At 39.1% G+C, this 57,671-nt stretch carries 54 protein-coding genes (1 of these 54 running past the window's edge); 33 read left to right on the top strand and 21 right to left on the bottom strand.

Annotated features, from left to right (window positions below):
* From ACSVH6_RS13015 to ACSVH6_RS12995, 5 genes are all read left to right on the top strand, one after another.
* Nucleotides 1-2,044, top strand: partial view of an aminopeptidase gene (locus ACSVH6_RS13015; RefSeq protein WP_438079194.1) — the 3' portion only. Its footprint begins 758 nt before the window's first position; 2,044 of the gene's 2,802 nt are visible here — the last part of the coding sequence; its start codon lies beyond the left edge, outside the window; it ends in the stop codon at nucleotides 2,042-2,044.
* Between the two features lie 185 nt (nucleotides 2,045-2,229).
* Complete coding sequence (locus ACSVH6_RS13010; protein WP_438079192.1) at nucleotides 2,230-4,641, top strand: alpha-ketoacid dehydrogenase subunit alpha/beta; 2,412 nt, start codon at nucleotides 2,230-2,232, stop codon at nucleotides 4,639-4,641.
* A gap of 221 nt (nucleotides 4,642-4,862) precedes the next feature.
* Entirely contained in the window at nucleotides 4,863-5,174 is a 312-nt protein-coding gene (locus ACSVH6_RS13005) for a hypothetical protein (RefSeq protein WP_438079190.1), read from the top strand.
* A 293-nt stretch (nucleotides 5,175-5,467) separates the two neighbouring features.
* Entirely contained in the window at nucleotides 5,468-8,041 is a 2,574-nt protein-coding gene (locus ACSVH6_RS13000) for an AAA family ATPase (protein ID WP_438079188.1), read from the top strand.
* 293 nt (nucleotides 8,042-8,334) lie between these two features.
* Nucleotides 8,335-8,613, top strand: a complete 279-nt coding sequence (locus tag ACSVH6_RS12995) for a hypothetical protein (protein WP_438079186.1) — start codon at nucleotides 8,335-8,337, stop codon at nucleotides 8,611-8,613.
* Nucleotides 8,614-8,650: 37 nt separating this feature from the next.
* Here the strand turns inward: ACSVH6_RS12995 and ACSVH6_RS12990 are convergent, their stop codons facing one another.
* Nucleotides 8,651-9,052 (bottom strand): helix-turn-helix domain-containing protein, encoded by a 402-nt coding sequence (locus tag ACSVH6_RS12990; RefSeq protein WP_438079306.1) that lies wholly within the window; start codon nucleotides 9,050-9,052, stop codon nucleotides 8,651-8,653.
* A gap of 299 nt (nucleotides 9,053-9,351) precedes the next feature.
* On the opposite strand from ACSVH6_RS12990, the gene ACSVH6_RS12985 reads away from it, so the two are divergent.
* From ACSVH6_RS12985 to ACSVH6_RS12975, 3 genes are all read left to right on the top strand, one after another.
* Complete coding sequence (locus tag ACSVH6_RS12985) at nucleotides 9,352-9,969, top strand: hypothetical protein (RefSeq protein ID WP_438079184.1); 618 nt, start codon at nucleotides 9,352-9,354, stop codon at nucleotides 9,967-9,969.
* A gap of 124 nt (nucleotides 9,970-10,093) precedes the next feature.
* Nucleotides 10,094-11,377 (top strand): peptidase T, encoded by a 1,284-nt coding sequence (pepT, locus tag ACSVH6_RS12980; RefSeq protein WP_438079182.1) that lies wholly within the window; start codon nucleotides 10,094-10,096, stop codon nucleotides 11,375-11,377.
* 74 nt (nucleotides 11,378-11,451) lie between these two features.
* Nucleotides 11,452-12,030, top strand: a complete 579-nt coding sequence (locus ACSVH6_RS12975) for a YdeI/OmpD-associated family protein (protein ID WP_438079180.1) — start codon at nucleotides 11,452-11,454, stop codon at nucleotides 12,028-12,030.
* Nucleotides 12,031-12,101: 71 nt separating this feature from the next.
* Here the strand turns inward: ACSVH6_RS12975 and yajC are convergent, their stop codons facing one another.
* The 4 genes from yajC to ACSVH6_RS12955 form a co-directional block, all read right to left on the bottom strand.
* Nucleotides 12,102-12,380, bottom strand: a complete 279-nt coding sequence (gene yajC / locus ACSVH6_RS12970; RefSeq protein WP_438079178.1) for a preprotein translocase subunit YajC — start codon at nucleotides 12,378-12,380, stop codon at nucleotides 12,102-12,104.
* A gap of 9 nt (nucleotides 12,381-12,389) precedes the next feature.
* Entirely contained in the window at nucleotides 12,390-12,791 is a 402-nt protein-coding gene (locus tag ACSVH6_RS12965) for a DUF1573 domain-containing protein (RefSeq protein WP_438079176.1), read from the bottom strand.
* A 14-nt stretch (nucleotides 12,792-12,805) separates the two neighbouring features.
* The gene (gene nusB / locus ACSVH6_RS12960; protein ID WP_438079304.1) at nucleotides 12,806-13,714 is read right to left on the bottom strand and encodes a transcription antitermination factor NusB; all 909 of its coding nucleotides are present in this window, start codon (nucleotides 13,712-13,714) and stop codon (nucleotides 12,806-12,808) included.
* A gap of 116 nt (nucleotides 13,715-13,830) precedes the next feature.
* Nucleotides 13,831-14,937 (bottom strand): Glu/Leu/Phe/Val family dehydrogenase, encoded by a 1,107-nt coding sequence (locus tag ACSVH6_RS12955; RefSeq protein ID WP_438079174.1) that lies wholly within the window; start codon nucleotides 14,935-14,937, stop codon nucleotides 13,831-13,833.
* A gap of 196 nt (nucleotides 14,938-15,133) precedes the next feature.
* Between ACSVH6_RS12955 and ACSVH6_RS12950 the strand changes: the two genes are divergently transcribed.
* The 3 genes from ACSVH6_RS12950 (at nucleotide 15,134) to ACSVH6_RS12940 (ending at nucleotide 17,619) form a co-directional block, all read left to right on the top strand.
* Nucleotides 15,134-16,891 carry an ABC transporter ATP-binding protein gene (locus tag ACSVH6_RS12950; RefSeq protein WP_438079172.1) on the top strand — a complete coding sequence of 586 codons (1,758 nt, stop codon included), beginning with the start codon at nucleotides 15,134-15,136 and terminating at the stop codon, nucleotides 16,889-16,891.
* Nucleotides 16,892-16,962: 71 nt separating this feature from the next.
* Nucleotides 16,963-17,343 carry a PUR family DNA/RNA-binding protein gene (locus ACSVH6_RS12945; protein WP_438079171.1) on the top strand — a complete coding sequence of 127 codons (381 nt, stop codon included), beginning with the start codon at nucleotides 16,963-16,965 and terminating at the stop codon, nucleotides 17,341-17,343.
* A 42-nt stretch (nucleotides 17,344-17,385) separates the two neighbouring features.
* Nucleotides 17,386-17,619: a hypothetical protein gene (locus ACSVH6_RS12940; protein ID WP_438079169.1), complete on the top strand. Its 234-nt coding sequence runs from the start codon at nucleotides 17,386-17,388 to the stop codon at nucleotides 17,617-17,619.
* Here ACSVH6_RS12940 and ACSVH6_RS12935 read toward each other — a convergent pair.
* The 3 genes from ACSVH6_RS12935 to ACSVH6_RS12925 all read right to left on the bottom strand — a co-directional run bounded on the left by ACSVH6_RS12935 (nucleotide 17,616) and on the right by ACSVH6_RS12925 (nucleotide 19,320).
* A complete protein-coding gene (locus ACSVH6_RS12935; RefSeq protein WP_438079167.1) occupies nucleotides 17,616-17,957 on the bottom strand; it encodes a tRNA-binding protein in 342 nt (113 codons plus the stop codon). The two genes, ACSVH6_RS12940 and ACSVH6_RS12935, sit on opposite strands and share 4 nt — an antisense overlap.
* A 43-nt stretch (nucleotides 17,958-18,000) precedes the next feature.
* Nucleotides 18,001-18,300 carry a c-type cytochrome gene (locus tag ACSVH6_RS12930; RefSeq protein WP_438079164.1) on the bottom strand — a complete coding sequence of 100 codons (300 nt, stop codon included), beginning with the start codon at nucleotides 18,298-18,300 and terminating at the stop codon, nucleotides 18,001-18,003.
* An 87-nt stretch (nucleotides 18,301-18,387) separates the two neighbouring features.
* Nucleotides 18,388-19,320 carry a peptidylprolyl isomerase gene (locus ACSVH6_RS12925; protein ID WP_438079162.1) on the bottom strand — a complete coding sequence of 311 codons (933 nt, stop codon included), beginning with the start codon at nucleotides 19,318-19,320 and terminating at the stop codon, nucleotides 18,388-18,390.
* Between the two features lie 76 nt (nucleotides 19,321-19,396).
* Here ACSVH6_RS12925 and ACSVH6_RS12920 point away from each other — a divergent pair, with 76 nt between their 5' ends.
* The 3 genes from ACSVH6_RS12920 to rplS all read left to right on the top strand — a co-directional run bounded on the left by ACSVH6_RS12920 (nucleotide 19,397) and on the right by rplS (nucleotide 21,080).
* Nucleotides 19,397-19,846, top strand: coding sequence for a DUF1569 domain-containing protein (locus tag ACSVH6_RS12920; RefSeq protein WP_438079160.1), 450 nt, complete (start codon nucleotides 19,397-19,399; stop codon nucleotides 19,844-19,846).
* 40 nt (nucleotides 19,847-19,886) lie between these two features.
* Nucleotides 19,887-20,567, top strand: coding sequence for a tRNA (guanosine(37)-N1)-methyltransferase TrmD (gene trmD, locus ACSVH6_RS12915; RefSeq protein ID WP_438079158.1), 681 nt, complete (start codon nucleotides 19,887-19,889; stop codon nucleotides 20,565-20,567).
* Nucleotides 20,568-20,729: 162 nt separating this feature from the next.
* On the top strand, nucleotides 20,730-21,080 hold the full coding sequence (rplS, locus tag ACSVH6_RS12910; protein WP_438079156.1) for a 50S ribosomal protein L19: 351 nt from the start codon (nucleotides 20,730-20,732) through the stop codon (nucleotides 21,078-21,080).
* Between the two features lie 133 nt (nucleotides 21,081-21,213).
* On the opposite strand, the gene mdh is transcribed toward rplS, so the two are convergent.
* The 4 genes from mdh to ACSVH6_RS12890 form a co-directional block, all read right to left on the bottom strand.
* Nucleotides 21,214-22,149 (bottom strand): malate dehydrogenase, encoded by a 936-nt coding sequence (mdh, locus tag ACSVH6_RS12905; protein WP_438079154.1) that lies wholly within the window; start codon nucleotides 22,147-22,149, stop codon nucleotides 21,214-21,216.
* Between the two features lie 37 nt (nucleotides 22,150-22,186).
* On the bottom strand, nucleotides 22,187-24,127 hold the full coding sequence (gyrB, locus tag ACSVH6_RS12900; protein WP_438079152.1) for a DNA topoisomerase (ATP-hydrolyzing) subunit B: 1,941 nt from the start codon (nucleotides 24,125-24,127) through the stop codon (nucleotides 22,187-22,189).
* 187 nt (nucleotides 24,128-24,314) lie between these two features.
* Nucleotides 24,315-25,931, bottom strand: a complete 1,617-nt coding sequence (gene asnB, locus ACSVH6_RS12895) for an asparagine synthase B (RefSeq protein WP_438079150.1) — start codon at nucleotides 25,929-25,931, stop codon at nucleotides 24,315-24,317.
* A gap of 202 nt (nucleotides 25,932-26,133) precedes the next feature.
* Nucleotides 26,134-27,702 (bottom strand): hypothetical protein, encoded by a 1,569-nt coding sequence (locus tag ACSVH6_RS12890; RefSeq protein ID WP_438079148.1) that lies wholly within the window; start codon nucleotides 27,700-27,702, stop codon nucleotides 26,134-26,136.
* A 222-nt stretch (nucleotides 27,703-27,924) separates the two neighbouring features.
* Here ACSVH6_RS12890 and ACSVH6_RS12885 point away from each other — a divergent pair, with 222 nt between their 5' ends.
* The 8 genes from ACSVH6_RS12885 to rlmH all read left to right on the top strand — a co-directional run bounded on the left by ACSVH6_RS12885 (nucleotide 27,925) and on the right by rlmH (nucleotide 39,299).
* Nucleotides 27,925-29,859: a tetratricopeptide repeat-containing sensor histidine kinase gene (locus ACSVH6_RS12885; protein WP_438079146.1), complete on the top strand. Its 1,935-nt coding sequence runs from the start codon at nucleotides 27,925-27,927 to the stop codon at nucleotides 29,857-29,859.
* A 2-nt stretch (nucleotides 29,860-29,861) separates the two neighbouring features.
* On the top strand, nucleotides 29,862-30,623 hold the full coding sequence (locus tag ACSVH6_RS12880; protein WP_438079143.1) for a LytR/AlgR family response regulator transcription factor: 762 nt from the start codon (nucleotides 29,862-29,864) through the stop codon (nucleotides 30,621-30,623).
* A gap of 44 nt (nucleotides 30,624-30,667) precedes the next feature.
* The gene (locus tag ACSVH6_RS12875) at nucleotides 30,668-33,541 is read left to right on the top strand and encodes a DUF7619 domain-containing protein (protein ID WP_438079141.1); all 2,874 of its coding nucleotides are present in this window, start codon (nucleotides 30,668-30,670) and stop codon (nucleotides 33,539-33,541) included.
* Nucleotides 33,542-33,667: 126 nt separating this feature from the next.
* On the top strand, nucleotides 33,668-35,314 hold the full coding sequence (locus tag ACSVH6_RS12870; protein ID WP_438079139.1) for an OstA-like protein: 1,647 nt from the start codon (nucleotides 33,668-33,670) through the stop codon (nucleotides 35,312-35,314).
* A gap of 9 nt (nucleotides 35,315-35,323) precedes the next feature.
* Nucleotides 35,324-36,511, top strand: a complete 1,188-nt coding sequence (locus ACSVH6_RS12865; protein WP_438079302.1) for an aspartate aminotransferase family protein — start codon at nucleotides 35,324-35,326, stop codon at nucleotides 36,509-36,511.
* A gap of 165 nt (nucleotides 36,512-36,676) precedes the next feature.
* On the top strand, nucleotides 36,677-38,077 hold the full coding sequence (locus tag ACSVH6_RS12860) for a tetratricopeptide repeat protein (protein WP_438079137.1): 1,401 nt from the start codon (nucleotides 36,677-36,679) through the stop codon (nucleotides 38,075-38,077).
* A 1-nt stretch (nucleotide 38,078) separates the two neighbouring features.
* Nucleotides 38,079-38,819 carry a shikimate dehydrogenase family protein gene (locus tag ACSVH6_RS12855; protein WP_438079135.1) on the top strand — a complete coding sequence of 247 codons (741 nt, stop codon included), beginning with the start codon at nucleotides 38,079-38,081 and terminating at the stop codon, nucleotides 38,817-38,819.
* 6 nt (nucleotides 38,820-38,825) lie between these two features.
* Complete coding sequence (rlmH, locus tag ACSVH6_RS12850; RefSeq protein ID WP_438079133.1) at nucleotides 38,826-39,299, top strand: 23S rRNA (pseudouridine(1915)-N(3))-methyltransferase RlmH; 474 nt, start codon at nucleotides 38,826-38,828, stop codon at nucleotides 39,297-39,299.
* Between the two features lie 15 nt (nucleotides 39,300-39,314).
* Here rlmH and ACSVH6_RS12845 read toward each other — a convergent pair whose 3' ends face one another.
* Nucleotides 39,315-39,944, bottom strand: a complete 630-nt coding sequence (locus ACSVH6_RS12845) for a hypothetical protein (RefSeq protein WP_438079131.1) — start codon at nucleotides 39,942-39,944, stop codon at nucleotides 39,315-39,317.
* Nucleotides 39,941-40,759 carry a dihydropteroate synthase gene (folP, locus tag ACSVH6_RS12840; protein WP_438079129.1) on the bottom strand — a complete coding sequence of 273 codons (819 nt, stop codon included), beginning with the start codon at nucleotides 40,757-40,759 and terminating at the stop codon, nucleotides 39,941-39,943. Before folP ends, ACSVH6_RS12845 begins: the two co-directional genes overlap by 4 nt.
* Before the next feature lie 91 nt (nucleotides 40,760-40,850).
* Between folP and ACSVH6_RS12835 the strand changes: the two genes are divergently transcribed.
* From ACSVH6_RS12835 to ACSVH6_RS12800, 8 genes are all read left to right on the top strand, one after another.
* Nucleotides 40,851-41,393 (top strand): DUF1599 domain-containing protein, encoded by a 543-nt coding sequence (locus tag ACSVH6_RS12835; protein WP_438079300.1) that lies wholly within the window; start codon nucleotides 40,851-40,853, stop codon nucleotides 41,391-41,393.
* 26 nt (nucleotides 41,394-41,419) lie between these two features.
* Nucleotides 41,420-42,508: a MauE/DoxX family redox-associated membrane protein gene (locus tag ACSVH6_RS12830; protein WP_438079128.1), complete on the top strand. Its 1,089-nt coding sequence runs from the start codon at nucleotides 41,420-41,422 to the stop codon at nucleotides 42,506-42,508.
* A gap of 51 nt (nucleotides 42,509-42,559) precedes the next feature.
* Nucleotides 42,560-42,877, top strand: a complete 318-nt coding sequence (locus tag ACSVH6_RS12825) for a hypothetical protein (protein ID WP_438079126.1) — start codon at nucleotides 42,560-42,562, stop codon at nucleotides 42,875-42,877.
* 37 nt (nucleotides 42,878-42,914) lie between these two features.
* A complete protein-coding gene (locus ACSVH6_RS12820) occupies nucleotides 42,915-43,388 on the top strand; it encodes a TlpA family protein disulfide reductase (protein ID WP_438079124.1) in 474 nt (157 codons plus the stop codon).
* A 9-nt stretch (nucleotides 43,389-43,397) separates the two neighbouring features.
* Nucleotides 43,398-44,150 (top strand): triose-phosphate isomerase, encoded by a 753-nt coding sequence (gene tpiA, locus ACSVH6_RS12815; RefSeq protein WP_438079122.1) that lies wholly within the window; start codon nucleotides 43,398-43,400, stop codon nucleotides 44,148-44,150.
* 148 nt (nucleotides 44,151-44,298) lie between these two features.
* Nucleotides 44,299-44,766, top strand: coding sequence for a hypothetical protein (locus ACSVH6_RS12810; protein WP_438079120.1), 468 nt, complete (start codon nucleotides 44,299-44,301; stop codon nucleotides 44,764-44,766).
* A 67-nt stretch (nucleotides 44,767-44,833) separates the two neighbouring features.
* Nucleotides 44,834-45,667, top strand: coding sequence for a 50S ribosomal protein L11 methyltransferase (prmA, locus tag ACSVH6_RS12805; RefSeq protein WP_438079119.1), 834 nt, complete (start codon nucleotides 44,834-44,836; stop codon nucleotides 45,665-45,667).
* A 36-nt stretch (nucleotides 45,668-45,703) separates the two neighbouring features.
* Nucleotides 45,704-45,979 (top strand): ATP-dependent Clp protease adaptor ClpS, encoded by a 276-nt coding sequence (locus tag ACSVH6_RS12800; protein WP_438079117.1) that lies wholly within the window; start codon nucleotides 45,704-45,706, stop codon nucleotides 45,977-45,979.
* Here ACSVH6_RS12800 and ACSVH6_RS12795 read toward each other — a convergent pair.
* From ACSVH6_RS12795 to ACSVH6_RS12775, 5 genes are all read right to left on the bottom strand, one after another.
* Nucleotides 45,976-46,401 (bottom strand): hypothetical protein, encoded by a 426-nt coding sequence (locus ACSVH6_RS12795; protein ID WP_438079115.1) that lies wholly within the window; start codon nucleotides 46,399-46,401, stop codon nucleotides 45,976-45,978. The genes ACSVH6_RS12800 and ACSVH6_RS12795 overlap by 4 nt on opposite strands.
* Before the next feature lie 143 nt (nucleotides 46,402-46,544).
* The gene (locus tag ACSVH6_RS12790) at nucleotides 46,545-47,723 is read right to left on the bottom strand and encodes an AIR synthase related protein (protein WP_438079114.1); all 1,179 of its coding nucleotides are present in this window, start codon (nucleotides 47,721-47,723) and stop codon (nucleotides 46,545-46,547) included.
* Nucleotides 47,724-47,793: 70 nt separating this feature from the next.
* Complete coding sequence (locus ACSVH6_RS12785; RefSeq protein ID WP_438079112.1) at nucleotides 47,794-48,561, bottom strand: OmpA family protein; 768 nt, start codon at nucleotides 48,559-48,561, stop codon at nucleotides 47,794-47,796.
* A complete protein-coding gene (locus tag ACSVH6_RS12780) occupies nucleotides 48,562-49,347 on the bottom strand; it encodes an OmpA family protein (protein WP_438079110.1) in 786 nt (261 codons plus the stop codon).
* A 47-nt stretch (nucleotides 49,348-49,394) separates the two neighbouring features.
* Nucleotides 49,395-50,312, bottom strand: coding sequence for an OmpA family protein (locus ACSVH6_RS12775; RefSeq protein ID WP_438079108.1), 918 nt, complete (start codon nucleotides 50,310-50,312; stop codon nucleotides 49,395-49,397).
* A 108-nt stretch (nucleotides 50,313-50,420) separates the two neighbouring features.
* Here ACSVH6_RS12775 and ACSVH6_RS12770 point away from each other — a divergent pair, with 108 nt between their 5' ends.
* Together ACSVH6_RS12770 and ACSVH6_RS12765 are read left to right on the top strand one after the other, a co-directional pair.
* Nucleotides 50,421-50,873 (top strand): T9SS type A sorting domain-containing protein, encoded by a 453-nt coding sequence (locus ACSVH6_RS12770; protein WP_438079106.1) that lies wholly within the window; start codon nucleotides 50,421-50,423, stop codon nucleotides 50,871-50,873.
* 1 nt (nucleotide 50,874) lies between these two features.
* A complete protein-coding gene (locus ACSVH6_RS12765) occupies nucleotides 50,875-51,993 on the top strand; it encodes a hypothetical protein (RefSeq protein WP_438079104.1) in 1,119 nt (372 codons plus the stop codon).
* Nucleotides 51,994-52,060: 67 nt separating this feature from the next.
* Here ACSVH6_RS12765 and ACSVH6_RS12760 read toward each other — a convergent pair whose 3' ends face one another.
* Nucleotides 52,061-54,250 (bottom strand): glutamine synthetase III family protein, encoded by a 2,190-nt coding sequence (locus ACSVH6_RS12760; RefSeq protein ID WP_438079102.1) that lies wholly within the window; start codon nucleotides 54,248-54,250, stop codon nucleotides 52,061-52,063.
* 208 nt (nucleotides 54,251-54,458) lie between these two features.
* Here ACSVH6_RS12760 and ACSVH6_RS12755 point away from each other — a divergent pair, with 208 nt between their 5' ends.
* On the top strand, nucleotides 54,459-55,403 hold the full coding sequence (locus tag ACSVH6_RS12755; RefSeq protein ID WP_438079100.1) for a TerC family protein: 945 nt from the start codon (nucleotides 54,459-54,461) through the stop codon (nucleotides 55,401-55,403).
* A gap of 107 nt (nucleotides 55,404-55,510) precedes the next feature.
* On the opposite strand, the gene ACSVH6_RS12750 is transcribed toward ACSVH6_RS12755, so the two are convergent.
* Nucleotides 55,511-57,671: T9SS type A sorting domain-containing protein (locus tag ACSVH6_RS12750; RefSeq protein ID WP_438079098.1), on the bottom strand; the 2,161-nt coding region annotated here is incomplete at its 5' end.

Here is a 57,671-nt window from a genome sequence, read left to right as displayed (position 1 = left end):
AGACAATCGCTTAAATGACATTCAAAAAGCCATCGTGATTGACAAAATTGTAGGCTTCACAGCAGCCAATCTCGGCAGTTATCCACACGAAAAAATTGCCGTTACTCAGGCCGATTACGAACGAAATCCTTTTTATGGCTTAAATCAGTTACCGGTTTTTATCAGTCCGTTTTCGGATGAATTTTTGTTTGAAATTAAATTCTTAAAAACCTATCTGAACAATTATTTACACAATGTACTGCAACTCGACCCCAGAAAAGACAACTGGATTTATGACGGGATGCAGGTGTATGTGATGATGAAATACATTGAAGAGTTTCACCCCGATGCCAAAATGATGGGCAGCGTCGCCAAGCTGAGACTGGTACGCGGGTACAACTTGGTCAGCCTCGATTTTAATGGCCAATACAGTTATTTTTACATGCTGATGGCCCGTAAAAATTTAGACCAACCGCTGAGCAATGCCAAAAATACATTGATTAGATTCAATGAAAAAATCGCCTCAAAATACCGCGCTGGATTGAGTTTGAAGTACCTCGACAGCTACTTGGAGCACGACATCGTGCCAAACAGCCTCAAACAGTTTATCGAATTGAACAAAGTACGGCAAACCAACCGTAACGATTTTGAAACGCTGCTAACCACGAATTCTCCCAAAAAGCTCAACTGGTTTTTTGACAAAATAATCGATTCCCGAGACATCATTGATTTCAAATTTGAAACCGTTACCCGTACCAAAGACAGCATCAGCTTCAAACTGAATAATAAAACCGAAACCAACGTACCCATACCGATATATGGGATTAAAGACAAAACGGTGGTTTCTAAAACCTGGATTGATACTTTTCCGAAAGACACTACATTCACCATTCCCCGAAATGAGGCCGACAGGATTGTCATCAATTATAAAAATGAAGTACCCGAGTTTAACCTCAGAAACAACTGGCGTTCCCTGCACGGTTTTCGTCTGAACAACCGTCCGATAAAGTTCAATTTCATGAAGGATTTGGAAGACCCGAATTACAACCAGATATTGTATGTCCCTACCTTGGAATATAATTTATATGATGGTTTTCTGCCCGGGTTCCGTTTTCACAACAAAACCATTTTGGACAAGCCCTTTATTTTTGACATCAACCCTACCATTTCCACCAAAACCCGAAATATCTCCGGAAAAGCCAACTTTTTTGTCAATCAATACAACCGTGACAGCAAATTGTATAACATCAAGTACATCGTTGGCGGACATTACCTGCATTATGCTCCCGATGCCTATTATACAAAAGTGGCTCCAACCGTATTCCTGAATTTCCGTCCGGACGATTTTCGTGACAACCACAAATCATCTATTGTAATTAAAGAAGTGATGCTCAACAAACAACAATCAGCATACATCACTTCCGAAGACACCCGAAATTACCAAGTATTCAATGCCAAATACATTGATACCAAAACCGAAGTAACGCATCACTTTCACTTTTTGGCCGACATGCAATACGCTGCCAATTTCAGCAAACTGGCTTCTGAAATTCAGTATCGAAAATTGTTTGACGATAACCGGCAATTGAATCTAAGGGTATTTGCCGGGACCTTTTTACATAACAAAACCGAAGACGATTACTTTTCCTTTGGATTGGATCGTCCAACGGATTATTTGTTCGAAAGTGAGTACCTGGGGCGTTCCGAAAAAACAGGACTATTCAGCCAACAATCTATCATCATGGATGGTTTTTTCAAATCAAAGTTGGAAACCCGGTTTGCCAATCGATGGATGACCACGGCCAATGCCAGTTATGGGATTTGGAATTGGGTAGAAGCTTATGGTGACATCGGTGTCATCAAAAATAAAGCTACTGATGCCCAATTTGTTTACGATAGCGGTATCCGATTAAATTTGGTTACCGATTATTTTGAACTGTACCTGCCGGTGTATTCCAGTAACGGTTGGGAAGTAGGCAACAAAAATTATGGTGAAAAGATTCGATTTATCGTAACCTTCCGTCCGGAAACGCTTATTAACCTTTTCACCCGAAAATGGTTTTAAAATACGCTTAAATCCAATCAACTTTAAAAATATTTCTGTTTTAAAAGGATTTTGTTGAATATTATTCAACACATCTTCTTTTTAAACCCAATAAATTACAGATACTTAAATTATATTTTTTCCACAGTATAACAATTATTACTGCTTTTTATTTAAATTTGTTACCTTAAGTAACCTTTCCGATTATGAGTGAAGTAAGCGCTGCCACTAAAACCGAAATCACTTTTGACGATTTCAAAGCCGAAGTATTAAACGATTATAAGATTGCCACCATCAGCAGAGAATGTAGTTTGCTGGGACGAAAAGAAGTACTGACCGGAAAAGCCAAATTCGGCATCTTCGGTGACGGAAAAGAAATACCGCAATTAGCCATGGCCAAAGCCTTCCAAAACGGTGACTTTCGTTCAGGCTATTATCGCGACCAAACCTTTATGATGGCCATCGGCCAACTCACCATTGAGCAGTTCTTTGCCGGTTTATACGGACATACCGATTTAGCTTTCGACCCTATGAGTGCCGGACGTCAAATGGGTGGTCACTTCGCTACACATTCGCTTGACGAAAACGGAAACTGGAACAACTTAACCCAACAGAAAAACTCAAGTGCCGACATCTCTCCTACTGCCGGGCAAATGCCCCGTTTGTTAGGATTGGCACAGGCATCCAAAATATACCGCAATGTTCGTGGCTTAGAAAACTTCACCAAATTCTCTAACGATGGAAACGAAGTCGCTTGGGGAACCATCGGAAACGCCTCCACTTCAGAAGGCTTATTCTTTGAAACCATCAATGCCGCCGGAGTATTGCAAGTTCCTATGGTCATGAGCGTATGGGATGACGAATACGGTATCTCGGTACATGCCCGCTACCAAACTACCAAAGAAAACATCTCCGAAATCCTAAAAGGATTCCAACGGGATGAGGATACTAAAGGCTACGAAATTCTCAGAGTTAAAGGCTGGGATTATCCGGCTTTAGTAGAAACCTATCAAAAAGCAGCTGCCATTGCCCGTGAAGAACATGTGCCGGTTTTGATTCACGTAAACGAATTGACTCAGCCTCAAGGACACTCTACCTCGGGTTCGCACGAGCGTTATAAAAATGCCGAGCGCTTGGCTTGGGAAGCCGAGTTTGATTGTGTGGCACAAATGCGAAACTGGTTAATCGAAAACAACTTGGCTACGACCGAAGAATTAGAAGCTATAGAAACGGCCTCGAAGAAAGAAGTCATGGAAGGCAAAAAAGCGGCCTGGGCTGCTTTTACGGCTCCAATCAAAGCGGAACAACAGGAATTAGTTGCCTTGTTAACCAGTGTTGCCGCTTCAAGTGCCAACAAAGTTTTTATTGAAAAATATGCTGCTGATTTGGCTTCCATAAAAGAACCCATCCGTAAAGACATCATCACCTTGGCCCGTAAAGTATTGCGTATGGTGGTGAACGAAAACGGTCAGGCTCCATTAGCGGCTTGGATTACCAATTATACCAACAAAATCCAACCGAAGTTCAGCTCACATTTATTTTCCCAATCGGATAAAAATGTATTAAGTGCGACTGAGGTCTTACCTAACTATGACGCTAACGCCGAAGAAGTAGATGCCCGTTTGATATTGCGTGATAACTTTGACGCTATTTTCAACAAATACCCTGAAGCCTTAATCTTCGGGGAAGATTCCGGAAATATTGGCGACGTAAACCAAGGGTTGGAAGGCATGCAGGAAAAATACGGAGAACTCCGCGTGGCTGATGCCGGTATCCGTGAAGCTACCATACTCGGACAAGGAATTGGAATGGCCATGCGCGGCCTGCGCCCTATAGCCGAAATTCAATACTTAGATTATTTACTATATGCCATCCAAATCATGAGCGATGATTTGGCTACCTTACAATACCGAACCCAAGGCCGTCAAAAATCTCCGTTGATTATCAGAACACGTGGGCATCGTCTGGAAGGTATCTGGCACTCGGGCTCCCCGATGGGAATGATTATCAATGCCATTCGCGGGATTCACGTGTTGGTACCGAGAAACATGACCAAAGCAGCCGGATTCTATAATACGTTATTAGAAACGGATGAGCCGGCTTTAGTAATTGAATGTTTGAATGGGTACCGTTTGAAAGAAAAAATGCCAACCAATTTAGGTGAATTCAAAACTCCGATTGGGGTAACGGAGACGATTAAAGAAGGAACTGATATTACCATCGTTTCGTATGGTTCAACTCTTCGCATTATTGAGCAGGCAGCCAAAGAATTACAGGAAGCAGGAATTGATGTCGAAATTATCGATGCGCAATCCTTACTACCATTTGACATCAATCACGACTGTGTGAAAAGTTTAGCCAAAACGAACCGCCTACTGGTTGTTGACGAAGACGTACCGGGAGGTGCATCTGCCTTTATTTTACAACAAATTGTAGACGAACAAAAAGGGTACCGCCATTTGGATAGCCAACCGCAAACCCTGACCTCTAAAGCCCACCGTCCGGCCTATGGTACCGACGGGGATTACTTTTCTAAACCTTCTGCAGAAGATGTGTTTGAAAAAGTATATGCTATCATGCACGAAGCCCAACCGGACAAGTTTCCTAGTTTGTATTAATATCGAAAGGAGCCATTAGGCTCCTTTTTTATTTCAAACTGTCACCCTTGATGGCTTAGGGTGGGCTTTGCCGTGGCTTTCCCATAAGGGAGCTATATAGTAGAAGTACGAAGTGGGAAGTACAAAGTACGAAGTATGAAGTAAGAATTACGAATCAGGAATTACGGAGTAGTTGATTTTATGCTATTTTACTGTATTTTTACGATACTTACTTGTATGCTATGTCTAAAGTTATTATTGATGCTGAGCATTTGAGGCAATTAGCCGTATTGGATACCGAAATAAGGGTGCTGAATGTGGAGAAGATTAAACTACTCTTTACTGCGCTTGAGATTAAGCTGACTGCTGTTGATTTTGAACGGCTGATGGCGTGGGAACTTGTACTTGTTTGTGTACCGGACAAGCAAATGGCGGTGCAACTGAATAAGCTTGCCGCCTATATACCCAACCTTAAGTTTACAGTTGACGCAACACAGCCTCTTTTTACGTTGATGCAGGGAAAGAAGAGCAAAAGAGTTTGGAAGGAGCGGTAAATAATAAAGAAGGCCGTATCATAATCACGCGAAAGGATTGACTTCGTCGAATTTCATTTCGCGCGGGAGCAGGGCTATCGGGTTGTATAATAACACTTATTCAAATTCGATCTTGCAATATTCCCCCATACATTCCCTAAATATTTTCTTTTTAATTGATATTATTCGAGGGAACTGACAACCTTTATAATACTCAAAAATAGCCATGCCATCACTAATATAATTATTAGAAATTTTCTTATATTTGCACCGATTTAACCCTCTGCATCAGCAGAGTAAAAACTTAAAAAACCATGAGTGGTACACCTTTAAAAAATCAGATAATATCGTGGCTAAAAACAAACCCCTATTGGCTACAGTATGCGGGAAATTCAATTCTCGAAATCGGAGTTATTACCCATGATCTTCTCGACAAAACTTACGATTACTTTAAGGAGGACAATGGTCTAAAACCCATCGAGGAAACACGTGCAGAAATTACCTTCAATGAAATTCAGACCGATGCAGCCGCGGTCAGTCAAACGATAGCCTTGCGGGCGATAAAAGACATATCTCATGTAAATGCCTTGGCCGCAGGGCAGTCAATTAGCATCGGCGATAACCTAACTGTTATCTACGGAGGCAATGGAGCCGGAAAATCCGGCTATGTTCGTATGCTAAACAACGCTTTCGATTCTCGGGGCGATAAGAACATTCTGGGCAATGTTTACGTTGCAGGCGTTAGTGGAGCCCCTTCATGTACGTTCACTTTTGACGACGGAAGCGCACAAACTGACCTTGTATACCCAGCAAACGGAAATGATCCTGCGTTTCATAAATTTGCGATATTCGATACTCAAAGTGTCCGCGTCCATTTGGAGGGCGACAATAAACTAAATTTTACACCCATCGGCTTTGAATTTTTCGAGTTGCTAGATATTTTTTATAATGCACTAAAGGATAAGCTGGTTACCGAGATTGCAACAAACAAGCCCGTCAACAGCTATCCGGATAGTTTTACAAGCGACAATTTAGTCAAGCAGACACTCTCTGGATTAAGTGCATCGACCGATGAAGAAGCTTTGAAAAAAATCGCTGGGCTTTCGCAAAAGGAGGGAGAGTTATTTACTGAACTTGTTGCTAAACAAAAGCAGCTTAAAGATCTAGATATCCCGAAAAAAGTCAGCGGATTACAGGACTTGAAAACTGCCTTTAACGACTACATTTCCAAACAGCAAACTGTACTGGACAGGATCAAGCAAGATAACATAGAGCAATATACTGCTTTGCTTAAAGATCACGCCAAATTTTTGGAGCTTACCAAGCAGGAGGGTATTACAGCTTTTCAGCAGTACAATATTGCAGAGATCGGAAGTCCAGAATGGCAAGCCTTTGTAAAAGCGTCCAGAGTTTATGCAGACAAAATTGAAAACTCTCGCGATGGCGCTCACTACCCTTCCCAAGAAGACGCATGTCTTCTTTGTTTAAGGCCTCTTGGCGACGATGAAAGGAAACTTTTTGAAACCTATTGGAATTTGCTCAAAAGCGAGGCTGGCCGTGAACTGCAAAGAATTGAAGCGGAAATCTCCGAAACGGTTCAAGCCTTATCAGGCCTTGCCGTTCCTGTCTTTGATGAAACGACGACATACTACAATAACGTCTTAGGTACTAACCCTGAATTGGCAAAAAAATGGAAAGAAATTAGCGAGACAGCAGAACTTCTAAAGAAAAATGTCATTGCAAATTTAAGCAACAGAAATCTCGCTTTGCCGATGCAATCCTTTGCTTTCAATACGGACGAATTGATGCCTTCCGTAATGCTTATATATTCAGAGATTGGTACTTTGTTACAATCAAATCCCGCGCAGGAACTTGCAGACTTGGAAAAACAGATCGCTCTGCTTGGCGACAGGCATATGATGGGCAGAATGATGAAAGGCATTCTCGAATTGGTTGCTTCGTACAAGTGGGCGGCGAAAGCAGAAACAACCGTTGCAGCTTTGAACACGGCTTCAATTACCAAGGAACAAGGGAGGCTTTTCGGACTGCACATAACCGACAAATACACCAATCTATTTAATGATGAGTGTGAGAAGTTGCGTGCTCCTAAAGTGGTGAGCATAGTGCAGAAAAACGCAAAAATTTCATCCTTCAGAAAATTGCAAATCAATGGCGCGGCGGCGAACAGTGTTTTAAGTGAAGGTGAGCAAAGAGCGATTTCTTTAGCTGATTTCCTGACAGAAGCGCAGCTTAACCCAAATAACAAAGGTCTCTTTTTTGACGATCCTGTAACGTCGCAGGATCATATTAGAAAAGAATATATCGCCAGCAGGCTTGTTGATCTTGCACAAGCTAAACAGGTGGTTGTTCTAACGCACGATATCGGATTTTTTATCAGGCTACAGATTGCATCTGAAGAAGCGGGAGTAAATTGCTTAGTGACCACGATGAGAAATGTTCATGGCACGCCCGGAATCATCAGACCTGACTTACCTTGGATTGCTCAAAAAGTAGGAGATCGAGTGAAAACTCTTAGAGACAGACTTGTAAGATTGAAAGTTCTAGAAAAAGCTGGCGATGATGATGAATATTTGATTGCAGTGAAGTCATGGTATGGATTATTGAGAGAAGGCTGGGAAAGGGCGGTTGAAGAACGTTTGTTTAAAGGAGTAGTCGAAAGATTTGGATTAGGAGTGCAGACGCAGAAACTTAAGAAAGTAGTGATAACACCAGAACTACTGGCTGATATAGAGAAAGGTATGACAGATACTTCAAATTGGGCGCACGATGCGGCGGCTGCAAGAGATATCCCGCCGCCAGATACCACCCAAGCGCAAGCTGATTTGGATTTCTTGGATGCGTTTACAAAAAAATGTCCCGCAGCTTAAAAAAACTGGAACTCATGAATTTAGAGTTAGAAACAATAAACAAGCTATTCGATACAGCAGAAGCACATTACATGTCTAGGCACAAAAAGAATGCTACTTACCTCGATGCACACAAACGTAACTGGCGAATGAATTTACAGGTAAGGAATCAAAAGACATTATTGCGATGGCAAATATACTTGTACAAAATTATGCTGGAAACAAGGAAGAACTAAAGATAAAGCTTGAAGAAATAATTGATAAAAGAACTGCGAGCCTGTGATGAAAATTGCAGGCTACTAAATAATAGAGAAATGGACAGAGAGAACATCAAAAACGAACTGATATCAGAGGTTGAAAAATTACTAAACCAATCAAAATATAAAACGAGACGTGCGCAAGGCTTGGATAAATTGTCCGCGATGGCTGATCATGTAGGCATGGCTGACACATTCGCAAAGGAAATGACCAACAAACTAAATGAAATTTTGGTAAAGCATAAAGTAGATTTCAAGGAAAACGAAAAAGAGGAATTCACGCAATTTCTTAAACCTACAATTGAGGCATTGATGTCGCGTTATTTAAGAAACTGAATACGCTGACTTATTTTCTATAGAGAATTCGTTTTCATTATTTCCTCAATTCCTCTAAATAAGCCACTTTATCTTTTTCTGCCTGCAGGAGTCGTTCGTATAACCTTTTGTTTTCCTCGTAAGATTCAATTAGCTTTTCCAGAGGATTAAAAGTACAACTAAAATTAAAGGCTGAGGATGCATTATCAATGTTGTAAGTGTTGCCAATAATATTTAGTACCGCTTCTTCACTAAAATTCTTAATTCCCTCTGTTGATACCTCCAAAGCCTCAGCGATTTTCAGTAATACCTTCTCCTCTACTTCCTCGCTGTTTTCAATATGCGAAATGGTTTGCTGGCTTACCCCTATAGCTTGTGCCAATGCTTCCTGTTTCATGCCGCGGAGTTCGCGGATTTTACTGATTTTGCGGCCTATGTGGCTTTTATTTACTAGGTTCATCATAGTTTAGTTAGTGCATTAATACCCCTTATTTGTACAAAAATAGCGATTTTTTATTAGTGTAAAGTAAAACAATTTGGAGCATAATCACTATTCCAAATTGGATTATTACTATTCAAAACCGTATTATTTTATATCTGTAACAGTGCCGAAGAACTTAAACTACAGATTGACCTTCAGACAAACCGATTGCCATTCTATAAAAACCGTCACATCTGACAAACTTATGTTTCTTTTTTTGCAAAAAAAGATGCACCTTAGCAAAGTAATATGGCTGTTGTTCAATTAATTCCCAATACATGATGTGGTGGTACTATTTATTAGTCTTTGCGGGCGCCTTCCTATTTGATGTAGTCCCTATTCCGTTTCCACCGGCACTTACCATCATGGTACCGCTACAAATCATGTATCACCTGAATGTATGGTGGGTGACAGTCATAGGAGTGGCGGGTTCCATACTGGGAAGGTATGTACTCACGCTTTACATCCCTTTGTTATCAGAGAAAATATTTAAAGCCAAGAAGAATAGAGAAGTGCAGTTCCTCGGAGAAAAAATAAGTGAAAACGGCTGGAAAAGTCAGCTCCTTATTGTTACCTATTCCTTACTGCCGTTGCCTACCACCCCATTGTTTTTAGCCGGCGGTATGGCCCGAATCAAACCCATCAAGATTATTCCGGGATTTTTTATCGGCAAATTCATCAGCGATGCGACAGCTGTACATTTGGGTAAATTTGCTTCAGAAAATGTAGATGAGCTATTTCGCGATACCCTGTCCTGGCAATCCATCACCGGAATGATTATCGGGATAGTATTGCTCTGTGCGTTGTTGTTCATTGACTGGTTTTCGCTGCTTAAAGACAAAAAGTTTAAGTTGGATTTTAACATCTGGAACCGAAGAGAGCCCTCTGATAATTAACACCCTGTTCTACGAGTTCCCAGCGAGGCATTTTTCACCAAATAGTCAGCCGGGAATAACTTGCAATCGGTAATTTGTGATTCCCAATTGGTAATTAATTATATTTGTGGAAAATTAAAAAACCATGCAACATATCATTGACCGTTTCGTAAGTTATGTCACTATCGACACCGAATCGGATCCCAACTCCACTACTACTCCAAGTACAAAAAAACAATTTGATTTAGCCAACAAACTGGTAGACGAACTCAAAGCCATCGGGATGACCGAGGTAACTATTGATAAACACGGCTATGTCATGGCTACCTTACCTTCAAACGTAGACCACAAGGTTCCTACGATTGGTTTTGTTTCGCATTTTGACACCACTCCTGATTTTACCGGAAAAGATGTAAAACCGCAGATTGTAAAGAATTATGACGGTGGTGATATTGTATTAAATAAAGAACACAACATAGTGCTTTCACCCAACTACTTCAAAGATTTGTTATTGTACAAAGGGCAGACTCTAATCACTACCAATGGTTTGACATTATTGGGTGCCGATGACAAAGCCGGTATTACCGAAATCATGACGGCTATGGAGCACATGATTCAAAATCCGCAAATCAAACACGGAAAAATCAGAGTGTGCTTTACCCCTGATGAAGAGATTGGACGTGGTGCCGATTTGTTTGATGTTAAAAAATTCGGAGCCGACTGGGCCTACACCATGGATGGCAGCCAGATTGGCGAATTAGAATATGAAAACTTTAATGCTGCCGGTGTCAAAATTACCTTCAAAGGAAAGTCGGTACACCCAGGTTATGCCAAAGGCAAAATGATTAACTCCATGTTGATTGCCAACGATTTTATCAATGAATTACCTAAAGGCGAAACGCCACAGGAAACCAAAGGGTACGAAGGCTTCTTCCATGTTACCGGTTTATCGGGAAGTATAGAGGAAACCAAGCTGGAACTGATTATTCGTGACCACGACATGAAAAAGTTCAGAAAGCGCAAAGAACTGGTAACACAAATCACCAAGAAATTCAACAAAAAATTCGCCAAACAGTTTGGTGAAGATATCGTAATCACGACCATTACCGACCAATACTACAACATGAAAGAAAAAGTAGTACCGGTTATGTTTATTGTGGATCTAGCTGAAAAAGCGATGAAATCCTTAGGGATTAAACCGTTAATCAAACCCATTCGCGGCGGAACAGACGGTTGTCGTTTGTCGTACATGGGCTTACCGTGCCCGAATATTTTTGCCGGAGGACACAACTTCCACGGAAAATATGAGTATGTACCCGTAGAGAGCATGCAGAAAGCAGTGGATGTGATTGTAAAGATTGCAGAATTGACAGCTACTACTGATTTTACTAAAAAAAGTAAAGAAAAAGGAAAAGGTAAAAAGAAATAAAATTTCACGACAAAAGGTTCTTGATGGTATTTTCTTTTCGGAGAAAACAAAAGAACTGACCAATACCCGGGACTATGAAAGAAAGATACACTTGGGATAAAGTCAACCAATGGGGTGAAGAACTCGGCCTGTTGCGCAGCATTATTCAACAAACCGAGTTGGTAGAAACTACCAAATGGGGCGGTGAAGTGTATACAATCAACAACAAGAATGTGTTAGGCATTGGCGGATTTAAAAGTTTCTTTACCGTTTGGTTTTTCAATGGCGTCTTTCTGAAAGATGATGCCAAGGTTTTGGTCAATGCCAATGAAGGCGTGACCAAGGGATTGCGTCAGTGGCGTTTTACTTCGGCTGAGGAGGTTGACGAAACATTGCTTTTACAGTACATTCTCGAAGCCATAGCCAATGAAAAAGCCGGGCTTTCCATCAAACCCGAAAAGAAACCGGCAATGCATTGTGATTTTTTGGCAAATGAACTTAAAAAAGACCCTAAGTTAAAAGTTGCTTTTGAACAATTCAGCCCTTATAAACAAAAAGAGTTTTGGGAATTAATGGCCACAGCGAAACAGGAAAAAACCAAAGTAACCCGCTTTGAAAAAATCAAACCGCTCATCCTCGAAGGCAGAGGACTGAACGATAAATACAGAAAATAATCTATAATAAAAAAATCCCAAACTGTTCAAGTTTGGGATTTTTTGTATAAAGCGACTAAGTGTTTTAGTCCTTAGGCTTTTTTATTCAACGCGGCTGTCATTTCCAATGAAATGGCTGAACGTTCTATTTTCAGTTTACCGGACATGGTTTCAATTACGGCTGTTCCTTCTGAAAGCTCGGCAATTTTACCGTGAAAGCCGCTTTTGGTAATAATTTTATCGCCTACTTTTAAACCGGCTTCGAATTCTTTTTCTTGTTTAATTTTCTTTTGTTGCGGGCGAATCATAAAAAAATAAATCACCACAAACATTAATAAAAACGGTAAATACTGTACAAATTGTGCACTCATAATAGTTGCTTATTTAGTTCCCTTCGGAACGATGTTAGATTTAATATGTAAAATTTTAATTCCTTCTTTAACGTTACAAAATAAGGTAACGGTTTTCGTAGTTTCTCCCATTTTTCCGGCAGAATTAAACGATACTTTAATAGTCTCTTCATCTCCCGGGCTGATTGGGTCTTTAGGATATTCCGGTACGGTACAACCACATGAACCTTTAGCGTCTTTAATAATAAAATCGGCATTTCCGGTATTTTTGAATTTAAATTCATACGTTACCTTGTCTCCCTGTGTGATGGTTCCGAAATCATGTTCTTCGGTTTCAAAGGTCACTTCGGTGGTTCCATTACTTTCTTTCTTACATGAAGTTGTCAAGGCCAAAGTCGCCATGACAAACACTAGGCACATTCTTTTAATCATATTCTAATTATTTATTACATCAAACCTCTACCGGTTTTTTTAATTTTATTTTCGTTTTCAAATTCTTTGACCAAATTATCCAGGATTCCATTGATAAAGATACTACTCTTAGGGGTGGAATACTCCTTGGCAATTTCCAAATATTCATTGATGGTAACTTTAACCGGTATGGAAGGGAATTTCAAAAACTCACAGATGGCCATTTTTAAAATAATGGTATCAATTTCAGCAATACGGTCGGCATCCCAATTGGGTGTTTTGTCAATGTATTCTTTGGCCAGTTCCAACTCATTTAAAACCGTTTTTCTGAACAGCAAACTAACAAACTCTTTGTCCTCTTCGTCTTTGTAAAGTTTGATTACTCTGAAATCCTCGTTTTCTGAAAGCTGTTTTAACTGCTTTTGAATTTGTGTATTTACCAAAGGGACATCATCAATCCAAGTGAGTTTATGATCCTCAAGGTATTCGTATAATTTTTCGTTAGGCGCTACGATATCCGTGAAAACATCCACTATAAACTGGCGGTCTTCCTCAAAAGTACTTTTTTTGGATGTACTCATGTAGTTTCGGTACAAAGTACTTTTCTTGATTTCGTTCAGCAAAATCAAAATATAGTCATCATTTAGTGACCAATTGTCAATTTTTCTCTTTTCAAGAGCAATACTCAACGAACTGCTGTTCTCCAAAAGTTGCAGGACGGCATTATCAATAAACTTTTTATTGGGATTTTTTTCTTCCGGTGTAGCCAAATGTTTTTTGCTGGAAGCCTCCAAGAAAATGATTTCTTTTTTTCTGATTTCAAGCAATGAAGACAACATGGTTAAGTACAAATCCTGAATATTGTCAATACTGTGAATTAAGAATTTCTCTTCTTTTTCTAATTCATCAGAATTTTTTTGATGCATCGCGTAGATGGATTGCATCACCTTTACTCGAATATGTCTTCTGTTTAGCACGGGTAAGAACTTTTTAAAAATTAACAACGCGAAAGAAAATCTTTCGCGTTGCAAAAATAGTAATTTATTTATTTTGAATCCGCTTATTTAGCAGCGTTTTCTTTTTTTCTTTGATCAATACGGTTTTGAGCAATCTGCATGGCAGCTTGCTGCGTGGTCATATTGTTGGCTTCAGCAAAGTTAAAAATCTCTAAGGTAGTGTTATAGATATTTTCTGTTCTGCGGATAGCTTCTCCCGGTTCGTACTTCACGATCTCAGCATACACATTAATAATTCCACCGGCATTGATTAAGAAATCGGGAGCATACGCAATACCTCTTTCTCTTAAAATTTGTCCGTGAACAGACTCAACCGCTAACTGATTGTTGGCAGCACCGGCAATTACTTTGGCTTTGATTTTGTAAATGGTATCATCGTTGATGGTTGCTCCCAAAGCACAAGGAGAATAGATATCCACATCGGCGGCGTACAAATCCTCTCCTGTATATATTTTAGCACCATATTTAGCCACCATATTTTCCATTTTATCCTGGTGAATATCGGCAACAAACACTTCAGCTCCTTCTTTTCTCAAATGACTGATTAAGGTCTCTCCCACATGGCCTGTTCCTTGTACCAATACTTTTTTACCGTCCAGATTATCAGAACCGAATTGGTATTTAGCAGCCGCTTTCATCCCCATATACACACCATAGGCTGTTACCGGAGAAGGGTTTCCTGAACCACCTCTTTCAACAGAGATACCGGTTACATGTTTGGTCACACTGTTGATTCTGTCCATATCTTCTGTGGTAGTTCCCACATCTTCTGCAGTAATATATTTTCCGCTTAATGAATCTACAAACTGACCGAAACGTATAATCATTTCAGGGGTTTTATCCAATTTGGAATCTCCAATGATTACCGCTTTACCACCACCCAAGTTTAATCCGGTGATTGCCGACTTGTAGGTCATTCCGCGAGACAAACGCAATACATCATTTAAAGCTTCCCATTCATTGTTGTATTTCCACATTCTGGTTCCGCCAAGAGCCGGTCCCATCACTGTATTATGTATACCTATTATTGCTTTTAAACCTGTATCTTTGTCGTTACAAAAAACAATTTGTTCATGATTATCAAAAGACAGTTGACCAAAAACAGGATCCATCTTTTTCAGCTCGGCTGGGGTTGTGATTTCTGAAGTCATTTTGTAATTATTTAATTTAGACTTTTTTCAAAAAAGTCAGCGCAAAATTATAACTTTATTCAATAAAATTTACTCAAACAGAGATTAATTACTAATTTGTTAATAAAAACCATTTTAATCAAGAATCCTTTAATTTAATTATATCCAATAATTTTAACAAAAAAGAAACACATAAGCTTGTTTTTAGTTATCTAAAATGAAAGAACTTCAATATTTAAACAAATATTTCATCAAATACAAATTCCATTTTTTATTAGGAATTATCATCACCATTGTAGCTCAAATCTTTTCATTATTCACACCAAAGCTGGTCAGCAAATCCTTTAAGGTTATTGAAGATTTTCACAAGAGCAGCATCAGTAGTGAGGTAGTGAAAACGGAACTCATTCAAAACATTCTTTGGATTTTAGCTACCACTTTGATTGCCGGTGTTTTACAGTTTTTAATGCGTCAGACCTTAATTGTAATGTCGCGTCATGTGGAGTTTGATTTGAAAAATGAAGTCTTCAGACACTATGAGGTACTGGATCAAAATTTCTACAAACGCAACCGAACAGGAGATTTAATGAACCGCATCAGTGAAGATGTGGCCAAAGTGAGAATGTATGTGGGCCCCGCAGTGATGTATACCATCAATACCTTTATTCGCTTTACGGTGGTCATTATTTATATGTATAATGTATCACCCCGACTTACACTGTATACCATTTTACCTTTACCCATATTGTCGTATATCATTTTCAGATTGAGTACCGAAATCAATCAGCGGAGTACCGTTTTTCAACAATTTTTGTCCAAAGTATCCAGTTTTACTCAAGAGATTTTTTCGGGAATCAGAGTAGTCAAGGCTTATGGTTTAGAAGAACAATACCAAAACAATATGTCAGACCTGGCCAAAGAGAGTAAAATCAAAAGCATGAGTTTGGCCCGTGTACAATCCCTTTTCGGCCCGTTAATGATTGCGTTAATTGGCGTGAGCAACCTGACCGTCATTTATTTTGGCGGATTAATGTATATTGACGGAACCATAAAAAGTATTGGTACTATTGCTGAATTTATTTTATATGTCAATATGCTGACCTGGCCCGTTGCTTCCATAGGATGGGTTTCCTCTTTGGTACAAGAAGCCGAAGCGTCTCAGAAACGCATAAACGAATTCCTGAAAATAGAACCCGAAATCAAAAACAATACTGCCGAGCATAGTGACATAATGGGAGACATTGAATTCAAAAATGTAACCTTTACCTATGAAGATACCGAAATCAGTGCTTTACAAAATATTTCATTTAAAGTAAAAAAGGGAGAAACACTTGCCATTTTGGGTAAAACAGGGGCCGGAAAATCAAGTATTCTATCGTTATTAACGCGGATGCACGATATCAAAGAAGGCCAAATTACCATAGACGGCAAAGCTATTCATCAGGTAAATCTGTTTGATTTGCGCAACAGTATCGGTATAGTGCCGCAGGATGCTTTTTTGTTTTCGGACACCATTAAAAACAACATCAAGTTCGGAAAGGAAAATGCCACCGATGAAGAAGTCATAAATGCCGCCAAAAATGCCGTTGTACACAACAACATTATGAATTTCAATAAGCAATACGACACTATTTTGGGTGAACGCGGGATTACGCTTTCAGGCGGGCAAAAGCAGAGAGTTTCCATCGCCCGTGCGATTATCAAGGACCCTAAAATCCTATTGTTAGACGATTGTCTTTCGGCTGTAGATACGGAAACCGAGGAACAAATTCTGAATAATTTATTGGAGATTACTAAAAACAAAACCACCATTATCGTGAGTCACAGAGTCTCTTCAGCCAAGAATGCCGACAAAATCATCATTATTGAGGAAGGACGTATCATACAAGAAGGTTCTCATAATCAATTAGTAAACCAAGAGGGCTATTATGCGGAATTGTACTTAAAACAACTTTCGGAAAAAGAATTAAATTAATTGTTGTTTCATAACAAAAAATTTACCATTTTTGAACTGTACACAAACACTATTTAATTGACCGAAAGAATATGAGAGAAAACGATATGTTAGAAAAAGATGAGATTTTTTCTAAAGTTTTAAGAGCAGGAAGAAGAACTTATTTCTTCGATGTGAGAGCTACAAAAGCGGATGATTATTATATCACCATTACAGAAAGTAAAAAATTTACCGAAGAGGACGGGTCGTTTCACTTCAAAAAACACAAAATCTACCTGTATAAAGAAGATTTTGCCGCGTTTACTGATATTTTAGAAGAAATGACTTCTTATGTACTAAATCACAAGGGAGAAGAAGTAATTTCGGAAAGACATCAAAAAGATTTTAAAAGAGACTATCAGCAAGAAGCCACAGAAGAAAAAACTTCAGCTTCGGAAAAGAGTTTTACCGATATTGATTTTGACGATATTTAATACAAAAGCCCGAAGATTTCGGGCTTTTAAATTTAAAATACCATGCAAAAAATTGCTCTTTACATCAAACGATTTACCGATTTCATTGACAAATACGGAATGCCGTTTCACGCATTGAGTATGCTGTTTTGGATTTGGATTCTTAACATGAACATCAACAGTCCCGAGCGCGAAACCACCCCGCTGAAAGTTTCTTTTTATATCACCGTTGTTTTTATAGTATTGAGCTTGTTCAACCTGATCACAAGCATACTAAAAAAAATGAAAAAGAATTAACCGATACGTAAGCCGTTCTCCACTTTAAAATCTGAAACCAACAACACTATGTCATTATCATGACCAACAGAACCCAGCACCAAACACTCACTCATAAAAGTGCCGATTTGTTTCTTTGGAAAATTGACCACCGCAACAATTTGTTTGCCTATTAAATCCTCTTTTGAATATCGTTTCGTAATTTGAGCGGATGATTTTCTGATTCCGATTTCCGCTCCAAAATCAATGGTTAATTGGTAAGCCGGTTTTCGGGCTTCGGGAAAATCTTTGACTTCGAGTATGGTTCCGATTCGCATCTCCGTCTTTTCAAATTCTGACCAAGTAAGACTTTTTTCCATAGTTCACAAACTAAAAAAACACTCTTTTCAGAGTGTTTTTTGATTATTTCATTGTAACGTAATTGTATATTTTTAATCCTTGTGCATCATCTAAATGCGCTTTCTTTTGCATTTTGTCCATTATCGGCTTCCATTCCTGAGCCGAGAATCCTTTTGGGTCATACAGTTTATGACATTTGGCACAATTGTTTTCATAAAGCATTTTCCCTTCAGCCAATTCAGCCGTCATTACAGTAGAAGCTGACTCTGTTTTTGTTGCTGCCGTAGTTGGCACACTCGATTTGGAGGCACAAGAATAAATGATTACCGACAATAAGGCCAAGGCCACTACTTTATACTTCATAGTTTTTCAGTTTATTGGTTTCCGGTAAATGTATAAAAAATCCCAACAAAAAATTGTCGGGATTTAAATATTTAACTAAATCTTAAATTATTTTACGTCCATCAACTCAACGTCAAAAATCAAAGTTGCATCGGGCGGAATCACACCACCGGCACCACTTGAACCATATCCTAAATATGAAGGAATGACAAAACGGGCTTTATCTCCCACTTGCAACAAAGCAATACCTTCATCCCAACCTTCAATCACATGTCCTTTGCCAAGAGGAAACTCGATTGGTTTTTTTCTTGGATAAGAAGAGTCGAACGTTTTTCCGTTTTCCAATTGTCCGGTATAATGTACTGAAACCGTTTTTCCTGCTTCCGCTTTTTTACCGTTTCCTTTCTGGATGAATTTGTATCGCAATCCGCTTTCCGTTTTTTCGAAACCGGCAGCCAATTTTTCCATAGCTGCTTCCGCTTGTTTCTTTGCTTCCTCTATTCTTTTGGCACGAGAACCTTCAAAAGTTCTGAATGACTCAATAGCATTCCATTTCTGTGCTTCCTCTCCCACTCTGATGATTTCAATACCTTCAATGATATCACCCTGTACAATTTGATTGACAATATCCTGTCCTTCTACCACATGACCAAAAACGGTATGCTTATCATCCAACCAAGTGGTTGGAACATGCGTAATGAAGAATTGAGATCCGTTAGTCCCGGGACCCGCATTGGCCATAGACAAAACACCCGGTCTGTCATGACGCAAATCAACATGAAATTCATCATCAAAATTATAACCCGGTCCCCCTGACCCAATACCTTGCGGACATCCGCCTTGTATCATAAAATCAGGAATAACACGATGAAACTTCAATCCGTCATAATAAGGTTTCCCCATTGGTCTGGCTGAGTTTTCCAATTGTCCTTCTGCCAATCCAACAAAATTCCCTACTGTACCGGGAGTTAAATCGTGTGTCAATTTTACTAAAATCGAACCTTTAGTGGTATTGAACTTAGCATATATTCCGTTTTCCATTGTGTATATTTTTTAAAATGCAATGCAAAGGTAGTATATAAAATTGTAATTTTGGCTACGATAAAAAAACGAAAACATGAGTTCCATATACAGTAAAGCCGATAACGACATATTCATTTCGAGAATCAACAGTCTTTCGCCCGAAAGCAAAGCCCAATGGGGGAAAATGACCGTAGACCAAATGCTGTCGCACTGTCAGGCTCCACTGGATTTCACTTTTGGCCATATGCCTATGAGAGCCAATTTTGTGATGCGGCTATTTGGAAAAATGCTTAAAAAGAAAGTTTTCGCAAGCACCGAATTCAAAAAGAACAGCCCCACAGCACCTGACTTTATCCGAACAAAACATTATGATTTTGACCAAGCCAAAAACGAGCTTATTCAAAAAATTGAGATTTTTTCCAGTTTGGGAAAAGATGCCATTAAAACCACAAATCATCCGTTTTTTGGAGAATTGACCTATGACGAATGGAGTCAAATGCATACCATGCACCTAGACCATCATTTGCGTCAGTTTGGGGTATAATTACCCAAGTAACTCATCTTTTTTCGACAGAATTGAAACCATGCGAATAGACATCATCACCATATTACCCGATTTATTGCGAAGCCCGTTTGAAGGTTCCATCATGAAACGCGCTATTGAAAAAGGATTGGTGGAAGTACACTTTCACAATCTTCGGGATTATACCAAGAACAAACAAAAAAGCGTCGACGATTATCAATTTGGCGGAGGGGCCGGCATGGTCATGATGGTACAACCTATTGACGACTGTATTACCCATTTAAAAAGCCAACGACACTATGACGAAGTGATTTATATGACTCCCGATGGGGAAACACTAAATCAAAAGATGGCCAATACCATGTCGATGTATGAGAATATCATCATACTCTGCGGTCATTATAAAGGGGTTGACCAACGGGTTCGCGATCATTTTATCACTAAAGAAATTTCGATAGGTGATTATGTGTTGTCCGGTGGTGAAATTGGCGCTATTGTATTATGCGATGCCCTTATTAGACTGATTCCCGGGGTTTTGAGTGATGAAACTTCTGCTTTAACTGATAGCTTTCAGGATAATTTATTATCGGGTCCCATTTATACCCGACCAGCCGATTACAAAGGCTGGAAAGTACCTGAAGTATTGACCAGTGGTCATTTTGCCAAAATTGAAAAATGGCGCGAAGACATGGCATATGAACACACCAAAAACAGACGCCCAGACTTACTGGATAATGAATAAAAAATAGCTGACGACTGATAATGAATCAGTTACGTTATTAAAAATTTATCAATTTATAATTGTTAATTGTCAATTCTTTTTTATCTTTGCCCCCACATTAGACCAACCTCTGGCGAGAACCGTGAATGTTGCTCTGATTTTAAACCATAATATTTAATAAAAATGGCAAATTTAGTAGATTTCGTTAATAACGAATTATCGACAAAAAAAGATTTCCCTGCATTCGGAGCCGGAGATACTATCACCGTGTACTACGAAATTAAAGAGGGTGAAAAAACAAGAACTCAGTTTTTCAAAGGAGTTGTTATTCAAAGAAAAGGTGCAGGATTGACTGAAACATTCACAATCCGCAAAATGTCAGGAGCTGTAGGTGTAGAGCGTATCTTCCCTGTTAACATGCCTGCATTACAAAAAATCGAAGTAAACCAAAGAGGTAAAGTTAGAAGAGCTCGTATTTTCTACTTCAGAGAACTTACCGGTAAAAAAGCAAAAATCAAAGAAAGAAGAAGATAATCCCACTCTTTCTGATTATAAAACAAGCCTCGATATTTCGGGGCTTTTTTATTCCCTCCTCTTATTTTTTCACAATAAAAAAACCCGAATTGTTTCCAATTCGGGTTTTACTATTATAATTTGTGATAAATAATTATCCTAAAACAGTACTTAAAGCATCGTTCATGCTTCTTACAGCATCTGCACTTTTAGCAAATAATGCTTTTTCAGTCTCGTTCAATTTCACATCCACGATTTCCTCTACACCGTTTTTACCGATGATACAAGGCACTCCGATGCAAATATCGTTTTGACCGTACTCGCCTTCCACGAAAACAGAACAAGCAATCATCTTTCTTTGGTCGTTTAAAATACTGTCTACTAAATAGGCTACCGAAGCTCCCGGAGCATACCACGCTGAAGTCCCTAGTAAAGCAGTAAGCGTAGCACCTCCTACCATGGTATCAGCTGCTACTTTAGCCAATTGCTCCTCTGATAAAAACTGAGAAACCGGAATTCCGTTATAAGAAGCCAAACGAGTCAACGGAATCATAGTTGTATCACCATGACCACCAATAACCATAGCCGAAATATCATTAGCCGGTTTATTCAAGGCCAAAGACAAATAGGTTCTGAAACGAGAACTGTCTAACGCTCCACCCATACCGATAATTCTGTTTTTAGGTAATCCTAACGATTTGAATGCCAAATACGTCATCGTATCCATCGGATTAGAAACAATTACGAAGATAGCATCAGGAGAATGTTGCAACAGGTTTTCTGCAACCGATTTTACAATACCGGCATTGATACCAATCAACTCTTCGCGAGTCATTCCCGGCTTTCTTGGAATTCCCGAAGTAATTACCACTACATTACTTCCTGCTGTTTTGGAGTAATCATTAGTAACACCAGTTAGTTTAGTATTAAATCCTGTATTGGTTGCACATTGCATAATGTCCAATGCTTTTCCTTCGGCAAAACCTTCCCGGATGTCCAAAAGAACTATTTCACTTGCAATTCCTCTGTAAGCCATCACATCAGCGCATGTTGCTCCAACATTTCCAGCTCCTACAATCGTAACTTTCATTTTTGTAAATTTTATTGTTTGTTATGTTATTTAATTTTTATGCATCAATATTAGCGTATACCGCATTTTTCTCGATAAATTCTCTACGCGGCGGTACTTCATCACCCATCAACATCGAGAAAATTCTATCGGCCTCCGTCAAACTGTCGATAGTTACCTGACGCAAGGTTCTGTAGTTAGGATCCATAGTTGTTTCCCACAACTGTTCCGCATTCATCTCTCCCAAACCTTTATAACGTTGTATCGCAGCACTTCCTCCCATTCTCTCATTGGCCGCATCGCGTTGGTCATCATTCCAGGCATATTCTTTTTTGTTTCCTTTTTTAACTAAATATAAAGGCGGTGCCGCAATGTATACGTGACCATTCTCAATCAACTCTTTCATGAATCGGAAGAAGAACGTAAGGATTAATGTTGAAATGTGACTACCATCCACGTCGGCATCACACATGATGATCACTTTGTGGTAACGCAGTTTTTCCAAGTTCAGGGCTTTACTATCCTCCTCGGTACCAATGGTAACCCCAAGAGCGGTAAATATATTTCGAATCTCTTCGTTTTCAAATACTTTGTGGTGCATTGCTTTTTCCACATTCAAAATCTTACCACGCAATGGTAAAATCGCTTGGAAATTACGGTCACGACCTTGCTTGGCTGTTCCTCCCGCCGAGTCTCCCTCGACAAGATACACTTCACATTTTGCCGGATCCTGCTCAGAACAATCAGATAATTTACCCGGTAAACCTCCGCCGCCTAAGACGGTTTTGCGTTGTACCATTTCACGGGCTTTCTTAGCTGCGTGACGTGCTTGTGCCGCAAGGATAACTTTTTGAACAATGATTTTGGCATCATTGGGATTTTCCTCCAAGTAATTTTCCAACATCTCGGCTACTGCCTGTGACACCGGTGAAACTACTTCTCTGTTTCCTAACTTGGTTTTGGTCTGTCCTTCGAATTGTGGTTCAGCTACTTTTACTGAAATAATAGCCGTCAATCCTTCACGGAAATCATCCCCTGATATTTCAAATTTTAACTTTTCCAATAACCCGGAAGCATCAGCGTACTTTTTAAGCGTACGGGTTAATCCCATACGGAATCCTTGTAAATGCGTCCCTCCTTCGTGGGTATTGATATTGTTTACGTAAGAGAAAATATTCTCTGCATAACTTTCATTGTAAATCAACGCCACCTCAACCGGGATTTCACCTTTATCATTCTCCATGCTGATGACATGGCTGATGATTGGAATACGGTTACCATCCAAGAATTTGACAAATTCTTTCAATCCTTCTTTGGAATGAAAAACTTCCCCTTCAAATTCGCCATTATCTTTCTTATGACGCTTATCTGTCATGGTGATGGTAATTCCTTTATTCAGGAACGATAACTCGCGCATACGAGCCGCTAAGGTATCATAAGAGTATTCTAAGGTTTGGGTAAAGATAGTTGCATCAGGTTTGAAAGTAACAATGGTTCCTCTTTTGCTTGTTTCACCAATTTGTTTTACCGGATATAATGCCTTCCCTCTTTCATATTCCTGTTCGTAAATCTTACCATCTCTGTGAACCGTAGCTCTTAAATGATCCGACAAGGCATTCACACAAGAAACCCCTACTCCGTGAAGTCCTCCTGAAACTTTATATGAGTCTTTATCAAATTTACCTCCGGCACCAATCTTGGTCATTACCACCTCTAAAGCTGATACGCCTTCTTTTTTATGGATGTCTACCGGAATTCCACGACCATTATCTTCAACTGAGATGGAATTATCCTCATTTATATATACACTTATGGTATCACAGTGACCCGCTAAAGCCTCGTCTATAGAGTTGTCCACTACCTCATACACCAAGTGATGCAACCCTCTGACTCCAGTATCTCCAATATACATGGAAGGACGCATTCTTACGTGCTCCATTCCTTCTAATGCCTGAATACTATCGGCTGAATAACTGTTCTTTTTAATTTCGTCGCTCATATAAATTTATCGTAAAAATGTATTTTTTGTCTAACACGCAAATATATGAAAACACCTCTCATTTCCTATCTTAAAACGGAGTTAAAAGGCTTAAGTTATTAACATTTTAGGCATGATTTCAACAAAAAAAACGCCTGCCATAAATGACAGACGTTCTTTAACAAACAAACTAAACTTCAATCTAAGTTCAAGTGGTCACACCTGACTTTGCTATTTCAACATCCGCCTGCACATGAGCTGCATTCGCTCTACCGCTCGGATCTTGATTCTCTTGCCATTTCGGTATCCATTTGCGCACGGTTTGCGCCGCGCTGAGCTGTGGATAGTATTTATGGAAAATAGTTCTGTAATAATACGCTTCTTTGGTCACCGGGGTATTGTATGGAAACGATACAGCTGCGGCAGCCATTTGTTCATCGGTTACCTGAGAGGCACAATACTCAATCAAGGTATCAATCCAGTTATACCCTACCCCGTCAGAGAATTGTTCTTTCTGACGCCATAGTACTTCATCAGGCAGATAGGGATTATCCGGTGTATCAAAGGCTTTTCTTAAAATATACTTTTCTTTACCATCGTAAGTCTTAGGCTGCTTCTCTTCTCCTTTAATCAGCATGGCCACCTCTAAAAAAGACTTATCCAAAAAGGGCACCCTAGCTTCCAGTCCGTGCGCCATAGTTGATTTATCCGCACGAAGTAAATCGGCCGTAAATAACTTTTGCACTCTTTCAATGGTTTCTTTGGTGAAATCCTCCGTAGTTGGTGCATTTCTGAAGTACAGATACCCACCAAAAACCTCATCGGCTCCTTCACCGGAAAGCACCACCTTAATCCCTAAATCAGTTATGGCTTTTGACAGGAAGTACATGGGGGTACTGGCTCGTACCGAGGTCACATCATAGGTCTCCAAATGCCATATCAACTTGTCTAAAATGGCAATACCCTGTTCGATTGTAAAATGAATTTCGTGGTGTTTTGTTCCCAAAAAATCAGCTACTTTACGGGCGGCAATTGCATCGGGTGCTTGCTGATCCAATCCGATGGAAAACGAATGCAGTTCTTTGCCTTTTTCTTTTAATAAGCGCGCTGCGATGGAAGATGTTAAGGAAGAATCCAATCCACCGGAAAGCAATACTCCAATGGGCACATCACTCATTAATCTTTTACGGGTGGCTTCGGTTAAGGTTTCTCTCAGTAAGGCATAATCAACCTCTTTTTCACATTTTTTATAGTCTTCGTATTCCGGCTGATAGTACTTTACAAAACCGGTTTGTGCGGTATAATAATGTCCCGGCGGAAACGTGGAAAATGTTTTGCATTGGTCTGCTATCGGCTTCATTTCAGAGGCAAAATACATGCGTCCCCGATCATCCATACCATAATATAAGGGTTTTACTCCCATAGGGTCGCGACCTGCGATGTAGTCATCGCCATCGACCACAACAAAAGCGAAGTCGCCGTCTAACATGTGGACAAAATCATAACCGAATTTTTCATACAGATGCACAATCACTTCCGAATCAGATTTAGAACGGAAGGTATGGTCTTTCAGAATCGTATCCCTTAATTCCTGATGATTGTAAATCTCGCCATTATGTACCATCCAAGCTGTTGCACAACCCTGAATAGGTTGTCTGCCCGAATGCAAATCAATAATCGACAAACGCTCGTGACTCAATATGTGTCCGTTTTCGGTAATGTGCCTATCACTTTCATCCGGGCCACGGTGTGACATTCTTTTGGAAAGTTGCTTTACCAGTTGCTCGTCTTTTCCTTTTCCTATAATGGCTAATATTCCGCACATAATCGCTTACTGTTTATTCTTGTTTTATTTAATGAAGCAAAAATGAGTTATTAGTTTTAATATATAAACTAAAAAATCATTATTTATTACAATTTAAAACATAAATAAAAAAATAGCAGTGAATATGAAACCATAAATCATTAAAACGACTAGTGATACTTAAAAATCATAAAAAAAGCTGTCGACTGACAGCTTTTATATTTTATTCTTTAACTATTCTGGAAGCTATATAATCGGGCAATTGTGCTATAGCTCCCTTTAATTTTTCTTGATTTTGCGTTTTTAGATTTTCCTCTTTAAGATTATAAACATAATTGTCATATAAAAAGTATAGCAGTATTCGGTTATAGTCATCCAATTCTTTATCCCCTATCATGGCAGTCAACTTAGCTTCAATTGCCGGTTTATCCTTGCTTTCCGCCAATGCTCTTCCTATACGATTGATACTGCCGAAATAATGATTTTCGGCGGGATTTGAAACTCTTAATGAAATGCCAATAATTAAATCCAAAACATCAATATTTAAAACTTCTAATTCTTTAATATAGGTACTCCTTTCCGCTTGTGCCCAACTACCGTCACTTACTCTGTCAAACCGGTCATTCATTATATCTAAATGTGATCTTAAAAAGATTTCCCATTTAGTTGTTTCTGCAGACAGCAAGGCTATATTAAAAGCATGTATTCTGGGACTCAAATCCATACTACATCCTCCTATCACCCTTCTATTCCTTTTCATCTCCAGCTCGGCTTCTTTAGAAACATAACGTCCGATGTAGTCTTCAAATTCATCATCTCCGGTTTGTTTCTCTTTCGCTTCCAAGTAGGCCTCATTTAACATTGACATAAAACGGGTATCATTTACTTTTAATGAATCAACACGCGACCATCGACTTGCCTGCCAAGCTTCCATTTTTTCTCTGAAAACATTATACTCGGCTTCCACAACATTTCTAAGTTTTTCATGCTCTTCTCTTTTTTTCTTGCTTAATTTTTTATTCGGTTTTTCGAAATCAACAGTGTCCATACCCACCAAGACATCAAACTTATCCATTTCAAATGAAGGCCGTTTCAATATTCTTTCCACATAATCAATAAATGCAGTAGCTTTGTTTGGAGTGGTATCATAATACCGTACGCCTGACTCTTTAGCTTTATCATAAAAAACCTGAGCAGTGGTATCCACCAGACACTCTGAGTACTGAATCAATTTTGCATATTGGGACGGTATAGGATTGCTTTTAAAAGGTTCCAACAAATAAAAAGCTTCCACTTCCTCATCAGAATAACTCGTTTTTTCACTGTAACTAAAAATCCAACTGCCTTTTAAAGCTTTCGCATCATTTTCCGGAAATTCAATTTCATGGTTATAATTTTCACCCAATCTAAGATTGTGAAAGGCTATTCGTTTTTTCTTGTCATAATCGGTATATTCCGATTGAATTACAACCAACTTCTCCTCTTTTGCTGCCTTTGGATATTTAGCTATGAAGGCATCATAAGAAATATTTTCCTTAATATCTTTCAATGCTTCCTTCACTTTACTTTTTTCTAAGCTTACATAATGTCCTAACGTTTGCTTGTTGGCGTAATATTGCTTATTTACATTACAAACTTTAAATTTCAAATTCAAAGAATCAACAATGTGCTTTAGTTTCGCTACAGCACTTTCTGAATAGATCAATCCATTGTCATGAACTTTAAATTCCCCACTTTGTCCCTTGGCTAATAAGGTGACAAAACATAAAACGATAATCAGGTTGGTTTTCATAATAATCAGTTTTAGAGTTATACTATATATAACTGTAAAACACAAAAATTATTGTGCTAAAAATCCTTTATTTTGGAATTGCAGAATTTAAATTTCATGAACCTTTTTGTGATAATAAGCCAAATACTCCAAATAATAACCGAAAACCCAGGAATAAAAAATTGGGCACTTTACCGTGAAAACTTACGTTATCTTTGTTTGAGAAATTAAATCCATTGCATTTTGAAGACCCTGATAAAAACCTTCCTGCTGTTGTTTTGTCTTGCGTACAGTCCGCTTGTTTTGTCGCAAAACAGCACCCTAGACAGCTTACGGAGAGTCATCCGCATTACTAAAATTGACACGGCAAAAGTGAACATTTACAATCATTTGGCTTTTGAAATGAAAGAGAGTCATATTGATTCCTCTTTTTATTATGCTGTCAAAGCGATTAGTTTGGCCCGTAAAATTCATTACACCTTCGGGGAAGCCAACGGAGAAGTGAACCAAGGAAACACATATATCATTACCGGTGATTATGGTCGTGCCAAAAAGTGTTTTCTCAGCGCGCAATCTATTTTTCAAAAGTTGGCGGACAGCGAAACGGATAACAAAATATTCAAAACCGGATTGGCGCGGAGTTACGCCAGTTTAGGCGTTATTTTTTCACAGGAAAGCAATTATTATGTCGCACTCGAAAATTACCAAAAGGCGCTGAAGCTCTATCAGGAAACCGGGCAGAAAAGCAACATTTCAAAAGCCTATAATAATATAGGTGTTGTGTATAAGTCGCAGGGTAATAACCCCAAGGCCTTGGAATACTTTAAAAAAGCGCTGCAACTCCAAGAGGAAACCGGAGAGCAAACCGTGCCGGTAACGCTCACGAATATTGGTGTGATCTATGCAGAGCAGCATCAGCCCGCAACCGCATTGACTTACTATCAAAAGGCGGAACGCGCATTTGCCAAAATCAATAACGTCCGTGGGCATGCGTTGCTAAACAATTATATGGGGGATTATTACCAACAGCAACATGATAGCGAAAAGGCAAAAACCTATTATAACCTGGCTCTTGCGCAATACGAATCGATACAGAATAAATTTGGGGCTTCGTTGGCTTTGTATAATTTGGGGCAATTGTATAGTGACCAGCAAAAATATCCCGAAGCAATGGTATATGCGCAAAAATCATTGGATTATGCCAAAGCCATTGGGGTGTTGGACCAAACCTTTCATTCAGAAAAACTGGTCAGTGAACTCTATGGTTCCCTCAACAATCCGGCGCAATCTTTAATCCATTATAAAAATTATATTGCAGCGCGGGACAGCATTACCAATCAGGAAAACAACAAAAAGTTTGTGCAGGCCGAAATGAATTTTGAGTATCAAAAAAGAGAGGCGCTATTGACCGAACAAAACAAAAGGCAAACGCAATTTACCGTGTTTTCCATCCTTGGTGCGCTGTTGTTGATTGGTTTGATTCTGTTGTTTTACAATCGCCAGCAGGTGAAACGCCGTCTGACGCTCCAAAAAGAAGTGGCCGAATACGAGCAGAAAGCTTTGCATTTGCAGATGAATCCTCATTTTGTCTTCAACTGTTTGGGGTCTATATCGAGTTTCATTGTGCAAAACGGTACCGATTCTGCTTTGAAATATTTATCCAAATTCTCCAAATTGATGCGTTTGACTTTGGAATACTCCAAAGGTGCTATTATCCCTATTGACAAGGAAATAGAGAGTTTGCAGAATTACCTTGAGTTGGAGCAACTGCGTTTTCACAACAAATTTGATTTTTCCATACAGTCGAGTGACAAAGTAGAATTTAACATGGGATTGCCTCCGTTGTTGATTCAGCCCTTTGTAGAAAATGCTATCTTGCACGGATTGGTTCCCAAGGAGAGCAAAGGCAAAATTGACGTGGCTTTTGATGTGGAAAACGGGCAACTGATTTGTACCATAACTGATGACGGTATTGGGATTTCCAAATCCAAACAAATGAAAGCGCACTCGGTACAGGCCCATCAATCGATGGCGTTGGAAATCACCAAAAAGAGGTTGGAGATTATGGAAGCCACCATTTCCAAATCGGCTCAAATTGACATACAGGAAATAGAAATTGACCACGAAATTGCCGGCACCAAGGTGACCTTGCGCCTGCCCATACAATACATTCAATAACGATGATTACAGCAGTACTTATAGACGACGACCAACATTTACGCACGGGACTGAAAGCCCTTTTAGAGCGGTATGCCGGAGACATTCACATTATCAGTGAGGCCGAGAGTGTCAAAACCGGAGTGGCATTGCTGGAAAAAACGCAGCCACAGGTTATTTTTTTGGACATCCATTTATCGGACGGAACCGGCTTTGACATATTGGAACAATTGGCTAAAACCAAAGGCAAAACCACGGCACACATTGTATTTATTACCGCCCATGAGCAATATGCCGTAAAGGCCTTTAAATTCAGTGCACTGGACTTTTTGTTAAAGCCGGTAGATCCGGAGGAATTGCAACATACGATTGCCAAAATCAAAGAAGCGGTGGGCAAAGGCAATTCGTTTGAACATATTGATTTGCTTTTGGAAAACATTCGCAAAAAGGTGGATAATTTTAAGCGGATAGCCCTTTCTACGAGTGATGGAATCCATTTGTTTGAAGTCAGTGATATCATTCGTTGCGAAGCCAAGGCCAATTACACCGAGTTTTTTATCAAAAACCACAAACCGGTGCTGATATCGAAAACGCTCAAGGAATATGAAGAGCTATTGACGGAACACGGATTTGAACGCATTCATCAATCGCATTTGATAAATCTTTCCTATCTGAAATCGTATATCAAATCGGACGGGGGTTATGTGATTATGGCCGACAACACCCATATTCCGATTGCACAAAGCAAAAAAGAGCGGCTGCAGGAACTGATTAAAGCACTTTAAAAAAAACAAAGATTATGAAAAACAAACACCTAACTATACTGACTATGAAAAACTTATTTTTTCTATTGTTGTTTTGTGCCGGCATGGCCAACGCCCAGATTGTCAACATACCTGATGCGAATTTTAAGAACCGATTGATCTGGCTTGGTATTGACACCAATGCCGATGGTCAAATTCAGGTTTCGGAGGCTCAGGCGGTCAATTCGACGCTCAACATCAGCGGATCTTCGATTGCTGATTTGACCGGTTTTGAAGCGTTTACTAATGTTAGCATACTGAAATGTCCTAATAACCAATTAACCTCTATAACCTTAACTAATTTACCTAATTTGAAATCGATAGATGCCGGTTTTAATACAAACCTGAATACCTTAAACGTAACAAACGTCAGCTTGGATACTCTTAAAGTGTACAATAACAACATGTCCAATTTAAATCTTTCGTCCTTAAGTTCGTTAAAGTATCTGGACTGTTCCTATAATCATCTTACCGGATTGGATTTAAGTGGCATGAGCAATCTTAAATCGCTGAATTGCACCTCGAACTGGTTAACGGCACTGGCGGTGGATACACTAACCAATCTGGAAGTGTTGGAATGTGGCAGCAATCAAATTTCATCACTAAATGTAATTCCTTTGAGCAACCTTAAAAAACTAGTGTGCAACAATATGAATTTAACTACTTTGGATGTGAGTAACCTCACCAATTTAGAGTCTTTAGACTGGAGCAACAACCAAAATAATTCCTTCATTTTTGCCAATGTCCCTAACTTGAAACATTTGAATTGTCAAGGAAATACACTCACTAGTTTGGATGTAACCACTTTATTGAATCTTCAGGATTTAAATTGTAGTGGCAATCATTTGACTACTATTAATGTTAACGGATTGGTAAATCTACAAACCTTGCTGCTTCCGGTTAATCAACTTACCAGTATTAATGTAGGGAGCTTGACCGCTCTTCAGAATTTAAATGTATCGTCAAACCAACTCTCAACACTTAGTGTGTCGGGTTTAACAAATCTTAATTATTTATATGCGTCCAACAATACATTGACCACAATTGACCTTTCAGGAACCAACCTGAATGTACTTTACGTTGATTACAACCAACTTGCATCTCTGGATGTAGCAGGAATGACCCATCTTATTTACTTGTATTGCAACAACAATTTATTAACTAACCTGTTAAGTGTTAATGGTGATGTGATGTTACAATGGTTGGATTGCCACGAAAACGGATTATCTCTAATAGATTCAACAGGAGCAACAGCTTTAGAAACAGTGCTGTGTGACCATAATCAATTGTTTTCGCTCGATTTCTCTAATAATCCGCATTTAGTAAATCTGAGTTGCACGTATAATAGTTTGACCAACATTAATATCAAAAATGGATTACCATACATCAACACGAACAACTTTTGGCATGAAAACCCAAACTTGGCTTTTGTCTGTGCTGATGATGGTGAGTTGACCTTTGTGCAACAAATTTTGAATCAAAGCATCAATGTGAATAACGGGAATGTGGTGTTTAACTCGTATTGCAGCTTTGTACCGGGAGGCAATTACAACACCATTACCGGGAATATCACTCTTGACGCGAATAATAACGGTTGTGATGCCAGCGATGATATCCAGCCTAACATTCGAATAAACATTAATGATGGTACTACAATCGGTGCAACTTTTACCAACGGAACCGGCAACTATTCGTTCTTTACCCAAGCCGGAAGTTTTACCCTAACGCCCGAAATTGAAAACCCAACCTGGTTTACTTTTTCACCCACCAATGCGGTAATTCCTTTTGCAGACAATAACAATAACAGCGTCACACAAAGCTTCTGTTTGGCTCCCAATGGGATTCACCGCGATGTAGAAATGGTGATTATGCCAATCACTCCCGCCCGCCCGGGCTTTGATGCGGTGTATAAACTGGTTTACAAAAACAAGGGAAACCAAACATCAACTGTGTTTCTGAACTTCAGTTACGATGATGTGGTACTCGATTTTGTTGGGGCTTCAGATGCGCCATCGTTGGCTACGAGCGGACATCTTTCCTGGACGGTAATGGGTTTACAGCCTTTTCAAAGTGGCAGTGTACTGGTAACATTTCATGTCAATTCCCCAACCGATACTCCGGCGGTAAACATTGGCGATGTCTTGACTTTTACTTCTTTTATTGATGTGACTACAGATGAAAACTGGGAAGATAACGCCTTCACCTTACATCAAATGGTGGTGGGTTCTTATGATCCGAATGAAATCACTTGTCTGGAGGGCGATTCGGTATCTGTATCTGAAATTGGCAAATACCTGCACTATAGCATTACCTTTGAAAACACCGGAAATTATTTGGCCGAAAATGTAGTGGTCAAAGATGTGATTAATACCAATCAATACGACATCAACTCGTTGCAAATTTTAGGAACTTCCAATCCGGCCTATACCAAGATTACAGGTAATACCGTTGAGTTTATTTTTCAAGGAATCAACTTGGCTGCGGCAGGCGGTAATCCTCCTGTAGGCGGTCATGGCGATGTGTTGTTCAAAATCAAATCGAAAAACACGTTAGTAGCGGGGGATTATGTGAGTAAGTCGGCCAAAATTTATTTTGACTACAACGTTCCTATTACAACCAATGACGCTCAGACAACGTTCCAAAACTTGAGTAACCCTATCCATGAATTTGATAACAGTGTAAAAGTTTATCCTAATCCGGCTCATTCTGTCATCAACATCCGTTGTGCCTCTACCCTCCAATCGGTTTCGTTGTTTGATGTTCAGGGAAGGATTTTGGAAACTGATTTTGCTGACGGGAATGCCACAACTTTTGATATTTCCAACCATGCTAAGGGAGTTTATTTTATTAAAGTGAATACAGCCCAAGGCAGTGCCGTGCAAAAAGTGGTGAAAGAATAACGTTTCTGTTTATTTGATAAAAAAGCGCAAATCCGGCATTCGGTTTGCGCTTTTTTTATTCTAAATAATTCTTAATTCCGAATGGTATTGTCCCTAATTTCATAAATTTGCCCAAAATTATACCACTTGAAAAAGTTACTCTTAGCTATCGGTTTTGTTCTTTGTGCCGCTGTACAGTTGCAGGCGCAAAAAAAATCAAAAATTATCGTAGAACATTCTGATTTTGCTGATATCAATCAAATTGAAATTCCCGATGCGCTTTTGCTTCGCGGTAACGTTCGTGTAAGTCATGAAGGGGTGGTATTTACCTGTAACAAAGCTTATTATTTTCAAAAAGAAAATTATATCAAGGCTTTTGGGGAAGTACAGATGGTGCAGGGTGACACCCTATTTCTCAACAGCAAATACGCCGAGTACAACGGTGAAGTCAAACAAGCCTATGCGACGGGAAATGTCATCATGAGATCCCCGGAATCCACTTTGGTCACTGACACCATTAATTTTGACCGAAATGTACAGGAGGCTTTTTACAACACCTATGGTACCATCACCAGCAAGGAGAATACGCTCAAAAGCAAATCGGGGCGCTATTATGCCAAAGAAAAGAAGTTCCGTTTTTTGACCGCCGTTACGATTACCAATCCGAAATACACTATCAAGTCGAATCATTTGGATTATTATACCAATTCGGGGCACTCCTATTTATTCGGACCATCGACTATTACCAGTAAAGAAAATTTTATTTATACTGAAAAAGGGTTTTACGATACCAAAAAGAACTTGGCCCATTTCCTTCGAAAATCGTACATCAAGTACAAAGACCGCAGGATTGAGGCAGACAGTCTGTATTACGACAGAAACCGAGAATATGCATCGGGGACCAACAACGTTAAAATCACCGATTCCATAAACAAAGGGTTAATTAAAGGACATTATGCTGAGATTTACCGCAATCTCAAGAAGCAAACTGATTCGATAATGATTACCAAACGTGCGGTAGCCATTACTTTGGTAGAAAAAGATTCTATGTATGTCCACGGGAAAAAAATGCTGATTACGGGAAAGACCGGAGAACGCATAGTGAGAGCCTTTAACAATGTGCGATTCTACAAAACCGATATGAGCGGTAAGTGTGATTCTATTCATTCAGACCAAAAAATAGCCTTGACCAAAATGATTGGAAGACCTATTCTTTGGAACTATGAAAATCAAATGACAGGCGATGTGATGCACCTTATTGGGAATAACAAGACTGAAAAACTGGACTCGCTAAAGGTCCTGAACAATGCTTTTATTATCTCTAAAGATTCTTTGGGAACCGGCTACAATCAGGTGAAGGGGTTAAATCTGTATGGCAAATTTGCCGACAACAAACTGCAAGAAGTGGATGTAGTTAAAAATACCGAAGTGATTTATTACATGCGGAATGACGAGCATGAATTGATTGGGATTAATAAAAATGTGAGCAGTAAAATCAATATGATTTTGGACAAAAATACCATAGATACCATCACGTTTTTCAATCAGGTAGACGGCGATATTTATCCTGAAAAAGATTTGCCTGAAAATGCAAGGAAGCTAAGAGGTTTTATTTGGCGTGGTGACGAGCGGATAAAATCCAAAGACGATATTTTTCCGCCCGAGGAAAATGAAATGGACACTAAAATTCAAGCCGCTAAGCAAAAGGAAATGGCCAAAGAGGACAAACCTTTAACCCCGAGCAAAGAAACGTTAGATTACGACAAAAACCATCCGAAACCGATGGTGAAGTAAGATTTAATGATGAAAGAAGATTTTTTAAAATACCAAGCGCAAACCTCTCCTTATCCCCTGGGTATGGAAGTGTCGCACGCCAAAGGGTCTTATATTTACGACACCAATCATAAAAAATATTTAGATTTTGTTGCCGGCGTTTCCGCCTGCAGCTTGGGACACCAGCATCCTAGGGTCAATCAAGCCATTAAAGACCAATTAGACAAGTACTCTCATGTCATGGTGTATGGCGAATATGCCCAACATCCGGCGGTAGCTTACTGTAAATTATTAGTAGCCCATTTGCATCCCAGCTTAAACAAAGTCTACTTGGTAAACTCAGGAACCGAAGCCACGGAAGGTGCTTTGAAATTAGTTCGCCGGGTTACCGGAAGAAGTCAGCTGATTTCCTGCCATAATGCCTATCATGGCAATACTATGGGGTCTATGAGCGTCATGGGATTTGAAGAGCGCAAGCAAATTTTTCGTCCTTTGATTCCCGATGTAGACTTCATCACCTTCAATAACGAAGCTGATTTAGAAAAAATTACCACCAAAACAGCCGGTATCATTCTGGAAAGTATACAAGGCGGAGCCGGTTTTATTGAGCCCCAAAACGATTTTTTGATTAAAGTTAAAAAACGTTGTGAAGAAGTGGGTGCCTTAATGATCATAGACGAAATCCAACCGGGTTTCGGACGCACCGGAAAATTATTCGGTTACGAAAATTATAACGTGGTTCCCGACGTAGTTATCATTGGAAAAGGAATGGCCGGCGGTATGCCTGTAGGCGGTTTTATTGCTAATGCCGACCACATGGATTTACTGAGTCACGACCCTAAATTAGGACATATCACCACCTTTGGCGGACATCCTGTCATAGCGGCAGCCTGTTTGGCTACTTTGGAAGAAATCCTGGAAAAAGACTACGCGAAACAATCTTTAGCAAAAGAAAAGTTATTTCGCAGCCTTTTGGTACACCCTTTGATAGAAGAAGTTAGAGGAAGAGGATTAATGTTGGCCGCGATGACTAAAGATCCGGAGATTACCAACAAAGTAATTTTCAAATGTCAGGACAAAGGACTGATATTATTCTGGTTACTCTTTGAAGGGTGCGCTATCCGTATTACTCCTCCCCTTACCATCTCTGAAGATGAAATCAGAGAAGGTTGCGCCATCATCATCGAAGCGATGAATGAAATTATGACGGAAGTATAGGGAAATCAACCGGACACTTGTTTTATATAAGCCCCAAACCTGTAAACATCCTGAGCATCAGCGTAAAAAAATGTTAATTAAATTGTTTACAACAATAATTACATTAACCCAAAAAAGCACGGCGTTTGCCTAATTTTATTAAGGATAATTTTAACCCCTACTATTATGCACCTAGATCACGAAGAAGAAGATTACAACTTATCTTTATCAAAATTTGAATCGATGTTGAAAACCAACAAAGTATTCTTTTTTGATTCAGAGGAGTTCGAGGAAATCATTCTGCATTACCTCGATATGGGAAAAGCTACTTTGGCAAAAAAAGCCTTAAAGTTAGGATTAGAGCAGCATCCGAAATCTACCGGATTGAAACTGGTTCAGGTAGAAATGTTGGTGTATGATGATAAATTGGATCAGGCAGAAAAATTATTGAACGAATTGTATGCCATTGAACCTACCAACGAAGAAATTTTTATTCAAAAAGCCAATATCTATTCTAAAAGAGATCAACACGACAAAGCGGTTGAATTTCTTCAAACCGCATTACTGTATACCGAAGATCATGCCGATGTGTACAACCTGATGGGTATGGAATATCTTTTTATGGACAATCTGGAATTGGCTAAAGAGAGTTTTATCAAGTGTTTGGAGGAAGACATCGAGGACCAATCCGCACTTTATAACGTAGTGTATTGCTTTGAGTTTTTAGACCAAAATCAGGAAGCCATTGACTACTTGAAAACCTACATCGACCGAAACCCTTACAGCGAAATCGCCTGGCACCAATCCGGACGATTGTATTATGGTATCAAAGAATACGAATTAGCAGCAACTTCATTTGAATTGGCATCGTATATCGACGAAGAATTTATTGGCGCCTACATGGAACGCGGTAAAGCTTTGGAACGTTTAAAAAGATATGAAGAGGCTATTGAATGCTACAACAGAACAATTGAATTGGACGACCCCACTTCGTATGCCTTATTGCGTATAGGGAAATGTTACGAAAAACTGGGAAACAAAGTAGAAGCCTTAAAATATTTCAACAAAACGGTACATGAAGATCCGCTGTTAGACAAAGGATGGATTGCCATTACCGATTTTTATTTCCGTCAAAAAAATTATCAAAAAGCCTTGTATTATGTAAACAAAGCACTAGCCATAGACGATCAAAATCGTTTGTATTGGAAACGTTTTGCCTCCATCAACAAAGCTATGGATCATTTTGAAGAAGCTGAATTCGGTTACAGAAAAGCGGTAGAATTTGGCGATTATCAGTTGGACACCTGGTTGTTTTGGGTAGATGTTATGCAAGTTATGGGAGAATACAACAATGCTATTCTCACCTTGATGCAGGCTGCAGAATATTTTCCGGAAGAGTTTGAAGTAGAATACCGATTGGCAGGTTTCCACTTGCTTTTAAATGAAGAAGAAAAAGGAAACTTCCACTTGAGTAACGGTTTACGACTCAACGTAAAAAACAACACTATCCTTCAAGAATTGTTTCCCACCGTTTGGGACAGAAAATCAGTTCAGGATTACATCACAAAATACCAAAAACCGGAATAAGATGTCGAGAAGACGCTATGGTCTAATCGGAAAAAACATTGCCTATTCTTTTTCGAAGAATTACTTCACTGAACAATTTGCTCTTGGCAACTTTGTAGATTGTTCTTATGAGAATTTTGATATTCCAACCATTCAAGAGTTTCCAACGATTATTGCCAACAACCCTGATTTGAAAGGACTCAATGTAACCATTCCTTATAAAGAAGCGGTTATCCCTTACTTAGATAAGTTATCCAAAACCGCTGCCCAAATAGGCGCTGTCAATGTGATTCGTTTTACAAAAAAAGGAAAACTAAAGGGCTATAATTCCGATTATTACGGCTTTATGAAATCATTGGAAGCCCTGTTACAACCCCATCATAAAAAAGCATTGATTTTAGGCACCGGAGGAGCTGCCAAAGCAGTAGCGTTTGCGTTAGACCAACTCGGAATCCTGTACACCTTCGTATCGCGTGAAGAAAAGGGAGGCATGATTGATTATGACCGAATCAATGCAACCACTTTTGACAATTACCACATTATCATCAATTGTACGCCTTTGGGCACCAGTCCAAATACCAAGGAGTTCCCTCCTATTCCGTATGCTTTTTTTACTGATAAGCATATCGCATTTGACCTGATTTACAATCCGGAAGAAACCCAATTTTTGAAAAAAGCCAAAAAGCAAGGAGCGATCACTAAAAACGGCTATGAAATGTTAATTTTGCAAGCGGAAAAAGCCTGGAAAATTTGGAATAAATAGATACTCATGAATATCAAACTAATCGCTATTGGCAAAACCGATAACAAAGCACTGCAAACATTGATTGATGACTACACTAAACGGTTGTCCTTTTATATCAAATTTGATTTGGAGATTATCCCTGATATTAAAAACGTCAAAAATCTTTCAGAAGCACAACAAAAAGAAAGAGAAGGCGAACTGATTCTTGCCAAACTCGCCCCTACCGATCAACTTATCTTACTGGATGAAAACGGCAGTTCGTTTTCGAGCGTGGGGTTTTCCGACTATTTGCAAAAAAAAATGAATTCCGGAGCTAAAACCATCGTATTCGTTATTGGCGGACCCTATGGTTTTAGCGAAGACGTATACCGAAAAGCACAGGGTAAAGTTTCGCTTTCTTTGATGACTTTCTCTCACCAAATGGTTCGTTTGTTTTTTATCGAACAATTGTATCGCGGTTTCACGATACTGAGAAACGAACCCTACCATCACCAATAAAAAAACTTCCTAAACTTAGTATATGTAGGCTTTGTTTTGACTAATGGTTATTCCTTTGGGAGCTACCAGATGTTTGATAAAAAACCGGTATTGGATATATTTTCCAAATGACATTCCTTTATCATACGAAAACACGATACGTGATACATGAATGGACTTTTTATCTAAAAATGCCTGTAATTCATTTTTTGAAAATACCTCATCATTAAAATGAACCAAATCGTTACGATCTAAATAGAAGTGTACTACATTAAAATCAGGTTTCTCCAATTTGAACCGAACCTTTGTAAAAGGCAGAAAAGCCATTTTCTTTGTTACTGTATCGGTGTAGGTAAAGTAATTTTCAGATGTCTCGCTTTTGTGCAGGCTTCCCTCTTTTTTTGCCTGTAGTTTTTTAATTTCCAAAATTACCTTTCGAAGCGGCAATCGTTTATCTACGTTAAACAACCAATTTGTTGAGCTAATCGAATTGTTTCGGTTCACGTCAACTAACGTATCCTCTCCTTCTGTTTTGAAAAAGAAATAAATGGGAGAATGATCTTGTACATCGGCAACAATGGTTTCATTGGCTTTCGGCAGTAAAACTTCTTTTTTGTCACAGGAAAACAACAACAAGCAAATTCCTAAAACGATAATTCTTTTCATAACTGAGTTACTAATTTTATAGTTTCAACGGCTTCTTTCACATCATGAACTCGGAGAATGTTGGCTCCTTTTTGTAAGGCAACCGTATTCAACACCGTCGTTCCGTTCAACGCAAATTCGGCAGTTGTATTGAGGGTTTTATAAATCATTGATTTTCTTGAAATACCGACAAGAACAGGCAATTCTAACATTTGAAACAATTCTAAATCGCGCATTACTTCAAAATTTTGCTCCAAAGTTTTGGCAAAACCAAATCCGGGATCTATGATCAAATCGTTGATTCCGAGACTTCTTGCATGAGCCACTTTTTCGGAAAAATAAAACAAGATGTCCTTGGTGACATTCTCATATTGCGCCAAACTTTGCATGGTTTGGGGATTCCCTTTCATGTGCATCATGATGTAAGGAACCTGAAGCGCAGCCACCGTTGCCATCATTTCCGTATCGAGACTACCGGCTGCAATATCATTGATGATACAAGCTCCTTGTCTGATGGCTGCTTCAGCTACTTTGGCCCGAAAGGTATCTACCGAAATCAAGGTTTCGGGGAAATGTTGCAAAATTAATTTTATTGTCGGAACGATACGCGCAATTTCTTCTTCTTCCGAAACAAAATCGGCACTGGGTTTACTGGAATACGCTCCCACATCAATGAAGGAGGCGCCATCCGCAAGCATCTTTTCAACTTGCATCAGTATCTTTTTCTCATCCGAATATTTCCCGCCGTCAAAGAACGAATTGGGTGTAACATTCAATATTCCCATGACTTTGGGAGTGCTTAAATCAATCAGATTTCCGAGGCAATTGATAGTCATTCTGAATTTAAGTTAGTTCTAAGATATTGTCTTTTGTACTTCAATCTTTATTCTTTACTTTTGGAAAAATTTGACACAAAGATACACTGAAATGAGTAATACTTCTCAAGAATATGATAAGGTTATCGCCATTTGCCGACAACTTTATATCAACAAAATGAAAGATTACGGAAGCGCTTGGCGAATCTTGAGATTACCTTCGTTAACCGACCAAATATTTATCAAAGCCCAGCGCATCAGAAGCCTACAACAAAACGAAACCCGTAAAATAGACGAAGATGAAACCGGTGAATTCATTGGAATCATCAATTATTCTGTCATGGCATTGATTCAATTGGATTTGGGTGTGGTTGAGCAACCCGATTTAGATGTGGCCAGAGCAACTGAATTATACGATGCGAAGGTGGCTCTGACCAAATCACTCATGGAAGCCAAAAACCACGATTATGGAGAAGCTTGGCGCGACATGCGGGTAAGCTCTTTGACCGATTTGATTTTACAAAAATTACTACGGGTAAAACAAATTGAGGACAATCAGGGAAAGACATTGGTTTCGGAAGGGATTGACGCCAATTATCAGGACATGATTAACTACGCTGTTTTTGCGCTGATTTTAATGAAATTTGGACAATAGTACTTCTTAGTCAAAAAAAAAATCCTATGAGAACATCTAAAAATAATATTGCTTTGGGAATCCGATTTGTGATTTCCTTTTTATTTTTGTTATCGGCTGTTGCCAAATTGTATCCGTCACCTTATTTTGCCATCTCTACTTTTGAAGTAAAGCAGCTTTATCCAATGGGGTTTTCGGAAAATTTCGCTCCCTATTTTTCCCGTATTTTAATCGGAATAGAATTTGCTTTGGGGCTATTGATTTTACAAAAGAACTTTTTGAGAAGTATTGTAATTCCTGCTACTATTTTATTGTTAACTGTTTTTACTACACATTTAACTTTAGTAACCATACAAAGTGGGGGGAATTCGGGGAACTGTGGTTGTTTTGGGAGCTTGCTGCCGATGACCCCTATAGAGGCTATTGCTAAAAATGTGGTGGCTATGATTCTTTTGGTTTGGCTGATTGTTATTATGCCTAAGAGTACTGAACGTCATGATAACTTTTGGGTATTGACCTCAACCACTTTTGCTATGATTTTAATGTTATTCATGTTGGCTCCTATTCAACCACCGGCAAGCAATTTTACCGTAACCGAACCCGAAGCAACAACAGTTGACACATTACAGCCTAAAGCAGCAGACACCACGGCTGCTGTGATGATTAAAGATACTGTAAAAAAACCGGATGCAGCTGTCGCAACCGTCAAAACGGAACCAACCGAGCCTGAAAAGAAGAAATCGGGTTATGCTTCGTATTTTGCCGGTATAGACAATGGCCGTAAGACACTCTGTTTTTTTGTGCCCGGCTGTGACCATTGCCGACAAGCAGCAAAAGAGCTGACAGAATTGAAGAAAACCAACAAAAATTTTCCTGAAATTTCTATTATCTTTATGAATGAGGAAGCTGATTTAATTCCGGATTTCTTTAAAGAAGCCGGGGCTGAATATCCATACAAAATCATTGAAGTGATTCCTTTCTGGAAGGTTCTGGGTTCAGGAAAAGATACGCCCGGAGTTAAATATTTATGGAATGGTAATGAATATAAATATTATTTTGGCATTAATGAAAACAAGTTCAATCCGGTTGATTACCAAAAATTGATTAACAAAACCTTTGCTGAACTGAAAAAATAAGTTTCAGCATTTGTAAAGTTTTTATTAATTTTAATATTTAAAAATTATCTTATGTTTAAATATATCATGTCGAAAAAAGATAATGAAAAAGGCCTGATCGGAATCATTCTTTGCATTATCACCTTCATTGTAGGTCACCTTGTGTTGAAGCATATCTCCACTATGGAACACCCTCCTGTGTTTGGGAACACCGTTTATATTCTTATCGGCAGTACTTTTGTATTTACCTCTGCACTCGGAGCTGTGCTAATCGTAAAATACCTTTATGATGCTAAAAAAAGAAGGGAAAGAAAAGAACGCAAAAGAAGAAATCATAAAATCTACTATCTGGACAAGAAAAACAAGACAGAAAATGACCAAAATAATTAAAAAAAACGGAATAAAAACTAAAAAAACTTTTCTGTTTATGGCAGCTATCATAGCCGTTTTGGCTTTTTCAACCGGACAAAAAGATAAATTTTCAAAACGAGCTTTGTCTAAAAAGTTGCTCAACACCGATTTAAAAGAAATTACATTTCAGGACATTTTAAATAAACATGCCGGACGAACCACTGTCATAGAAGTATGGGCCTCTTGGTGTGGTGATTGTGTGAAGGCGATGCCTAAACTAAAAGAACTTCAAGCCAACAATCCCGACGTGGATTATGTTTTTATTTCTATGGACAAGGCTGCTGACAAATGGAAAGAAGGCATTGAAAAACACGAACTAAAAGGAGACCACTACTGGGCTACTGACGGGATGAAAGGTGCGTTTGGGAAAGCCATTGACCTAGACTGGATTCCCAGATATATTATTATAGACAAAAAAGGGAACATAGTAATCTACCGTGCTATTGAAACCGATTTTGATAAAATCAACGAAACTTTAAAATCAATATAATACTAACTGATGAGACAGAAAATAGTTGCCGGCAATTGGAAAATGCATAAAAATGCAGAAGAGACGGAAGATTTACTTAATGAATTAATTGACAAATTGCCCAACGATACGGACGCCATGGTAATTGTAGCCCCTACCTTTGTCAATCTGGCCTCTGCTGTGGATCATTTAGAGTTTACCAATATTGCAGTAGCGGCTCAGAACATGCATCAAAATGAAAGCGGAGCTTATACCGGAGAGATTTCGGCGGATATGCTTAAGAGTATTGGGGTTAACCTTGTCATCTTAGGACATTCTGAGCGTCGTGCTCATTTTCATGAAACTGATGCTATATTGGCACAAAAAGTTACCACCGCATTAAAACATGATATGACTGTCATTTTCTGTTTCGGTGAAGAATTAAAAGACCGTCAGGACAATCAACATTTCAACGTGGTTGAAAATCAATTGCGCGACGGCTTATTTCATATTGAAAAGAGAGATTGGGAACAAATCATATTAGCCTATGAACCTGTTTGGGCCATTGGCACCGGAGAAACTGCCTCTCCTGAACAAGCTCAGGAAATGCATGCATTTATCAGAGAGACCATCCGAAAACGATTTGGCAGTGATGTGGCTGAATCGGTTTCAATTCTTTATGGCGGCAGTGTCAAACCGGAAAACGCCGAAGAGATTTTTTCTAAACCAGATGTTGACGGAGGATTGATAGGCGGTGCGGCATTAAAAGCTACAGATTTTGCCTCGATTGTAGATGCGATTTAAGTAAAGCACATTCTTAATAAAACACAAAACCTTTCAACAAATTGAAAGGTTTTTTTTATATATAAAACGAATAAATGCATTTTATCGATTTTATTTGCTTTTAATCGAATTTAGATTTAGCTTTACGGCTGTTAAATGTCAAAATTAAATGAAAGCAACCATCACCATGCTATTGGCATTCATCTTCAGTATGAATGTAAATGCACAAATTGATACTCAAAAAAGATTTCAATCGGATACCCGCAAGTATTATGTTTGGAACAGTGAGTTTGAAAAATATGAACTGAAAGAGACGGAATATGAAAACTCCGTTATAGATATTCGTGAAATTGGTTCCAAAACCAATGGGTATATCGTCATCAGTATGGTAGATAACGGAGAGGTGCGTTTGCACCACGGCTCAATTTACCAATTCAGACAAGACAGTGATGAAGAAGGGACTTGGCTACTTAAATCTAAATTTATGCGGGCTAAAATCACCTATAATCCCAAAGAAAACACCATTACCTATTTATACGACGGTGATGATAAACGTTATAGTAAACTCATGATTTTTTATGTCAAAGCCGATAATAAACCGCAGGCCAGCTTAAAAAATGTAGTTACTACTGAGTAAACTTTTCTGCAAATGACTTGTTGTAAGGTTGCTGATTGTTACCTTTGCCAAAAATAAAAATTACAGCATGTCAAATCAATATTTAGGATATCATTTTTCTGTAGAGCCCAAAGAATTGGGGTCGGAGATTTTGATTGCCGAACTGGGAGAAAAACCTTTTGAGAGTTTTATTGAAACCGATAATGGTTTTGTAGCTTATATACAGAAAGATCTCTGGACAGAAGATATTCTTCATGACATTTACTTGCTGAACTCTCCCGAATTCCAAATTTCATATACTATTGAAGAAATAGACCAAGTGAATTGGAATGAAGAATGGGAGAAAAACTTTGAACCCATTGATGTAGACGGAAAATGCCATGTTCGCGCCCCTTTTCATCCTAAGACGGAGGCCGAATTTGATATAGTTATCGAACCCAAAATGAGTTTCGGAACCGGACATCATGAGACTACCCATATGATGATTCAGCATTTGTTGGAAACAGATGTTACAAATCTGAAAACCCTGGATATGGGTTGCGGTACTGCTATTCTTGCTATTTTGGCCGAAATGAAAGGCGCTCAACCGATAGATGCTATTGACATTGACAACTGGTGTTACCTGAACTCTATTGAAAATGCTGAACGTAATGATTGTCATGCCATCAGCGTTTATGAAGGCGATGCCTCATTACTAAAAGGTAAAAGTTACGACTTAATCATTGCCAATATTAACCGCAACATCCTATTAAACGACATGCAGCACTATGTGGATTGTTTGAACCAAAACGGTATCCTGTTGCTTAGCGGATTTTATACCGAAGACATTCCGTTTATTGATGCCTGCTGCACGGAGAAAGGGTTAACGTATGTTAAAAAATTCGAAAGAAACAATTGGGTTTCATTGAAATATGTAAATTAGCAGCCTTAAAAAAGACTTGCTGAAGCAGTTAATACCATGAGTACCATAGAAAAAATTCAGGAAGATGTTCTGGTAGCAGAACAAGTAGGAATTAACAATGAAATTGTATTGTATAATGACGATGTCAACACTTTCGACCACGTCATTGATACCTTAATTCGCGTTTGCCAACACAGTTCGGAGCAGGCAGAACAATGCGCCATTTTAGTTCATTACAAAGGAAAATGCACTGTAAAAACAGGCGTATACGATGAATTGAAACCGCAATGTACCCAGTTATTGGAAGCCGGTTTGAGTGCGGAAATCGTTTAATTAAATTTCCAGTCAAACTCGTCGTTATCGTTAATGATAGCGCCTATTTCCACCCGAATCACTTCTCCAAACTCGGCCTGTAAGATGAGCCAATTGCTTTCGTTAAAATGATTTTCAGTACTGTCAAAATCTTCCTGTTCCCAGGATTTAAAGGGTAACTCGGTTTTGATTTTCTCCAGATTTTCGCCTATAATCTTTTTGTCTAACAATGTTGCTTCGCTATTTGAAGTGATGATGTATCCTAAACGGAAGTCTTCATCTTCGTAGAAGGTTAGCCGAAGTTTTGGGCTGTTATATAGATAAATAATATTGCCGTCTTCGTCTTTGAACTGTTTATTGGGTGTGCCATATCGTTTTTCGACATCATTTTGTTTCATACCGAACAGTAATTGATCGATGCCGTTTTTGGGATTTATTTTCATGGTGTACCTTGTATTAATTGGTCCTGCAAAGGTAATTGATTTATAAAAAAAACTCCGGATACTCCATTTATAAAGCCGGATGCTCCATTTATACAACGGAATATGCTATTTAGCCTTTGCTGTGTTAGAAATGAACGGTTGGATTAGTATTCAAAAAGACCGAACTCGCTCTTGATGGTGAGTTTTTTGGTTTCGGAAGCTTCTACCCTGCCTACTATTTGAGCCTGAACGCCAAAAGAATCTGAAATAGCCATAATGTCTTGTGCGATTTCATTGGGCACATACAATTCCATTCGGTGGCCACAGTTGAATACCTGATACATTTCTTTCCAATCGGTTTTGGATTCTTGTTGTATCAGTTTAAACAATGGCGGAACCGGGAAGAGATTGTCTTTGATAATGTGCAGGTTATCAATAAAATGAAGTATTTTAGTTTGCGCTCCACCGGAACAATGTACCATCCCGTGAATATCATTTGGTGTATACTTTTGCAGTATGGCTTTGATAATCGGCGCGTAGGTTCTGGTGGGTGACAGGACTAATTTTCCGGCATCTATAGGCGCGTTTTCGACGGCATCGGTCAGTTTGGTATGGCCCGAGTAGACTAAGTCATTCGGCACTGAGGCATCAAAACTTTCCGGATATTTTTCGGCCAGATATTTGGCAAAGACATCGTGACGTGCTGATGTCAGTCCGTTGCTGCCCATTCCTCCGTTGTATTCTTTTTCATATTTGGCCTGACCGAATGAAGCCAAACCTACAATGACATCGCCTGCTTTTATATTGCTATTGTCTACCACATCAGCGCGTTTCATACGGGCTGTCACGGTGGAATCAACAATGATGGTCCGTACCAAGTCGCCCACATCAGCGGTTTCACCGCCGGTGGAATGTATGGTAACGCCAAAGTCTTTCAGCTCTGCAATGAGTTCTTCCGTTCCGTTGATAATAGCCGAAAGCACTTCACCTGGTATGCGGTTTTTGTTTCTGCCAATCGTGGAGGAAAGCATGATATTATCGACTGCCCCCACGCAGAGCAGGTCATCGATGTTCATAATCAAAGCATCCTGGGCTATGCCTTTCCACACGGAAATATCTCCGGTTTCTTTCCAATATACATAAGCCAAAGAGGATTTGGTTCCGGCGCCGTCGGCGTGCATGATGAGACAATAGTCGTCGTCATTGGTTAAATAATCAGGAACGATTTTGCAGAAAGCTTTGGGAAATAAACCTTTATCGATGTTTTTGATGGCGTTGTGCACATCTTCTTTGGAAGCCGAAACTCCACGTAGATTGTAGCGTTGACTGTTATCAGAACTCATTTGTTGTGTTGTGTTGTTGTGCGGCAAAGATAGTAATTTGAATTGTGAATTTTGAATTGTAAATGGTGAATTACTTTTCCAAAATCAAAATCTCCACGCGGCGGTTCTCGTCTTCTTCCTGAGCCGTTTTTTCGGGGATGGGATGAATCGGACGCGAAGTTCCGTATCCTTTGTAAGTCATGCGCTTTTTATCAATTTTATTTCGAATAAGGTACATGTAAATCGCACGGGCACGTGCTACAGATACGTCATTGATATCGAAAACTTTTTGACAACAGATGTGCCCCTGAATTTCAATCTTCAGCTTGGGGTTTTCTTCTAAGGCGCAGAGAAGTTCTATGAGTGTGGGTTGTGACTTGGGGACTATTCGTGCCGAATTATTAAAAAAATAAATATTAGGCAGTTTAATCAACTCACCTACTTTGGCGTTTTTGATTTTATCAGTCAGTTCGGACTGAATGGGCGGTTTGATTTCGTTGTAAAAGACAGTCACTTTGCGATTTTCCGCCTGGATTTTGGATTGTTTGAATTCTTTTCCGAATGCTTCGCGTATCAAGTCCGGATTTATTTTGAGGCCGCTTTTTCCGAGTAAGGCGAGAACGTTGTCAATGCGTCTTTCAGCCAGTTTTTTGTTGTAATCCTTGGTATCGATGCTATCGCAATAGCCTTGGATCTTTACAATTTCGATGGTCTTGTTTTTGGCCAGCCATTCGTTGTACTCTAAAATTGATTTTTCGTTGGGGAAATCTTTATTGAAATCAAAAAACACCTCAAACTGCTGTTGCCCAAAACTTTTTAGGCCCAAAAGAAGTAACACTATGAGGATTTTTGATTTCATTTATTTGTTTACAATTAAAATTTCCACTCTGCGATTGGCCGCGCGTTCTTTTTCATTTCGCTCCGGGACCTTGTATATGGGGTCGTTGCTTCCAAAACCTTTGAACGACAGTCTGTTTACTTTAATGCCGTGATTCGTTAAATATTTAAGAATCACTAAAGCCCTTCTGTAGGATAACTTGGTATCCATGGGGTTTGGGTTGCAGCAAATATGCCCGTGTATTTCGATTATCAGTTTCGGATTATCTAACATAATTTGGAGCAATTCTTCTAAAAGAGGCTTTGATTGTTCCATTATTTTCTCAGAATTAAAATAGAAACTGATGTGATTTATTCTGATCAAATCGCCTTTTTTGGCCTTTGCGAATTTTTGTTCCAACGTTGCTTTTTCCTCCGCTACCCGTTCATCCAATTTGATAAAACTTTCCTCTTCATCTTTAGGTGGGTTCAAAGTCTCTTTTCTATTCGGTATTGCATAAAAAATTTCAACTTTCCGGTTTTCATTTTGATTTTTTGACAGCTTGAAATCTTTTCCAAGCGCTTTTAATTCTATACTATCCTTAATTTTGACGTGCTGTTTTCTCAACCAATCCAACATCGTATTGATTCTGCGTTGGGCCAAATCTTTGTTGTACTCGCGGTTGTCAACACTATCACAATAGCCAATCATCCTGACCACCTCGATATCGGGATTTGCTGTTATCCACCCGTTGATTTCCGCCTCTGATTTTATAGTGGGCCAATCCTTATTGAAATCAAAAAAAACCTGAAACTTTTGTTGACTCATTGCTTTGACGCTTGTCAATAAAAGGAGTACTAATGTTAACGGTTTCATTAATTATCGACAATTAAAATTTCAACCCTGCGATTGGCAGCGCGTTCTTTTTCATCTTTTTCGGGCAACGGGTATATGGGTTGGGTGCTACCAAACCCTTTGTAGGATAAACGACCGGGATAAATATCATTAGCCACCAAAAAATTGTAAACCGCTTTGGCTCTTTGCGTAGATAAATCCAGTCTGTCTGTAGGCATGCAACATAGGTGGCCCTGAATTTCAATTTTAAGGAATGGATTTTTTTGCAACACCAACAAGAGTTCATACATTTTTCCACGCGATTCGGGCACGATGGCAAAGGTGTTGATGATAAAATTGAGGTTTTCCATTTTCAGTTTTTCTCCTTTTTTGGCCTCTCCTATTTTTTTCATAAAAGCCCGGTCAAGTTTAAACTCTGAAGTGCTGCCATTAGGATTTTCAAAAACCAGTTTTTCAGGGTATTCTATCTCTGGTTTTACTTCGGTTGATTGCACAGCGCTTGGTTCAGGCTGTTGAGCGACCGGTTCCGGTTTTATCCCGAGAATTTCGTTCTCGCGAACGAGGTCCTTCTCCAGAATATAATAAATGATGACGCGACGGTTTTCCGCTTTTTTTTTGGATTGTGTAAAGCTTTCCCCAAAGCTTCTGGTTTTAAAATCTTCTCTGATTTTGATTTGGTCTTTGACCGAATTGAAAATAGTGTTGACTCTTTTTTGAGCTAAAGTATCGTTGAAACCATTAGTTCCATCTTCATCGGTAAAGCCGTGAATGGCAACAATTTTGTTGTTCTTGTTTTCGGCAATCCAATGGACAAACCGTTGTTTTTCTTTGACAGTGAGGTCGGATTTATTACTATCAAAATAAACGGTAAATTGTTCTTGGGCATAAAAAACATTTACACAAAAAAGGGTCAAAAGCAAAACTAAAACAGGTTTCATAGGCTTGGGAAATACTACCGAAAGTTACATAAAAATAATATCTTATTCCTTGATTTTCAAAAGTTCGTAATAAAACTTTTTCTACATTTGTAAATAAAACTTTATTAAATGAAAAAACTATTACTCTTTACTTTTTTAACTCTTTCACTTACAGTGCGTTCTCAATCGCTCATTCAGTCTGTGAATTCAGGCAGTATTATTGCTTCGGGTTCTTCTGTATCCGTAGGTGAAATTGTGGTGGTGCCCCAGAATCAAATGCAGTCCAGCAGCGGTCTGATTGGAATTTTGGCACAAACTCAAGCCCAATTAGAGGTTCCACAACTGGAATTAAGTCAAAAAATCAAGGTATTCCCCAACCCCACTATGGCTTCGGTTTACTTTGAAACCGACAACAATTTGACGGATGAATCCATTTCAATTTACAATATGACCGGACAATTCGTTTCACAAAAAAAGATTACCAACGGAAACTCATTGGATTTATCGGATCTGTCTTCAGGGGTTTACCTGATTCAATTTGCCAACAAAAACATTACTTCTTTTAAAATAATCAAACGCTAACATGAAAAAACTATTCCTATTATCTGTCCTTCTTATTTCCTTAGTCACTTTTGCTCAAGTGCCACAAGGTATTTCTTATCAAGCCATTGCACTGAACGGCTCCGGAAGTCCGGTGGTTAGTTCAAACGTGAGAGTAAAACTATCCATACTGGACAACACCGCTTCAGGTACTGTTTTGTATTCGGAAACTCAGGTTAAAACTACCAATGCACAAGGGTTGTTTAATTTAATTATTGGACAAGGAACTTTGGTATCAGGTGCTTTTAATACCATCAACTGGGGGACCAACTCTAAATTTTTAAAAGTAGAGATGGATGCCACCGGAGGTACTAACTATGCCTTAGTTGGAACTACCCAGTTGCTTTCAGTTCCTTATGCTTTGGCAGCAGATAGTTTGGTGACTTCAGCTGGGGAAGGGATTACCTTGGTTTCGCCTAACGGGACGCCTTATCAGCTGACGGTAAATGACAGCGGGCAGTTGTCATTGCCAACTTCGGGAGTCACCGGTACTGTGCCTAATTCTTTATACATGTATGGCAGCTTTAATAGTTTTAATGCTTCAACTGCATTATTAATGACTCCTTTATTATATAATGGAGGTGTTACGGTAAGAGGCTATAAATATTTGACTGCAGGTACACAAATCAAGTTCCTGTCCGGTAATGATGCCGGTGCTACTGTATACGGAGTTAATTCAAGTTTGAATTTAACCTTAAACGGAAGTGCTTATACAGTTCCCTCGAATGGTTTTTATTATATTCTTTTTAGTGATTATGAAGCTCCTGTTAATTCTATTTCTGAATATAATTTTAGCGCAGATTCAATTGCAGCAACTTTGTATCTTGAGAACACAGGAAATAATATTAATGCCACGTACAATGTTGGCACCAATACTTTTTCATTCACTGTAAACGGAGTAACTAATACTACCGGTAGTTTTATATTTCTATTTAATAGTTTTCTAGGAGGATATGGCGATAACTTGTCTGATGGTACTATTGAGGCGGGAGGAACCTCCATTGTATTTCCAAACGTAACTTCAACTCCTAAAAACTTTCGGGTGGATTTGACTATAAACTTCAACGGTTCCGGTACGTACACTATTACACAAATTCCTTAATTCAAACTTATAGAAATAACAAAAAACCCGCTCAATGAGCGGGTTTTTTTTATTTGTGACTATTGCATTAACGTGTAAACAATAATTCTCTGTATTTGGTCAGTGTCCAAATCTCGTCATCAACCAACAATTCCAATTTATCACAATGTTCGCGGATCACTTCAAAATAAGGTTTTACCTTATCGCAATACGCTTCCGCCATTTTTTGAGCATCAGTCAGGACATTGGCTTTTTTACGGGCTTCGGTCATCGCTTCTACATTAGAATTGATTCCTTCGATGTGTAATGAAATTTCTTTGATTAGTGAAATTTGCTCTTTGGCAATTTTCTCAAAATCTTTTCCAAAGATTTCTTTCAAACCGCGTACGTTTTCTATTAAGGTGTTTTGATAACGAATGGCTGTCGGAATGACGTGATTACGGGCAATATCTCCCAATACTCTTCCTTCAATTTGAATTTTCTTAGTGTATTCTTCCAACTCAATTTCGTAACGTGCTTCCACTTCTACATGGTTCATTACATTTAAATCTTCGAATAACTCCAATGCTTTTTTAGATACTTTTGCTTTCAAAGCAGCCGGAGTCGTTTTGTGATTGCTCAAACCACGCTTTTTAGCTTCTTTTTCCCAAGCCTCACTGTACCCGTCGCCTTCAAAAAGGATGTTTTTGGTATCCTTGATGTATTCTCTCAACACGTTGAAGATGGCTTCATCTTTTTTGAGTCCTTTTTTGTCAATTAAAGCATCTACTTCCGCTTTGAATGCTTTCAATTGTTTGGCAACGATGGAATTCAAAGTGGTCATGGCATTAGCACAGTTCGCTGAAGACCCCACGGCTCTGAACTCAAATTTATTTCCGGTGAAAGCAAAAGGAGAGGTTCTGTTTCTATCGGTATTATCCAACATGACGTCCGGAATTTTACCCACGACATTCAATTTCAAATCGGTTTTTTCTTCAGGAGACAATTTTCCTTTGGAAACCCCTTCTAATTCGGCCAATACCTTGGTTAATTGTTCTCCGATAAAAACAGAAATAATAGCCGGAGGCGCTTCATTTGCTCCTAATCGGTGATCGTTACTGGCTGTGGCAATGGCTGCACGCAACAATTCTTCGTATTCCTGAACGGCCTTGATGGTATTGATAAAGAAAGACAAGAATTGTAAATTACTCATCGGTGTCTTGCTTGGAGACAACAAGTTTACTCCGGTATCCGTAGCCAAAGACCAGTTATTGTGTTTCCCCGAACCATTCACCCCTTTGAAAGGCTTTTCATGAAACAATACTTTGAAATCATGACGCTCCCCTACTTTTGACATCACATCCATCAATAGGGAATTATGGTCAACGGCCAAATTCGTTTCTTCGAAGATTGGTGCTAATTCAAATTGATTCGGAGCTACTTCGTTGTGACGTGTTTTCACCGGAATACCCAACAACATACATTCCTCTTCCAATTCTCTCATATAATTCAACGCACGAGACGGAATAGAACCGAAGTAATGATCGTCTAATTGTTGTCCTTTAGCGGAAGTATGTCCCAATAGCGTTCTGCCGGTCATCAATAAATCGGGACGGGAATTGGCCAAAGAAGCATCCACCAAGAAATATTCCTGTTCCCATCCTAAAGTGGCGGTAACTTTTTTAACGTTTTTATCAAAATATTTACACACTTCAGTCGCTGCTTCATCAACAGCATTTAAAGCCCGTAATAATGGTGTTTTATAATCTAAAGCTTCACCGGTATACGAAATAAATACCGTTGGTATACATAAGGTTGTTCCGAAAATAAAAGCGGGTGACGTTGGATCCCAGGCTGTATATCCTCTCGCTTCGAACGTATTTCTGATTCCTCCGTTCGGAAACGATGAAGCATCCGGTTCTTGTTGTACCAATTGGCCACCGCCAAACTTTTCAACCGGGTCGGAACCATCATAGGATGTCTCAAAAAAAGCATCATGCTTTTCGGCTGTGGTACCTGTCAAAGGCTGAAACCAGTGCGTGTAGTGCGTAACCCCTTTGGATACTGCCCACTCTTTCATTCCCATAGCAATATAATCGGCCAGCTTTCTGTCAATTTTAGTTCCATACTGCATCGCATCTTTCACTCCTTTATAAGCATCCGCAGTTAAATACTGCTTCATGGCTTTGTCATTGAAAACATTGGCTCCGAAAAGAACTGATTTTCTATCAGCTTCTTCAAATTTTACAGGCTTTCTGCCCGATGCATCTTTTAATGCTTGAAAACGTAAAGTTGACATAAATGATGATTTTAAAAGTTATACCCCTAACAATTTGATGCAAATATACTATTTTTTACATTTAAAAATAATTAACCCCTATTTTTTTAAAGGGTACAATCAAAAAATAAACAGATTAAACAAACATTACCTTGTCTTATTTAATAGTTAAATAAATAATCACACAAAATACAATACTCTATATTTGTAAACATCAAAATATACTACCATGACTGTTTGGATCTTATTTATCGCTGCGATTTTATTGTTTCTTGCTCTGGATTTGGGTGTTTTTAACAAAAACCCTCATGTCATCAAACCTAAAGAGGCCGGAATTTGGACCGGAATTTGGGTAACCCTTTCTTTTTTGTTTGCCGGAGTCATCAACTGGTTATACAGTAATGGTTATATGGCCAATCCCACAGCAATAAAACCGGCAGTGGCCACCATGAAGTACATCACCGGTTATCTTATTGAGTTATCCTTGAGTATCGACAATATTTTTATAATCGCGGTTATTTTTGCTTCATTTAAAATCCCTCAAAAATACCAACACCGGGTTTTGTTCTGGGGAATCATCGGCGCTATTGTTTTCAGAGGCCTCATGATCTTCTTTGGAGTGATTCTGATTAATAAGTTCAGTTGGATGACCTATTTGTTTGGCGCCTTTTTATTGTTTACCGCATTCAAAATGTTGTTCAAAAAAGAAGAGGAAGAATTTAATCCTAAAAAATCATTTGTTTACAGAAATCTGAGAAAAATCATGCCGGTGACCAGTCATGCCGATGGAGAACATTTTTTCGTAAAAAGAAAACACATCACCGCAGCCACGCCTCTCTTTGTTGCATTAATCGTAATTGAAGTTATGGATATGCTATTCGCATTAGACAGTGTTCCGGCAATTTTAGCGATAACAGCAGACCCTTTTTTAGTATTTAGTTCGAATATTTTTGCCATACTCGGACTGCGTTCTATGTATTTCTTTTTGGCTAATATGCTGGAGAAGTTCAGTTATTTGGAATACAGTTTGATTGCCATACTTTCCTTTGTAGGCGTTAAAATGCTCGTTGTACATTATTATAAATTCCCGGAGTGGATTTCACTCAGTTTTATTGCTTTATCCTTAGCCGTCGGCATTATCATCTCCATTCGCAAAAGCAAAACTGAAGAATAATTCCACTACCGGTTTTAAATGACAAGGCTCATAAATTCCAAATTGCAACCATAAAAAAGCCCCTCCATATGGAGGGGCTTTTATTTTACAGTGTTAATCTCTAAGAATTATCTTTTAACAACTCTAAGTGTTTTCACTACTTCTCCCTGAGTTACAATTACATTGTAAACTCCGGATGGATAGCGATTACCTATCATAACTTCGGTTGACTCACTAGGATTCATATCTCGAGTTTCAATCAACCTTCCAAGCATGTCATAGATTGCAACAACAACCTTATCATTACTTGCTGTAGTCAAACTTAAGTTGAAGTTATCAGTATACGGATTAGGGTAAACTTTAACATCCAATTTCTCAACAGCTGTTGAAGTTTTTCCGGCTGCAACCACTGTTGTAAGTCCGCTTGTTTGAGACTTAGTCACTAACGGAGCAGTTGTACCAACCAAAACTCTACAACCGTCATACCCTCTGTTGATAGCGTCAACAGCAGCATTAACCTGACTGCAATTTAATGGACTGATATTTTCTCCTCCCAGAGCTTTATTTGCCAATACAAACAGATTACCGGCAGTAGCACCTCCATGAGCGTTCAAGTAGTCAATTACCGGTTGTGATATCGTAAACACTTGTTCTGTACCCGGAACAGCAACATGTGAACCACATGTTGTAGTTGCTGCAGTTACAAATACCGGAGTTAATTCATAAGCACCTAAATCCTCATTCAACTGACTGTTGAAGAACATGGTCATCGTTTGAGCTAACAATACATTATTAATTCTACCATAATTTGTAGCAAATGGTGAAGTGTAGGTTAACGGATCACTGTCTGTCCAAGTAGACAACATTGAGAATGTTGAGAAGCCTACTAATGGTCTTGGTGTTTTACCTCCAGGTAACATTTTGAAGATATTGTTACTTACAATGTCTGCTAAAGTTAATCTGAAGTAATTTCCTGTAGTAGTACTACCGAAATTATAGGTACCTCCTACACCATTCATAGCATTCAACATAATGTTTTTGGCGTTAGTAGTATTTCCTTCCGGAGTACATGCCGCACCATTTACATTTCCATAATAACCCTGAGTATAAGTACAGAAACCACAACTTTGCACTTCAAATCTAGCCGTACAAGAACCGGTTTGACAACCATCGGTTACTGTGAAAGTAATCGTAATGGACTGTCCCGGTTGAGGAAGTATAAATTGAGTCAAGTCAGTTGATACCGCACCCGGACATCCTCCTGTATGATCGAACTCCCCTTTCCATTCTTCAAATAAAGAAGCGGCATCTTCTCCACATACTGCTATTTTATTTCCTGGGCAAACAACCACAAGCTCAGCAGCTTTATTAACTGTAAAGGTTCTTGTTTCTTCAACAATCTGACATTTGTCATTAACTGTATAAACAACAGTAGTAGTACCTCCTATACATAAATCCGGCGCAACAGGTTGGCCATAATTACCCTGAGGATCACATCCACCGCTTACGCTAAACTCACTTAACCACTCCGCGAAGGCTACATCTAATGATGCTTGGTCAGAATATGCACAAGCCGGTACCGTTGCATCAGTAGGAGCAACCACTGCAAGAGTAGCAGGAGCCGTTACCGTAAACGTACGGGTTACTGAACCGCTGTAACATTTATCCGTTACAGTATAAGTTACCGTAGTAGTACCTCCGGTACACAACACCGGCGCTACAGGTTCACCATACTCTCCTTTAGGAGTACAACCACCACTTACGCTGAAGCCGTTCAAGAACGCAGCAAACGCAGCATTAACAGCCGCTTGATCAGCATAAGCACAAGCCGAAGCCGAAGCATTATCAGGCGCAGTCGTAATTACTTCTGCAGGAGCAGTCACCGTGAAGGTACGGGTTACTGAACCACTATAACATTTATCAGTTACGTTATACGTCACGCTGGTCGTTCCACCTTGACATAAAGTCGGTGCTACCGGAGTACCGGCAAAGCTTCCTTGAGGATCACAACCACCACTTACACTGAAGCCGTTTAAGAAGGCAGCAAACGCAGCATCTACATCCGCCTGGTCTGCATAAGCACAAGCTGAAGCTGAAGCATTAGCCGGTGCGTTTGTTGTTACCTCTGCAGGAGCAGTTACGGTGAAGGTACGGGTTACTGAACCACTATAACATTTATCCGTTACGTTATACGTCACGCTGGTAGTTCCACCTTGACATAAAATCGGTGCTACCGGAGTACCGGCAAAGCTGCCTTGCGGAGCACAACCACCACTTACACTGAAGCCG

Source organism: Flavobacterium sp. XGLA_31 (assembly GCF_051547105.1).
In the GTDB taxonomy this organism is placed as follows: domain Bacteria; phylum Bacteroidota; class Bacteroidia; order Flavobacteriales; family Flavobacteriaceae; genus Flavobacterium.
This window is presented reverse-complemented; position numbering and strand designations above follow the sequence as displayed.

Bases quoted from the DNA above. Each gene is read 5' to 3' on its own strand.
- ACSVH6_RS13010 (WP_438079192.1), top strand. From the start codon at position 2,230: ATGAGTGAAGTAAGCGCTGCCACTAAAACCGAAATCACTTTTGACGAT.
- ACSVH6_RS13005 (WP_438079190.1), top strand. From the start codon at position 4,863: ATGTCTAAAGTTATTATTGATGCTGAGCATTTGAGGCAATTAGCCGTA.
- ACSVH6_RS13000 (WP_438079188.1), top strand. From the start codon at position 5,468: ATGAGTGGTACACCTTTAAAAAATCAGATAATATCGTGGCTAAAAACA.
- ACSVH6_RS12995 (WP_438079186.1), top strand. From the start codon at position 8,335: ATGGACAGAGAGAACATCAAAAACGAACTGATATCAGAGGTTGAAAAA.
- ACSVH6_RS12990 (WP_438079306.1), bottom strand. From the start codon at position 9,052: ATGAACCTAGTAAATAAAAGCCACATAGGCCGCAAAATCAGTAAAATC.
- ACSVH6_RS12985 (WP_438079184.1), top strand. From the start codon at position 9,352: ATGATGTGGTGGTACTATTTATTAGTCTTTGCGGGCGCCTTCCTATTT.
- pepT (WP_438079182.1), top strand. From the start codon at position 10,094: ATGCAACATATCATTGACCGTTTCGTAAGTTATGTCACTATCGACACC.
- ACSVH6_RS12975 (WP_438079180.1), top strand. From the start codon at position 11,452: ATGAAAGAAAGATACACTTGGGATAAAGTCAACCAATGGGGTGAAGAA.
- yajC (WP_438079178.1), bottom strand. From the start codon at position 12,380: ATGAGTGCACAATTTGTACAGTATTTACCGTTTTTATTAATGTTTGTG.
- ACSVH6_RS12965 (WP_438079176.1), bottom strand. From the start codon at position 12,791: ATGATTAAAAGAATGTGCCTAGTGTTTGTCATGGCGACTTTGGCCTTG.
- nusB (WP_438079304.1), bottom strand. From the start codon at position 13,714: ATGCAATCCATCTACGCGATGCATCAAAAAAATTCTGATGAATTAGAA.
- ACSVH6_RS12955 (WP_438079174.1), bottom strand. From the start codon at position 14,937: ATGACTTCAGAAATCACAACCCCAGCCGAGCTGAAAAAGATGGATCCT.
- ACSVH6_RS12950 (WP_438079172.1), top strand. From the start codon at position 15,134: ATGAAAGAACTTCAATATTTAAACAAATATTTCATCAAATACAAATTC.
- ACSVH6_RS12945 (WP_438079171.1), top strand. From the start codon at position 16,963: ATGAGAGAAAACGATATGTTAGAAAAAGATGAGATTTTTTCTAAAGTT.
- ACSVH6_RS12940 (WP_438079169.1), top strand. From the start codon at position 17,386: ATGCAAAAAATTGCTCTTTACATCAAACGATTTACCGATTTCATTGAC.
- ACSVH6_RS12935 (WP_438079167.1), bottom strand. From the start codon at position 17,957: ATGGAAAAAAGTCTTACTTGGTCAGAATTTGAAAAGACGGAGATGCGA.
- ACSVH6_RS12930 (WP_438079164.1), bottom strand. From the start codon at position 18,300: ATGAAGTATAAAGTAGTGGCCTTGGCCTTATTGTCGGTAATCATTTAT.
- ACSVH6_RS12925 (WP_438079162.1), bottom strand. From the start codon at position 19,320: ATGGAAAACGGAATATATGCTAAGTTCAATACCACTAAAGGTTCGATT.
- ACSVH6_RS12920 (WP_438079160.1), top strand. From the start codon at position 19,397: ATGAGTTCCATATACAGTAAAGCCGATAACGACATATTCATTTCGAGA.
- trmD (WP_438079158.1), top strand. From the start codon at position 19,887: ATGCGAATAGACATCATCACCATATTACCCGATTTATTGCGAAGCCCG.
- rplS (WP_438079156.1), top strand. From the start codon at position 20,730: ATGGCAAATTTAGTAGATTTCGTTAATAACGAATTATCGACAAAAAAA.
- mdh (WP_438079154.1), bottom strand. From the start codon at position 22,149: ATGAAAGTTACGATTGTAGGAGCTGGAAATGTTGGAGCAACATGCGCT.
- gyrB (WP_438079152.1), bottom strand. From the start codon at position 24,127: ATGAGCGACGAAATTAAAAAGAACAGTTATTCAGCCGATAGTATTCAG.
- asnB (WP_438079150.1), bottom strand. From the start codon at position 25,931: ATGTGCGGAATATTAGCCATTATAGGAAAAGGAAAAGACGAGCAACTG.
- ACSVH6_RS12890 (WP_438079148.1), bottom strand. From the start codon at position 27,702: ATGAAAACCAACCTGATTATCGTTTTATGTTTTGTCACCTTATTAGCC.
- ACSVH6_RS12880 (WP_438079143.1), top strand. From the start codon at position 29,862: ATGATTACAGCAGTACTTATAGACGACGACCAACATTTACGCACGGGA.
- ACSVH6_RS12875 (WP_438079141.1), top strand. From the start codon at position 30,668: ATGAAAAACTTATTTTTTCTATTGTTGTTTTGTGCCGGCATGGCCAAC.
- ACSVH6_RS12865 (WP_438079302.1), top strand. From the start codon at position 35,324: ATGAAAGAAGATTTTTTAAAATACCAAGCGCAAACCTCTCCTTATCCC.
- ACSVH6_RS12860 (WP_438079137.1), top strand. From the start codon at position 36,677: ATGCACCTAGATCACGAAGAAGAAGATTACAACTTATCTTTATCAAAA.
- ACSVH6_RS12855 (WP_438079135.1), top strand. From the start codon at position 38,079: ATGTCGAGAAGACGCTATGGTCTAATCGGAAAAAACATTGCCTATTCT.
- rlmH (WP_438079133.1), top strand. From the start codon at position 38,826: ATGAATATCAAACTAATCGCTATTGGCAAAACCGATAACAAAGCACTG.
- ACSVH6_RS12845 (WP_438079131.1), bottom strand. From the start codon at position 39,944: ATGAAAAGAATTATCGTTTTAGGAATTTGCTTGTTGTTGTTTTCCTGT.
- folP (WP_438079129.1), bottom strand. From the start codon at position 40,759: ATGACTATCAATTGCCTCGGAAATCTGATTGATTTAAGCACTCCCAAA.
- ACSVH6_RS12835 (WP_438079300.1), top strand. From the start codon at position 40,851: ATGAGTAATACTTCTCAAGAATATGATAAGGTTATCGCCATTTGCCGA.
- ACSVH6_RS12830 (WP_438079128.1), top strand. From the start codon at position 41,420: ATGAGAACATCTAAAAATAATATTGCTTTGGGAATCCGATTTGTGATT.
- ACSVH6_RS12825 (WP_438079126.1), top strand. From the start codon at position 42,560: ATGTTTAAATATATCATGTCGAAAAAAGATAATGAAAAAGGCCTGATC.
- ACSVH6_RS12820 (WP_438079124.1), top strand. From the start codon at position 42,915: ATGGCAGCTATCATAGCCGTTTTGGCTTTTTCAACCGGACAAAAAGAT.
- tpiA (WP_438079122.1), top strand. From the start codon at position 43,398: ATGAGACAGAAAATAGTTGCCGGCAATTGGAAAATGCATAAAAATGCA.
- ACSVH6_RS12810 (WP_438079120.1), top strand. From the start codon at position 44,299: ATGAAAGCAACCATCACCATGCTATTGGCATTCATCTTCAGTATGAAT.
- prmA (WP_438079119.1), top strand. From the start codon at position 44,834: ATGTCAAATCAATATTTAGGATATCATTTTTCTGTAGAGCCCAAAGAA.
- ACSVH6_RS12800 (WP_438079117.1), top strand. From the start codon at position 45,704: ATGAGTACCATAGAAAAAATTCAGGAAGATGTTCTGGTAGCAGAACAA.
- ACSVH6_RS12795 (WP_438079115.1), bottom strand. From the start codon at position 46,401: ATGAAAATAAATCCCAAAAACGGCATCGATCAATTACTGTTCGGTATG.
- ACSVH6_RS12790 (WP_438079114.1), bottom strand. From the start codon at position 47,723: ATGAGTTCTGATAACAGTCAACGCTACAATCTACGTGGAGTTTCGGCT.
- ACSVH6_RS12785 (WP_438079112.1), bottom strand. From the start codon at position 48,561: ATGAAATCAAAAATCCTCATAGTGTTACTTCTTTTGGGCCTAAAAAGT.
- ACSVH6_RS12780 (WP_438079110.1), bottom strand. From the start codon at position 49,347: ATGAGTCAACAAAAGTTTCAGGTTTTTTTTGATTTCAATAAGGATTGG.
- ACSVH6_RS12775 (WP_438079108.1), bottom strand. From the start codon at position 50,312: ATGAAACCTGTTTTAGTTTTGCTTTTGACCCTTTTTTGTGTAAATGTT.
- ACSVH6_RS12770 (WP_438079106.1), top strand. From the start codon at position 50,421: ATGAAAAAACTATTACTCTTTACTTTTTTAACTCTTTCACTTACAGTG.
- ACSVH6_RS12765 (WP_438079104.1), top strand. From the start codon at position 50,875: ATGAAAAAACTATTCCTATTATCTGTCCTTCTTATTTCCTTAGTCACT.
- ACSVH6_RS12760 (WP_438079102.1), bottom strand. From the start codon at position 54,250: ATGTCAACTTTACGTTTTCAAGCATTAAAAGATGCATCGGGCAGAAAG.
- ACSVH6_RS12755 (WP_438079100.1), top strand. From the start codon at position 54,459: ATGACTGTTTGGATCTTATTTATCGCTGCGATTTTATTGTTTCTTGCT.